We start from the raw sequence: 53,111 nt of genomic DNA, 5'->3' as shown, positions 1-53,111 counted from the left end.
CGGCGTTGGCGATGCCCTGGCCCAGCGGGCCGGTGGTGGTTTCGACGCCTGGGGTGTAGCCGTATTCCGGGTGGCCCGGGGTTTTGGAGTGCAGCTGGCGGAAGTTTTCCAGCTCGCTCATCGGCAGATCGTAGCCGGTGAGGTGCAGCAGGCTGTAAATCAACATGGAGCCGTGGCCATTGGACAGCACGAAGCGGTCGCGGTCAGCCCAGTGCGGGTTGGTCGGGTTGTGGTTCATATAGTCGCGCCACAGGACTTCGGCGATGTCCGCCATGCCCATAGGTGCGCCCGGATGGCCGGAATTTGCTTTTTGTACGGCGTCCATGCTGAGTGCGCGGATGGCGTTGGCGAGTTGCTTGCGAGAGGACATTGATAACTCCAAAATAATTACAGTTCAGCGGCCAGCATGTCTTCCAGCTTCTGCTGGTCAACGGCGAACAGGCGGATACCCTCGGCCAGTTTCTCGACCGCCATGGCGTCTTGATTATGCAGCCAGCGGAATTCGGCTTCGGCCAGTGGTGCGGGTTGATAGAAACCTTCGGTGGACGGCGTCAGTTTGCGCTCGACCGGTTGCTCGCTGTGTTTGAGCTGTTCCAGCAGGTTCGGCGCTATGGTCAGGCGATCGCAGCCGGCCAGGGCCAGGATCTGCTCCACCTTGCGGAAGCTGGCACCCATGATCACCGTCTGATAGCGGTGCTGTTTGTAGTATTCATAAATGGTGCGCACCGATTTCACGCCAGGATCCTGCTCGGCATCGTACTCGGCGGCAGGCTGCTTAGCCTGGTACCAGTCATAGATGCGGCCGACGAAAGGCGAAATCAGGAACACGCCGGCTTCGGCGCAGGCGCGAGCCTGGGCGAAAGAGAACAGCAGCGTCAGATTGGTGTTGATGCCTTCTTTTTCCAGTTCCTCGGCGGCTTTGATGCCTTCCCAGGTCGATGCCAGTTTGATCAGGATGCGGGACTTGTCGATGCCCTGTTCCTGATACAGGCCAATCAATTTGCGCGCTTTGGCCACGCACATGCCGCGATCGAACGACAAACGGGCGTCCACCTCGGTGGAGATACGGCCCGGCACGCTTTTCAGGATCTCGACGCCAATGTTGACCGCCAGTTTGTCGCCGGCGTTAATCAGCTGGGTTTCTTTGCTGCCGCCCTGTTGGCGGGCATAGTTCAGCGCTTCGACGATCAGTGGCTTATATTGCGGCAGCGCAGCGGCTTTCAGGATCAGCGAAGGGTTGGTAGTGGCGTCCTGGGGTTCGAACTGGCGGATGGATTCAATATCGCCGCTGTCGGCCACGACCGTCGTCAGCTGCTTGAGTGCATCTAATTGGTTCATTTATACGCTCCTTGATCAGTGCCAAACATGTAGGGAAATGAGAACCTTTTTCATCATAGGGTGAACACACTGCATCATAAGCCTGATGAATAAAATGCGCTTTTTCTGATTGTTGCGATGGATAAGAACAATGGATCCTGTCCCGAGCCAGGCCGGCTGCGGGTTGCACCTGCGAGAATAGGTTTTTTGGCGTGGGGTATGCGGCGAGCAGAGTAGGAGGCTACAGCGATAAAAAAGGGTTCAGCGCCCGGCTGAACCCCAGGGGACTTCCTCCGATTATTTACTGTTTGCTCAAATTCACGTCAATCGCCTGATAGAAGGCATTGGCCGTGTCTGCTACGTCCCACACGGCGAGGATCACATGCGAACCGCTGCGGTCTGCCGGTATGTTGCACTGGTGGGTGACCTGCGCGGCTGGGATCGCGCCGCCGTCGTTGTATTGGCAGAACGGCGTCAGGTCAAAGGAGGCACGGGTCAGCGGCTGCGACGCATCCCAGTTTGGTTTGGTAATGAAATAGCGCCAACCGGTGGTGCTGTGACGGGCGGTCAGCCGCCAGGTAAAGGAGTTGGCACCGGTGTGCAGATTGAGCTTGTTCCAACGGGTTGGCGTTTGCTGATCCAGCTCGAAGAAGGTGCTCTTGTCGGCGCTGGCGATATGACCGTCCGCCGGACCGTTCTGCGGGAAACCTTTCAGACCTTCGACGCTTTGCGGCTCGTACTGCACGCTGCCGCACTGGGTATTGAGCTGCAGTTTGCACTGGTAGGAACGGCTGGCCGGTGTTTCGACATAGCCGTGGGCGTTAGCCTGTTGTGATACGCCAAACAGAGCGGCGCTCAGCAGACCGAAAGCCATAAGGGTACGAGAAGTATTGTTCATGAGTCACTCCTGACTGAAGTTATATTGTAAGTTGAGTGTATTTTCACCACTGAAATGAGAGGTCATTAACGAAATTAAAAAACATCATTATGGGTGGCTTGTTTTATTTTTATCATTCGTGTCATGGATGAGGATGGAATGTTTTATCGGCTATTAACTAAAGTTATTATGATGAATGTCTTTCACTCTTTGATTGAATTTATTTAAACGCTGCTGTCTAAAATCGCAGCGTCATGATGAATTTTACTTAATGGATTGATGAATACTCTTTCAGATGATGCTCTCCGATATGGAGTATATTGCTTGTTGTTTTGCTTACTCTTGTATGACTTGAACGTTTTTTACGCGCCAGTTGCCTGGGGATTTAGTGTCAATTTTTCTTATTTTATGTCAAAGAGGAATTAGTATGACTAGATTATCCCTGGATGCGATTAAAATAATCAGCACCATAAAAAGTACCGGCTCTTTCTCTATGGCGGCGGAAGCGCTGCATAAAACGCCTTCGGCGATATCTTATCGGGTTTCCAATATTGAAAGTAAACTCTGCGTGAAATTATTTCATCGAAATGGCCCGATGATTACCCTAACGGATGAAGGGGAATTCCTGCTGCAAGAGGGCAGCTGGATTTTAAATGCGGTGCAGGATCTCGAGAGCCGGGTGAGAAATATCCCGAAACTCGATAATAATATCCGCATCGTCGTCGATAAGTTCTTTCCGTTGGAAACCCTCACCCAGGATATACGTGACTATATTCAGCACAGCCCGAACGCCAACATTTCGGTGCAGAGGGAAGCGCTGAACGGCACCTGGGATGCGCTGAAGAACAATCGGGCGGATTTGATTATCGCCATTGGCCAGATCCCGGACAGCGTGCAGGCCAAGACGCTGATGCTCGGCAAGCTGAATTTCGTGCTGTGCGTTTCGCCTTCGCATCCCTTTGCCGCACAGAAAAAACCGGTGGATAAAAATCAGCGGTTGAATGACATCGTGGTGGTGATCGCCGACAGCAGCCACGAGCTGCCAAAGCGCAACCACGGCACGATGCCGTTGCAGCGCCAACTGGTGGTTTGCGACGTCGAGAGCAAGCTGGCGCTGTTGAAACGCGGTATCGGCCACGGTTTTCTGCCGCCTTCGCTGATCGAAAAAGAGCTGGCGAGCGGCGAACTGGTGACGGTACCGGTCGATATGCAAAAAGGTGACGAAATGATTTGGCTGGCCTGGCACCCGGCCAGTAAGGGGACCGGTTTTACCTGGTGGCATGAACGCCTGACGTGTAAAAGCGACGTTTTCAGCCTGATGGGGCGCGAAGTGGTGCGGGATGGGGGTTACCCTTGGTGTAACAACTAAGGGCAGCGATGCGCTAATGGCAAAGGAATGCGATCATTAAACGGTTAACTGAGTAAGAAACCCCGCAGCGCGAGCCACGGGGTTTTTTTATGCGGTTAAACTACGCGGCCCACTTTCAGCCAGGCGCTGTCGGAGCCTGGTACGGAAGTGATAAAGCCCCACTTGGTTTGCCAGACGTAACCCTGATAAGACACCAGCGCGCCCTGCGGGTAGGTAGTGCCCGCCACGTACGCAGGCGCGCTCATGATCGGCAGATTGCCGGGGCCGACGCCGGTATAGCGCAGGCCGGTACCCATATCCAACTGGCTATCGTCATAATCGGCAGCGTTGAAATAGCGGTCCAGCGAGGCCAGCAGATCGCCGTTGCGGTTGTCCTGCCCCAGGTGCCAGAACATCACGCCGCCCAGTTGCTGCTGCTTGATGTATTTCGCCTTGTACTTGAAGCTTTCGACGTCGTCATAAGTCACGAACAGGCCGTTGGCCGCATGGTACAGGTACGGCGTTTTGGTCTTGTCGTTCCACAGGCGCTGATAGCCGTAGTTGCCGAGCAGCATCTGTTCCAGTTGGCGGTAAGAGGCGATGCGCGGGTCCTTGTCGCGGATGCACTCTTCGCAGCCCACCAGCCAGTAATCGGTGCCCGGGAACGGATCTTCCCCCGGTGTGCTGTGGCTGCTGTATTGGCCGCCGTTGCTGCCGTTGACGCCCTTGAAGGCGCGGCCATAGAAGGGGACACCCATGACGATTTTGCTGCTTGGCACGCCTTCCAGCATCAGGTGTTGCTGTACGGCGGCGTCCACCGTCAGGCTGAATGGGCTGGGGAAGGCGCGGGTCAGCTCTTCCCAGCTCCAGCCCAGATTGGCTTCGCGCAGCGCGTTATAGAAGGCCGGCCCGGCGCTGTCACCAAACAGCGCCGCCTGATGGTTGGTGATTTTCTCCCATGGGCCGGCCAGATCGTAAGTCATCAGGTTGATGTAATCGAGCGAGGCGACGATCTGCGGCAGCTTGCTGTAGTAGCGCGACAGGAAGAACGCGCCGCCGGCCCCGGCGATGGTCAGTTGGTATGGCAGCGCCTGGCGGCCATCGGCCTGGGTCTGTTGATCCAGCAGGATACGGATCTCTTGCAGCGCGGCGACAAAACCGTCCACCTCGCTGCTCTGCGGGTATTCCCAGTCGATATCTACGCCGTCAAAGCCATAGTCTTTCATGATGCGTACGCAGGATTGCGCGAATTTGGTACGCGCCGCCGGGGTTTTCACCGCGTTGACGTAGTTGGCATGGGAAACGCCCAGATCGTTGGAATAATACCAGCCGCCAATGGAGAACATGATGCGCAGGCTGGGGTTGTGCGCTTTCAGCGCGGTCAACCGACCGACCACATCGCGTGCCTTGGCATCTATGGTTGCCGGATCCCAGGCGCATTCCAGATTGCTGTTAATGTCGAGGAACGAGAAATTAATGTGGGTCAGCTGTTTGGCCTTGGCCGGCGTGATATTGGACACCGGGAAAGGCACGATTGAGGTATCGGATTCGGTATAGTTATTAATTTGGTTGGTCGGAATGAAATAATAACCAATAACCGCTTTACGTACAGACATAGTATTTCTCCAGAGTTAAGGTTTTGTCATCGAGAGTGATTCTCTCGGCGCTATTAAATGTTTATTTATCTGATAAAGAGAAGTCGAAATAAATCACAGTAAAGATGAATTTTTTATTCGATGTTCGTCGTTATTCAAGGAGACTGTTGTGCCAGTGTTGAGCGTGAATGAATTTGACCATAGACACTGTTTTTATTCATTTGCTTTGTTATAGCATCCTTAACTAGATTCTGACTGTACCGATATCCTGCCGGCGGTGATTGGCATTTAATTAAAATTAAAAACAGGAGAGTAGCTATGTCCAGCTTAGAGCCAGACGCTGTTGGCTTAATTATTCAGCGAGCGTGTGAATACCTTCAGCCGGCAATGAATGCCATTTTGGCCGGCATCATGGCGCTTTTGCATGGCGCCTATCGCAACGTAGGGATGCGACGTCGGTTATTAAATGCAGGCATGTGCGCTTTATTGGCCTGGACGGTGCGTGATGCATTGGCGCTGGCAGGCCTGGAATTAAAATGGGCGAATCTTGCCAGCGTGCTGATTGGCTTTCTGGGCGCTGATTATATTAGCGCATTAATTAAAAAAATCATTGGCAAGAAGACGGGGTTAAAAAATGTTAAATGAAATTCAGGAAATGCGCTTTACCGCACGCAGTGAGGACAATTTAATTGGCGTGCATCCGGATCTGGTGCGGGTGATGCGGTTGGCGTTGAATTATTCGCTGGTGCCCTTTTCCATCAGCGAAGGCGTACGCAGCATGGCGCGGCAGCGTGACATGTTGCGCACCGGCAAAAGCCAGACGCTGAGGAGCCGGCATCTGACCGGGCACGCGGTGGATGTGGTGGCGATGCCGGCGGGCGTGGTGTCCTGGGAGTGGGATTACTACGCGCAAATTGCCGTGGCGGTACGCCGCGCGGCGCGTGAATGTGCCGTCAGCGTCGAGTGGGGCGGCGAGTGGCGCACACTGAAGGACGGGCCGCATTTCCAGCTCTCCTTCAGGGATTACCCGGCATGAGCGGTTGGCTGAACAAGATCATGCAGGGTGGGTTGCTGCTGCTGTTGGCGGTGGCGATTTGCCTCGGCGGTTACAGTTCACTGCTGTCGCACCGGCTGGAGCTGGCGCGGCGGCAGGCGGCCGAACAGCAAAAGACCTTGGCGCAACAGGCCGGGCTTATCGCCACGCTGCAAACCCAGGATGCGCAGAACCGTGCGCTGATGGCCTCTCAGCAGCAACAGGAACAGCAGTTGCGGCAGCAAAGCGACGTTTACCAGAGGAAATACCGTGAAGCGATTAAAAATGATGCCTGCGCTGGGCGGCCTATGCCTGGCGCTGTGCTTGAGCTCCTGCGCCCGGCCGCCAGCGGTACCGACGCCCGTGGTGCTGTTGCCCCCTGAATCCGTCTTCACGCCCTGCGAGCAACCTCTGTTGCAGGGCGACACCTGGGGCGATGCCGTCAGCTATACGCTGGCATTGCAAGCCGCATGGCAAATTTGCGCGGGCCGGGTGGCGACGCTCAACGCCTGGCGAGCAAAACTGCCGTTGCATTGACGGCAGTATTCTTGTTTCTCGTCCTGTGGGATCTGTTTTTTTACTTTTATAAAATTATTTCGATCAAGGTTATGGCCCGCTTCAAAGTTTGTGACGTTTCTCTCACTATACTGGTCTAGCCTTAAAGGTTTACAAGTCTTACCTCAACATAAAAGCAAAAAGCAAAGGAACCCATAATGGACGAACAGCTCAAACAGAGTGCCCTTGATTTCCATCAGTTTCCGGTCCCAGGGAAGATCCAGGTCTCTCCAACCAAACCTCTGGCAACGCAACGCGATCTGGCGCTGGCCTATTCACCGGGCGTTGCCGCCCCTTGCCTGGAAATTGCCGCCGATCCGCTGGCGGCCTACAAATACACCGCCCGCGGTAACCTGGTCGCGGTGATTTCCAACGGCACGGCGGTACTGGGGCTGGGCAATATCGGCGCATTGGCCGGTAAGCCGGTCATGGAAGGCAAAGGCGTTCTGTTCAAAAAGTTTTCCGGTATCGACGTGTTCGATATCGAAGTGGATGAACTTAACCCCGACAAGCTGATCGACATCATCGCTTCCCTCGAGCCAACCTTTGGCGGCATCAATCTGGAAGACATCAAGGCGCCGGAGTGTTTCTACATCGAGCAAAAACTGCGCGAGCGCATGAAGATCCCGGTATTTCATGACGATCAGCACGGCACCGCCATTATTACCACCGCCGCAGTGCTGAACGGCCTGCGGGTAGTGAAAAAGAATATCTCCGACGTGCGGCTGGTGGTTTCCGGTGCCGGTGCGGCGTCGATAGCCTGTCTGAACTTGTTGGTGGCGCTGGGTTTGCGTCAGCAAAACATCACCGTTTGCGACTCCAAAGGGGTGATCTACAAGGGGCGCGACGCCAACATGGAGCAAACCAAGGCGGCTTATGCCATCGAAGATAACGGCCAGCGCACGCTGGGGGATGCGATCCCCAATGCCGATATCTTCCTCGGCTGTTCCGGCCCGGGCGTGCTGACCCAGGACATGGTGAAAACCATGGACAGGGATCCGTTGATCATGGCGTTGGCCAACCCGGAACCGGAAATTCTGCCGCCGCTGGCGAAAGCCGTGCGTCCGGATGCCATTATCTGTACCGGCCGTTCCGACTACCCGAACCAGGTGAACAACGTGCTGTGCTTCCCGTTCATCTTCCGCGGGGCGCTGGACGTGGGCGCCACCACCATTAACGAAGAGATGAAGCTGGCCTGCGTGCATGCGATTGCCGATCTGGCGCTGGCGGAACAGAACGACGTGGTGGCTTCCGCCTATGGCGATCAGGACCTGTCGTTTGGCCCTGAATACATCATTCCGAAACCTTTCGACCCGCGCCTGATCGTTAAAATTGCCCCGGCGGTGGCCAGGGCGGCGATGGAGTCCGGCGTGGCGACGCGTCCGATCGAAGACTTTGACGCCTACGTCGAAAAACTGTCCGAGTTCGTCTACAAAACCAACCTGTTCATGAAGCCGATCTTTGCCCTGGCGAAGAAGGAAATGAAGCGTGTGGTGCTGGCGGAAGGTGAAGAGGAAAGGGTGTTGCATGCGACCCAAGAGTTGGTGTCGCAGGGCCTGGCCTATCCGATCCTGGTCGGCCGCCCGAGCGTGATTGAGATGCGGTTGCAAAAGCTCGGCCTGCAATTGACGCCGGGCAAAGATTTTGAAGTGGTGAACAACGAGTCCGACCCGCGTTTCAACGAATACTGGGGCGAGTATTACCAGATCATGAAGCGCCGCGGCGTTTCGCAAGAGCAGGCGCGCCGTGCGGTGATTGGCAACCCGACGCTGATTGCCGCCATCATGCTGCATCGCGGCGAGGCGGATGCAATGATCTGCGGCACCATCGGCAGCTACCACGAGCACTATGACGTCGTGAAAAACGTGTTCGGCTTCCGCAAGGGTGCGCACGTCGCCGGGGCGATGAATGCGTTGTTGCTGCCAAGCGGCAATACCTTTATTGCCGACACCTATGTCAACGACGATCCGACGCCGGAACAACTGGCGGAAATCACCCTGATGGCGGCGGAAACCGTGCGCCGCTTCGGCATTGAGCCGAAAGTCGCGCTGCTGTCCCACTCCAGCTTCGGTTCCTCTGACTGCCCGGCGGCGCGCAAAATGCGCAAAACGCTGGAGTTGGTGAACCAATTGGCGCCAGAACTGGAGATTGACGGCGAGATGCACGGCGACGCCGCGCTGGTTGAGAGTATCCGTCACGATCTGATGCCGGACAGCCCGCTGAAAGGCGCAGCCAACGTGTTGATCATGCCGAATATGGAAGCGGCGCGCATCAGTTACAACCTGCTGCGCGTATCCTCTTCGGAAGGGGTGACCGTGGGGCCGGTGCTGATGGGGGTATCGAAACCGGTACACATCCTGACGCCAATCGCCTCGGTGCGCCGTATCGTCAACATGGTGGCGTTGGCGGTGGTGGAAGCGCAGACCGAACCGCTATAAGCCTCGAGTGACGACAAGCCCCCTGCGTTCTGGCGCAGGGGGCTTTTTTATGCCTTGCAGCGTGCGGCGATCTGGCGGATATCCTGCGGCGTAGTGCGGCAGCAGCCGCCAATCAGCCGGGCGCCCACGTTTTGCCATTCCCCAATCTGCTCGATCAGGCTGCCACTCTCGCTCCCGCAGGCATGCCAGGTTTTGGTTACCGCGTCGTAATGCTCGCCGGAGTTCGGATAGACCAACAGCGGTTTGTCGGTAAGTGTGGCCAACTGCCGCAACGCCGGGGTGACGTTTTCCAGCGCAATGCAGTTGATGCCAATCGCCAACACCTGCGGATTGCCGTGCAGTGCTGCCAGCACCTGCGTCAGCGGCGTGCCGTCGCTGAGATGCTGGCTGTCGCGCAGGGTGAAAGCGAACCAGGCGCCGAGCGTCGGGAACTCCTGCAACAAGGCCAGCAACGCCTGCAGCTCGCTGAACGACGGCAGCGTCTCGCAGGCCAGCAGATCGACCCCGGCCTCGGCCAGCGCGGCAATGCGCGGGCGATGGAAGGCGATCATCTCTTCCTGCGGCAGCGAATAATCGCCGCGGTATTCGGAACCGTCGGCGAGATAGGCGCCATAAGGCCCCACGGAGCCTGCGATCAACAGCGGTGCGGCCTGCGGATGTTGCGCCAGATAGTCGCTGCGCGCCTGTTGCGCCAGTTGCACGCTTTTGGCGATCAGCGCCAGCGATTGCTGCTGGTTCAGACCGCGGCGCTGGAAGCCCAGCGGCGTCGCCTGGTAACTGGCGGTGATGGCGCATTGCGCCCCGGCGTTGAAATAGTCGAGGTGAACCTGATAAATCAGCTCGGGATTTTCAATCAGCACTTTTGCCGACCACAGCGGATCGCTGAGGTCGCAGCCGCGTGCCTCCAGTTCGGTAGCCAGCGCACCGTCTAAAATCAGCGTGCGGTTAGCGGCCAATAAGGCGGCGACGGTATTGTTAACGGACATGATTCTCTCCCAACGAAGATTTTTGCCCGGCGCGGCGGGTCAGATAATAGGCGAAGTAGCACAGGGCGACAAACGGCAGCCCGCAATAAAGCGCGATGCGCTGCGCCGGATCGAAAGCCAGCCCTACGCAGGCCAGCAGGCACAGGGCGAAGCCGAGGATCGGCGTCAAAGGGTAACCCGGCGCACGGTATTTCAGGCCCTCGATCGGCTGACCGCTGCGCAGATAATGGCGGCGGAAGGCGTAATGCGCCGCGCAGATGCTCAGCCAGACCGCCACCACCGCAAAGCCGGAAATGGCCGACAGCGCGACAAACACCGTGTCCGGCGCGATAACGCTGGTCAGCAGCGCCAGCACGCCGCCGAGCATGCTGAAGGTCAATGCATTGATCGGGATGCCGCGTTTATTGACGCGGGAAAAATAGGCCGGCAGGGTGCGCTGGTTGGCCAATGACCACAACATGCGGCCCGAGGCGTACAGACCGGAATTGGCGGCCGACAAGATGGCGGTCAGGATCACGAAATTAAAGATATCGGCGGCATAAGGTATGCCAATGCGTTCAAACACCAGCACGAACGGGCTTTTCACAATCCCGGCCTGATCCATCGGGATCAGCGCGGCCAGAATAAATACCGTGCCGATAAAGAACAGCATCAGGCGGATCACCGTGGTGCGTATCGCCCAGGGCACCACCTTTTCCGGGTTCTCGGTTTCACCGGCCGCAATGCCGATAAGCTCGGTGCCGGAGAAAGCGAAGTTCACCGCCACCATGGTCATCAGGATCGGCAGCGTACCGTTCGGCAGCCAGCCGGAGGCGGTCAGATTATGCAGGAAAGGGGCAGGCGTGCCGTCTTTCATCGGCAGCAGGCCGAACATCGCGGCGCCGCCCAGAATGATAAAGGCCAGAATGGTGACGACCTTGATCAGCGAGAACCAGAATTCGCTTTCGGCAAAGAAGCGGGTAGTGATCACATTGAGCAGGAAAATCGCCGCGCAGAAGATCAGGCACCACAGCCACACCGGCGACTGCGGGAACCAATACTGCATGCAAAAACCGGCGGCGGTCAGGCTGGAGCCCAGCGCCACCGTCCAGGTCAGCCAATACAGCCAGGCGACGGTATAGCCGGTAGCCGGGCCAAGATAACGTGAGGCATAGACGTGGAAGGCGCCGGTTTCCGGCATCGCGACGGCCAGTTCGCCCAGGCACAGCATCACCAGATAAACCACCAATGCGCCGATCAAATAGGCCAGCAGGGTGCCTAGAGCGCCGGTCGTGGAAATGATATAGCCGGTGTTGAAGAACAACCCGGTGCCGATCACACCGCCCAGCGACAGCATCACCAGATGCCGGGCTTTCATGGTGCGTTTGAAGTGCCCTTCGGCGGGTTCAGGTGAGTGCATGGTATTCCATCCGTATAGACGTCTAAGCAGCTAAATGGCTATTGGTTATACCCGTAATACTTGATGAAATCAATGTAAGACCCGACGTCATAAACTAAAAAATAGTTAGCGGTGTCTCAGGGTGGGGGGATAACCATATGCAAATGATAATTATTATCTATAATGCCTGCACTTTTTATTGCAGGGGGCAGCATGAGAATTCTGATTTTACTGGCCGCGCTGGCACTTGGCGCTTGCAGCCAGACCCCGGTGCCCGTACCGAAAAACACCCTTGACGGCCTGGGGAAAATTACCGATTTACGCAGCGGCGCAACCTTGTCGCCTGATCAGCTTCTTGCCCGCCTGGCCGCCCAACCAAGGGTGATCGTCGGGGAAAAGCACGACAATCCCCATCATCATCGGATTGAACTGTGGTTGGTGCAAAACCTGGCGCAGCAGCGGCCGCAGGGTAGCGTACTGATGGAGATGATCACCCCGAACCAGCAGGCCAACGTGGACAAGGTCAAACAGGAGCTGTTGGCAAATCCTGCCGTGCGCGATGAGCGCGTGGCGCAGTTGATTGACTGGCAGAAAGGCTGGAAATGGTCGCTGTACGGCGAAGTGGTGATGGCGGCGATGCGCGCGCCGTATCCGCTTTGGTCGGCCAACCTGGATCGCGAGGAAATCATGGCGTTTTACCGGCAGCCTGTGTTTCCGAAGGGGCAATTGTCGGTACGCCCGGCGGTGCAGAAGGCGCTGGAAGATACCATTCGCGCTTCGCACGGCGGAAAAATCGAACCCCAACAGCTGCGCGCGATGCTGGCAATCCAACAGCAGCGCGATCGACGCATGGCCGAGCGCCTGCTGGCTGCCCCAACGCCGACGCTGTTGATTGCCGGTGGTTATCACGCTTCAAAATGGGTGGGGGTGCCGCTGCATGTGCAAGATCTGCAACCGGGCGCGCAGCCGACGGTGTTGATGCTGGCGGAGCAGGGCGCGCAGGTTGACGACCAAACGGCGGATTACCTGTGGATCACGCCGCCGGTAAAATGACGGTGCCGCCGGGGGAAAGCGGCGCCGTTACTGCGCCCGTTTCGCCTGCTGCAGCCACTTGTCCAGCTCGTTGGCGAACTGCTGGCGGTCGCGCTGGTTCAGGGTATTCGGGCCGCCGGTCTGGATGCCGCTGGAGCGCAGGGTATCCATAAAATCGCGCATGTTCAGGCGTTCGCGGATGGTGTCCGGCGTGTAGCGCTCACCGCGCGGGTTCAGCGCCACTGCGCCTTTTTCTATCACTTCGGCCGCCAGCGGAATATCGGCGGTGATCACCAGATCGCCTTTTTCGCAGCGGCGGACGATTTCGTTATCCGCCACGTCAAAACCGGCCGCCACCTGCAGGGTGTGGATGTGTTTTGACGGCGGCGTTCTCAGCGGTTGATTGGCCACCAGCGTCACCGACATGGCGGTGCGCTCGGCGGCGCGGAACAGCACTTCTTTGATCACGTTCGGACAGGCGTCCGCATCGACCCAAATCTGCATTACTCAGGCTCCTTCAGCCAGTCGCGCACCGGCAGGAAATCACGGTACAACGCCGCCTCCGGGCTGCCCTCTGCCGGTTGATAGTTGTATTCCCAGCGCACCAGAGGCGGCATCGACATCAGGATGGATTCAGTGCGGCCACCGGTTTGCAGGCCGAACAGCGTGCCCCGATCCCACACCAGGTTGAATTCGACATAGCGGCCACGGCGATAGAGCTGGAACTGGCGCTCGTTGTCGCCCCAGCTCAGCGCTTTGCGTTTTTCCACGATCGGCAGGTAGGCATCGAGGAAACCTTCGCCCACCGCGCGGGTGAAAGCGAAGCAGCTGTCGAAGTCTGGGGTGTTGAGATCGTCAAAAAACAGGCCGCCGATGCCGCGCGCCTCGTTGCGGTGCTTGATAAAGAAGTAGTCGTCGCACCACTTTTTGTATTTGGGGTAGACCGCGTCACCGAAGGGCGCACAGAGCCGCTCGGCGGTGCGGTGCCAGTGGACGGCATCCTCTTCGAAACCGTAAAACGGCGTCAGATCAAAGCCGCCGCCAAACCACCACACCGGCTCTTCGCCCGGTTTTTCCGCAATGAAAAAACGTACGTTGGCGTGGCTGGTGGGGATATAAGGGCTGTGCGGGTGGATCACCAGTGACACGCCCATCGCCTGGAAGCTGCGCCCGGCCAGCTCGGGGCGGTGCGCAGTGGCGGAAGCGGGCAGGGTGGCGCCGGAAACGTGCGAGAAGTTTACCCCCGCCTGTTCAAACACCGCACCCTCGGTCAACACGCGGCTGCGGCCACCGCCGCCTTCTTCACGCGTCCAGCGGTCTTCGTTGAAAACGGCGCCGCCGTCTGCCTGTGCCAGTTGCGCGCAGATACTGTCCTGCAGCGATAGCAGGAAGGATTTTACTTCTGCGATGGTCGGTAAGCTCATACGGATAATTCACGCGTCTGACGGAACAAGGCGCAAAGTATACCCGTATTCGCTGCCGCTTATCAGCCGGTTTTTCGTTGGTGGGCGTCGTAGTAGCTGAAGAAACTGATCACGCCGTCGGCGATGGCGCGGGCGATTTTCTCGCGAAACGCGGTGGTGCCGAGCAGGCGTTCTTCCGCCGGGTTGGTGATGAATGAGGTTTCTACCAGCACCGAAGGAATGGACGGGGATTTGAGCACCGCAAACGCCGCCTGCTCGGTGCTGTCGCTGTGCAGGTGATGCACCGGGCGGATCTGGCCAAGCACGTGGCGGCCGAGCGTCAGGCTGTTGTTGATGGTATCGGTCTGCACCAGATCGAACAGTACCTGCTGCAGATAGTTATCCTGATTTTTATATTTGCCGCCGGCCACGTCATCGGCGGCGTTCTCGCGGTTGGAGAGATAACGTGCCATGGCGCTGCTGGCGCCGCGGTTGGACAGGGCGAATACCGAGGCGCCTGAGGCTTCCGGGCTGGTAAAACCGTCGGCGTGAATCGAAATAAACAGGTCGGCCTGATGCTGGTGGGCAATTTCAACCCGCTGGAACAGCGGGATAAATTCGTCTTCTTCCCGCGTCAGCCGGGCTTCGACGTGATCGTGCTCATGCAGCATGCGGCGTACGTGGTTGGCGATCTCCAGCACCACGTGTTTCTCTTGCGAACCTTCGCTGCCGACCGCGCCGGAATCGATGCCGCCATGGCCGGGATCGATCATCACCAGCCGTTTGCTGCCGGTCGGTTTCACTGCCGGTTTGGCGTGTTGATTGCGCAGCATGCCGCCGGACTCCGCTTTGGCAGGTTGGCTTTTGCAGCCGACCAGGGCCAGCGCCAGGCCGGAGAGCAATAACTGACGTCGCGTGGGGGAGGCGGAGAGCGGTTTAAAATTGAGGAATTGTTTAACCTGCTTTTTCATAACGCGACGCTCCATCGATAAATTCTATTTTGCGACGTTATATCGTATTGATAATCATTAATCGAACGGTTAACTATGTCCATTTATTACGCCAGATACCGCAGTTTTCTGCCCGATTGGCGTGGGAAATCGCAGTTTGATATTGCTTAAGTGAATAATCCCGCGATAATCAGATAAACACTTTAATTAACAGCGGCGAACATCGATGGAAATTCGCGTATTTCGACAAGACGACTTTGAAGAAGTCATCACCCTGTGGGAGCGCTGCGATCTGCTGCGGCCGTGGAACGATCCCGAGATGGATATTGAGCGCAAACTGAATCACGATCCGGACCTGTTTCTGGTCGCGGAAGTGGGCGGCGAAGTGGTCGGTTCGGTGATGGGGGGCTACGATGGCCACCGTGGTTCTGCGTATTACCTGGGCGTGCACCCGGATTATCGCGGGCGCGGCATTGCCAATGCATTGATTAGCCGTCTGGAGAAAAAGTTGGTCGCGCGCGGTTGCCCGAAGATCCAACTGATGGTGCGCGAAGACAACGACACGGTGATCGAGATGTACGAAAAACTCGGTTACGAGATCCAGAGCATCACCAGCCTGGGCAAACGGCTGATCGAAGACCAGGAATATTGAGTCAATAAGGCGGTGAATTTTCACCGCCCGTTGCTGAGCGTTACGGCAGCTTTTTGATGTTTTTCACATCGACTTCCACGCTGCTCCAGTCTTTATCCACTTTTCCTTCCAGCTGCACTTTATCTTTCGGGGTAATGGTCTGGCCGTTCCAGCGTTTTTTGTCGATCTCCACCGTCAAGGTGCCGCTGGCGTCGCGGAAGGTATAGGTATCGTCGCCGACGCGCTGCTCAATGTTGCCTTGCAGCATGACCCAGGCGTCGTCGCTCATCGATTTCACCTTATCCACAGTGGTCAGTGCGGCGCTGGGGCCGGAGAAGCCGCCCTGCGGAGCGGTTTGCGTCTGCGGTGCGGAAGGGTCGAGGAACCCGCCTTGTTGTGCCAGAACCGGTGCGCTGCACAGTGCGATCAAAGCGGCCAGGGTATATTTTTTCATTTGAAGCTTCCTTATCTCAATCGAGAATCAAAGCCCTGCCAATCAGGACTGCTGTGTTGATGAAGCAAGTAAAACATAAAGATCTTAAGAGCTTCTTAAGCGGGCGCATTGAAAACAAGAGTTACGGCTCCCATTTGATGGAGTAACGATAAAACAGGCAAGGAACCGACCTTGAAGCCGTATCCACACCGATTTTCCCCCGACGATTATGATCATCATGGCGTGCTGCGCCTGCCGCTGTGGTTTTGGGGCGTACTGATTTTGCAGGCCCGCACCTGGATCCTGTTTGTGATGGCCGGCGTCTCGCAGCAACAGGGGGGAGAACTGTTACCACTGTTTTACCCGGATACCCAAAGGTTCTGGTATGGCATCCTGTTGGGGGTGCCGGCTGCGCTGGCTTTTTTGATTGGCCCGCGTCGGCATTTGTGGCCACGGCTGTGGCGGGCCTGGCGTTGGGTGCTCAGCGCCTCGGTGCTGGCGGCGCTGGGCGGCTCCCTGCTCAGCCTGTGGCAGCAGGACAGCAATTTGCCGGCGCTGGATGGCGTTTTGGCGTTGCTCGATGCTTTGGCGCTGGCCTACCTGCTGTTGAACGCGCGGCTGAGGGCTTGCTTCACGCCACAAGAAGAGGCGGCTTAATTGCCGCGCGGTGCGGCACTTTTCTCATTTTCCGCACTCCAATCTCGCAACCGATGGCGTAGCGCGGGCAGTTGTGAGAGGCTGGCATGCAGCCTGACTGACCCATGCCTTTGATGTTAAGGAGCTATAAATGAATATTCGCCCACTGCTGTTAGGGCTCCCGCTGTTACTGACCGGCTGTTCGACGATGTCCAACTTCTCCTGGTCGAGCCTGTCGCCGTTTAACTGGTTCGGCAGCAGCCTTGAGGTCAGCGCCAAGGGCGTTGGCGATCTCAACGCCGGCACGCCGATGTCGGAAAGCGCGATCAACGACGGGCTGAACGGCGATTACCGTCTGCGCGGCGGCATGGCGACCGACAAGGGCCAGATCGTTTCTTACTACCAGGCAATGGACGGCAATGACGTGAAACTGGTGATCACCGGCGAGCCGAAGGGCCACGTGCAGCGTGTGGACGTGATGGACAACAAAGTGGCGACCGAGTGGGGCAACAAGCTTGGCACACCGTTCAGCGACATGTACGGCAAGGCATTTGGCGCTTGCAAACCAGCCGATGGCGACGATGCCGGCAAGGTAGAGTGCGTGGCGGAGCAGAGCAAATACGTCACCTACATCTTCAGCGGCAAGTGGGCCGGTCCGCAGGACATCATCCCGCCGGACGATACGCTGAAAAGCTGGACGGTCAGCAAGATCATCTGGCACGCCAAACCGCAGTAAGCCGCTTTCGGGCGCCCTGCTCGGGGCGCTCGTGATTAACCCTATTTTCTTTGCGTTCCGCTAAGGCAATCTGGCACGCATGCGTTATTATACCGCGCGTTTGTAACAGGAAATCCAAGTGTAAACAGCGGCCTGTTACCCTATTTTGCTATTGAGGATAACGACATGACACAGGTTCAGAGCGGCATTTTGCTGGAGCACTGCCGTTTCGCCATTTTTATGGAAGCTACCGTACAGGGCGAATTCGCTGATTTGCGTCAGGGCTGCAAGCAGTTTTGCCAGACACTTACCGAGCTGCAACAGCAGTTCCCGGATGCGCACCTGGGGGCGGTCATCGCCTTTGGTTACGACGTCTGGCACGATCTGTCCAGCGGCCAGGGGGCAAAAGAGCTGAAGCCGTTTACCCCACTGGGTAAAGGATTGGCGCCGGCCACCCAGCGCGATCTGTTGATCCATATCCAATCTCTGCGTCATGACGTTAACTTCTCGCTGGCGCAGGCGGCGCTGGCAGCGTTCGGCAACGCCATCAAGATTGAAGAGGAAACCCACGGCTTCCGTTGGGTGGAAGAGCGCGATCTGAGCGGCTTCATCGACGGTACCGAAAACCCGCAGGGCGACCAACGCCCGGAAGTGGCGGTGATTGCGGAAGGCGAAGAAGACGCCGGCGGCAGCTACGTGCTGGTGCAGCGTTACGAACACAATCTGCGTCAGTGGCAGCGCTTTACCACCGAGCAGCAAGAGCAGATTATCGGCCGCACCAAGCACGACAGCGAAGAGCTGCCGTCGGATCAGCGGCCAGAGACTTCGCACGTCAGCCGGGTTGATCTGAAAGAAGACGGCAAGGGCCTGAAAATTCTGCGCCAGAGCCTGCCTTACGGCACCGCCAGCGGTAAGCACGGGCTCTATTTTATCGCTTACTGCGCGCGTCTGCATAATATCGAAAAACAGCTGCTGAGCATGTTTGGCGAGCTGGACGGCAAACGCGATGCGATGTTGCGTTTTAGCCGTGCGGTGACCGGCAGTTATTACTTTGCTCCTTCGCTGACGCGTTTGCTGTCGCTTTGACGAGCTCACCGGGGTCGGCCATGTCGGCCCCGGCATTCCTTTCCCACCCCAGCGAAACCGCTCCGCTCCTGCCTTATAGCGTTTGATGCTTGAAAATCACTAAACGGTATATAAAAGCGTTACAGCTCCGCACCTAGTTATAAATACACTGGTCAACATCAGGGCGAAAGCCCGACGGATTGACTCAGTTAGCTAAGGTGCAGAATGAAACAAACCCGGGTTAAAAATATCGTGCTGAAAGGATGGTTGGCGGCGGCTCTGTTAGCCAGCGGCACCGTCTCGGCAACGGAATTGCTGAACAGCTCCTATGACGTTTCCCGTGAATTGTTTACCGCGCTGAACCCTGGTTTTGAACAGCAGTGGAACCAGCAGCACCCGGGCGACAAGCTGACCATCAAGCAGTCCCACGCCGGTTCTTCCAAGCAGGCGCTGGCGATCCTGCAGGGGTTGCGCGCCGACGTGGTGACTTACAACCAGGTGAGCGACGTACAGATCCTGCACGATCGCGGCCAACTGATCCCGGCAGACTGGCAGGCCCGTTTACCGAACAACAGTTCTCCGTTCTATTCCACCATGGCTTTCCTGGTGCGCAAGGACAACCCGAAGGGTATCCACAGCTGGAACGATCTGGTACGTGACGATGTGAAGCTGGTGTTCCCGAACCCGAAAACCTCCGGCAACGGCCGTTACACCTATTTGGCCGCCTGGGGCGCCGCCAGCCAGGCCGACGGCAACGATCAGGCCAAAACCCGCGCCTTCATGACCCGTTTCCTGAAAAACGTGCTGGTGTTTGACACCGGCGGTCGCGGCGCGACTACCACCTTTGTGGAACGTGGCCTGGGCGATGTGCTGATCAGCTTCGAGTCGGAAGTGAACAACATCCGCAAACAGTACGGTGAAGACAAATACCAGGTCATAGTGCCGCCGGTCGATATTCTGGCGGAGTTCCCGGTGGCCTGGGTGGACAAAAACGTTGAGAAAAACGGCACCGAACAGGCAGCCAAAGACTACCTCAATTATCTCTACAGCCCGGCGGCCCAACAGGTGATCACCAGCTTCTACTATCGCGTTTACGACAAAAAGGCGATGGCAGCGGCGAAGGGTCAGTTCCCGGACACCAAGCTGTTCCGGGTGGAAGATCAGTTTGGCGGTTGGCCGCAGGTGATGAAAACGCATTTCTCCACCGGCGGCGAGTTGGATCAACTGTTAGCGGCAGGGCATAAGTAATGTTGTCGTTGTCCAGCAAACGGGTTCTGCCCGGATTCGGCCTCAGCCTGGGGAGCAGCCTGTTTTACACCTGCCTGATTTTGTTGTTGCCGCTCAGTGCGCTGGTGATGCAATTGGCGCAGATGAGCCTGGCGCAATACTGGGAAGTGATTTCCAATCCGCAGGTGGTGGCGGCCTATAAGGTGACGCTGCTGTCGGCGGGCGTCGCCAGCCTGTTTAACGCGGTGTTCGGCATGCTGATGGCCTGGATCCTGACCCGCTACCGTTTTCCCGGCCGCACGTTGTTGGACGGCCTGATCGATCTGCCGTTCGCGTTGCCGACGGCGGTGGCCGGCCTGACGCTGGCGGGGCTGTTCTCCACCACCGGTTGGTATGGCCAATGGTTGGCGTATTTCGACATCAAGGTGACCTTCACCTGGCTTGGGATTGCGGTGGCGATGGCGTTTACCAGCCTGCCGTTCGTAGTGCGCACCGTGCAACCGGTGTTGGAAGAGTTAGGGCCGGAATATGAAGAAGCGGCCGAAACACTGGGCGCAACCCGCTGGCAGAGTTTCCGCCGCGTGGTGATCCCTGAGCTTGCACCGGCGCTGCTGGCCGGCACGGCGATTTCCTTTACCCGTAGCCTGGGGGAGTTTGGCGCGGTGATTTTTATCGCCGGCAATATCGCCTGGAAGACCGAAGTGACGTCGCTGATGATCTTCGTGCGCTTGCAGGAGTTCGACTATCCGGCGGCCAGCGCGATTGCTTCGGTGATTCTGGCGGCGTCGCTGCTGTTGCTGTTTAGCATTAACGTTCTGCAGAGCCGCTTCGGCCGACGCATCGGGGGGCACTGATGGCCGATATCTCTGAGTTCAACGGCGTCGAACGCCCGCGCGTCAACTGGGGAAAATGGACGCTGATCGGTATCGGCGTGCTGTTCTCGGTGCTGCTGCTGGTGGTGCCGATAATTTCGATTTTCGCCGAGGCCTTTTCCAAAGGCGTTGGCGCGATGTGGGGCAACTTGCTCGATCGCGACATGCTGCACGCCATCTGGCTGACGGTGCTGATCGCGTTGATTACCGTGCCGTTCAACCTGATTTTCGGCACGCTGCTGGCGTGGCTGGTGACGCGTTTCACCTTCCCGGGCCGCCAGCTGTTGCTGACCTTGGTCGACATTCCGTTCGCCGTTTCACCGGTGGTGGCGGGGCTGATTTATCTGCTGTTTTACGGCAGCAATGGCCTGCTGGGCGGTTGGCTGGATACGCATAATATCCAGGTGATGTTCTCCTGGCCGGGCATGGTGCTGGTGACCATTTTCGTGACCTGCCCGTTCGTGGTGCGTGAGCTGGTGCCGATGATGCTCAGCCAGGGCAGCCAGGAAGACGAGGCCGCCATTTTACTGGGTGCGTCCGGCTGGCAGATGTTCCGCCGCGTCACGTTGCCTAACATCCGCTGGGCGCTGTTGTACGGCGTGGTGCTGACCAACGCGCGCGCCATCGGCGAGTTCGGTGCGGTATCTGTAGTGTCCGGTTCTATTCGCGGCGAAACCTTCAGCCTGCCGCTGCAGGTGGAGTTGCTGCAACAGGATTACAACACCGTCGGCTCCTTTACCGCCGCCGGGTTGCTGACCCTGATGGCGATAATTACCTTATTCTTGAAGAGTGGCTTGCAATGGCGTCTGGAACGCCAAAATGCGCGCCTCGAGCGGGAGGAAAATCATGAGCATTGAGATTAGCGGCATCAACAAATTTTTCGGTCGTACCAAGGTATTGAACGATATCTCGCTCGATATTTCCTCCGGTGAGATGGTCGCGCTGCTGGGGCCGTCCGGCTCCGGTAAAACTACGCTGCTGCGTATTATCGCCGGGCTGGAAAGCCAGAGCGGCGGCAAGCTGGGCTTCCATGGCACCGACGTCAGCCATGTGCATGCACGCGATCGCCGCGTGGGCTTCGTGTTCCAGCATTACGCGCTGTTCCGCCATATGACGGTATTCGACAATATCGCCTTTGGCCTGAGCGTGCTGCCGCGCCGTGAGCGCCCGAACGCGGCGGCGATCAAACAGAAAGTGACCCAACTGCTGGAAATGGTGCAGCTTGGCCATTTGGCCAACCGTTACCCGTCACAGCTTTCCGGCGGCCAGAAGCAGCGTGTGGCGTTGGCGCGTGCGCTGGCGGTAGAGCCGCAAATTCTGCTGTTGGACGAACCTTTCGGTGCGCTGGACGCGCAGGTGCGCAAAGAGTTGCGCCGCTGGTTGCGCCAACTGCACGAAGAGCTGAAATTCACCAGCGTGTTCGTGACCCACGATCAGGAAGAGGCGATGGAAGTGGCCGATCGCATCGTGGTGATGAGCCAGGGCAATATTGAACAGGTTGGCTCACCGAACGAAATCATGCGTGAACCGGCCAGCCGTTTCGTGCTGGAGTTTATGGGTGAAGTGAACCGCCTGAGCGGCGAAATCCGCGGCTCGCAGCTGTTTGTCGGCGCGCATCAGTGGCCGCTGTCGTTCCAGCCGATGCATCAGGGCAGCGTCGATCTGTTCCTGCGTCCGTGGGAAATGGAAGTGGCCACCGAGAGCAGCGAGCGTTGCCCGCTGCCGGTACAGGTGCTGGAAGCCAGCCCGCGCGGCCATTTCTGGCAGTTGATCGTACAACCGATCGGCTGGCACCAGGAACCCATCAGCGTGGTGCTGCCGGAGGGCAACCAACCCCCGGTGCGCGGCGGCCGTTACTATGTCGGCAGCCTGAATGCGCGTCTGTACGCTGGCGATCAACTGCTGCAACCTGTTGCGTTAGCCAAAAGCGCCTGATAGTTTAGGCTGTTTCCCGTAATAGGTCGTGGCACCGTCGCAGACCTAAAAGCCCGTAATCAAGGCGGAGGGGGCAGGGCATAGAGGTACTACGTCCAAGCCCGACAACGCTGAGTACGGGCTTTTGGGGCGCGACCCGAAGGGCTGGGGCCATTTGAGCGCGCACCTGTGTTACGAACCGCTTATTTGGCCCACCAAACCTCACGGCTCGCGCCTTGCTGCGCGCTAAAATGACCGCCAGCGGTGCTCACGCACTATTGCGGGACACAGCCTTATGGCCAATATTATTTTAAAGGCAACCCCAGGGTTGCCTTTTTACATTACGCACTTCAACAGACAGGCAAAGATCGTGACAACGCTCGAACAATGCATCGGCAATACCCCGCTGGTAAAAGTACAACGTCTGGCCGCAGGACTGGGCAGCGAAGTCTGGCTCAAACTGGAAGGCAACAACCCTGCGGGGTCGGTAAAGGATCGCGCCGCGCTGGCGATGATCCAACAGGCGGAACTGCGCGGCGAAATAAAACCCGGCGACAAGCTGATCGAAGCCACCAGCGGCAACACCGGCATTGCGCTGGCCATGATCGCGGCGCTGAAGGGCTATTCCCTTAAGCTGCTGATGCCGGAAAATATGAGCCAGGAACGCCAGGCGGCGATGCGTGCCTATGGCGCCGAACTGATTCTGGTCAGTCGTGAACTGGGGATGGAAGGCGCGCGCGATCTGGCGCTGGAAATGCAGCGCGAAGGGCAGGGCAAAGTGCTGGATCAATTCAATAATCTGGATAATCCATACGCCCACTTTACCACCACCGGCCCGGAAATCTGGCAACAGACCCACCAGCGCATTACGCATTTCGTCTCCAGCATGGGCACCACCGGTACCATTACCGGCGTGGGCGGTTACCTCAAGAGCCAAAACCCGCAGGTGCAAATCATTGGCCTGCAGCCGGCGGAAGGCAGCAGCATTCCCGGCATCCGCCGTTGGTCACCGGCCTATCTGCCGGGTATATTCCGCCCGGAGCTGGTGGATCAGGTTCTGGATATCCAGCAAACCGACGCCGAGCAGACCATTCGCCAGTTGGCTCAGCGCGAAGGCATTTTCTGCGGCGTCAGCTCCGGCGGTGCGGTGGCCGGTGCGTTGCGCATTGCTGCGACGAACCCAGGCAGCGTGATTGTGGCGATTATCTGCGATCGCGGCGATCGTTATCTCTCCACCGGCGTTTTTGACTGAAGGTTATTCCCTTTCCAACGCATGTATCGGATCCATCCCGGCGGCGCGTTTCGCCGGGAAAAAGCCGAAAATCACCCCGATCAGCGTCGAACAGACAAACGCGGCGGCGATCGAGGCCCCGGAGTAGATCATGGCGAAGTTACTGCTGAATTGGCTGAACAGCACGCCGATCCCCAGTGACAGCAGCACCCCCAAAGCGCCGCCCAGCAGGCACACCAGCACCGCCTCGATTAAAAACTGCTGCATGATGTCCCCGGCGCGGGCGCCTACCGCCATGCGCACGCCGATTTCACGCGTGCGCTCGGTGACCGACACCAGCATGATATTCATCACCCCAATACCGCCCACCACCAGCGAGATCAGCGCGATCATCGACACCAACAGCGTCAGGGTAGCCGTGGTTTTCTCAATGGTTTGGCGGATGCTGTCGGTGTTCATGACGAAGAAATCCTTGGTGCCGTGGCGCTGGCTCAGCAAACGGGTGACGCCGTCCTCGGCGCTGCCGAGGTCGACATCGTCGTTGACCCGCACGGTGATGCTCTTCAGGTAACTTTGGCCCAGCATGCGTTTCATGACGGTGGTGTAGGGGATCCAGACGTTCAGGTTTTCATCGCTGCCGAAGCCGCTCTGTTTTTTGGCGGCGACGCCGATAATCCGGCACGGCAGCGAACCGAGCAGGATCACTTCGCCGAGCGGATTGGCCCCGTTGGGGAACAGTTTATTGCGGGTATTTTCGTCGATCACCGCTTCCTGCATCAGGTTGTCGACGCTATGGCGGTTAAATGCCATGCCGCTGTCGATGCTGTAACCGCGTACCAGAAAATATTGCTCGCCTACGCCATTGACCGTACCGCTGACCGATTGATTGCCATAGCGAAAGGTGGTGCTGCTGGACAGGGTCGGCGTCACGCTGTGGACGTATCCCTGTTGCGCCAACGCGTCGGCGTCGGTGGCGCGCAGCGTCTGGATCGCCGCAGAGCGCATATCGCCGAAATCCTTGCCCGGGTAGATTTCCAGCGTGCTGGTGCCCATGGCATTGATGTTCGCCAGCACCTGCTGCTGCGAACCTTTACCCAGCGCCACCACCGACACCACCGAAGCGATGCCGATGATAATGCCGAGCATGGTCAATAAGGTGCGCAGACGCTGTGACGCCATCGCCAGCAACGCCATTTTGAAGGCTTCGTAAAAGCGGTCGCGCTGCGATTGCCAACGGCTGCCGGCACTTTCCGGCACCTTCGGCAGCAGTGCGTTGGTCTGGGCGTTTTTTTGCCGATCGGCGACAACCTCGCCGTCGCGTAGCTCAATAATGCGCTGGGCATGTTCGGCGATCTGCATGTCATGGGTGACGATCACCACCGTATGACCGCGTGCATGCAGGTCTTTCAGAATGCTCAGGACTTCTTGCCCGCTGTGGCTGTCCAGCGCGCCGGTCGGTTCATCCGCCAGGATCACTTCACCGCCGTTCATCAACGCGCGTGCGATGCTGACGCGTTGCTGCTGGCCGCCGGAGAGCTGGCTGGGCCGGTAGTTCAGACGGTCCGCCAGCCCGAGCCGCTGCAAAAGATCGGCGGCACGCTGGCGGCGTACGGCGCGCTGACGCCCGGCGTAGACCGCCGGCACCTCGACGTTGTCTTGCGCGGTGAGTTCTGCCAGCAGGTGATAGCGCTGGAAGATAAAACCGAAATGTTCGCGACGCAGTTCGGCCAGGCTATCGCGATCCAACTGCCCGGTGCTGCGCCCGGCGACCTGATAATCCCCTTCGCTGGGGCGATCCAGGCAGCCGAGAATGTTCATCAGCGTCGATTTGCCGGAGCCGGAAGCGCCGACGATCGCCACCATTTCGCCCTGGCCGATAGTGAGATTGATATTGTTCAGCACCGTCACGCTCTGTTCGCCGGCCTGAAAACGGCGGCTGATGCCGCGCAGTTGCAAAAGAGGAGGTGGGTTCATCAATCACATCCCCATCGGCGGCGGGCCCATACGCCGCGTGCTGCTTTGCGTCGCCGCGTTGACCTGGCTGACAATCACTTTTTCGCCGGCCAACACGCCGCTGATGATCTGCGCATCGACATTGTTATTGATGCCGACCTTCACCGGGCGGCGGGCGATATTGCCTTGTTCGTCCACCACTTGTACCCAGTCGCCCTGCAGCGCGGTGGCGGGGATCACCACCGCACCTTTCGCCCTGGCCAGCACGATATACACCTGCGCGGTCATGGAGATGCGCAGCGCGCCGTCCGGGTTTGCCACGTCGAACAGGCCGTTATAGTAAATCGCGGTGCTGGTGGTGGAAGAACTGCTGGAACTGGCGCTGCTGGAGCTGGACGTGGTGGTCTCATCATTGATCGAGTCGGGTGCCGGTTCTATCGCCCGCAGCGTGGCGCGGTAGTGTTTGCCCGGATCGCCGAGAATGGTGAAATAGACCGGCATGCCGGTTTTCACCTTCACCACGTCGGCCTCGGAAATCTGCGCTTCGATGGTCATGGTGTCCAGACGGGCGACTTTGACCAGGGTCGGGGCGCTTTGCACCGCATTCACCGTCTGTCCTTCCTCTACCGGCAGCGCGACTATGGTGCCGTCGATCGGCGAGGTGATTTTGGTATAGCCGAGGTTGACCTGCGCGGTATTCACCGCGATCTGCGCTTGCACGATCTGCGCGTCCAGCGCGTTGATATCGGCGCGGGTGGCCTCCAGCGTGGCTTTGGCGCTGTCAAAATCCGCCTGCACGCCGACGCCACGCGCCACTATGGTCTGCTGGCGCTGATAGGCGAGCTGATTGTTGCGCAGCGCCGCCAGTTTGGAGGCGCGTTGCGCCTGTACGTTCTTCAATGCCGCTTCTGCGTCCCTCAGCGAGTTCTGCTGGGTTAAATCGTCTATCTCGGCCACCAGCTGCCCTTTATGCACTTTATCGCCCAGCGCCACGCGCAGGGCTTTTATCTGACCGGAGACCTGCGCGCCGACGCTGACCTGTTTTTGCGCTTCGATGGTGCCATCGGCCAGCACGGTTTGTTCCAGATCGCGCGTTTGCGCCACCGCGGTGATATAACGGGGCGTTTCGGCGGTGCCTTGCGCTCTGAAGTAGAGAAATAAGGCGATAGCAGCCACAATGACAGTGGGCAGCAGATAGCGTTTTGAGCGTTGAAACGATGGCATGACGAAGAGGTTCCCTGGCATAAAAGCGCGGCAAAAATCTATTTGCACTAATTTAGCGCGCCGCCGGCCGGGCTGCGGTTAAGTGGCGTTCAGGAATGTGTAAGGATTGAGTAAAACCGGCTGCGAAGCAGGCAAATAGGCGTAAAAATGACGAAAATCCGCGAAGGAGCAAGGCATGAAAATTTTATTGGTCGATGATGACCTGGAGCTTGGCACCATGCTGAGCGAATACCTGACCGGCGAAGGGTTTAACGCCACGCTGGTGCTGACCGGCAGAGCGGGGGTGGAAGGCGCGTTATCGGGCGAGTATACCGCGATGATCCTCGACATCATGTTGCCGGACATGAGCGGCATTGATGTGCTGCGCGACGTGCGTAAAAAAAGCCGTATGCCGATCATCATGCTGACGGCCAAAGGCGACAATATCGATCGGGTCATCGGCCTGGAAATGGGCGCCGACGACTACATGCCCAAACCCTGCTATCCGCGTGAACTGGTGGCGCGCCTGCGTGCGGTGTTGCGTCGTTTCGACGAGCGCCCGGACGAGGTGGACGACGAGATTGCCATCAGCTTCGGTGAACTGACGCTTAACCCGTCCACCCGCAGCAGCGAATGGCGCGGCAAGGCGTTTGATCTGACCGCTTCGGAGTTCAACCTGCTGGAACTGCTGTTGCGCGCGCCGGAGCGTGTGGTGTCCAAGGACGAGCTGTCGGAAAAAGGGTTGGGGCGCCCGCGTGAGGCCTATGACCGCAGCGTTGACGTTCATATCAGCAACATCCGCCAGAAGCTGGGCGCGCTGACCGACAACGTGCTCAGCATCGAAACGGTGCGCAGCATCGGCTACCGCATCAGGTAATGCCCATGCGCGGAAGACTATTCTGGAAAATCCTGCTGGGTTTCTGGCTCACGTTTATCATCATGACCCAGGCGCTGTGGGTCGCTTTTTCCCTGTACGGCGATCGCTATGAGCCACCGGAAAATGCCATGGCCCGGCGGCTGATCAATCTGCAGTTGGCAACAGCCGGCACTTTGCTGCGCAGCGGCGGTGTACCAGCCCTGGAAGCCATGATGAAAGATTGGTCGGCCGATGACCGTCGCTTTTTGTCGGTAACCCCGATGGCGCATCCGCCTGCGCCGGCTGAGGAGCCTTTCGAGGTTCGTCGCATGCCGGAAAATATCACGGCATGGGTGCAAACGGGGGACAGCAGCGGCTACCTGTTGAATTATGACGTGCGCACCCTGCGCGAACAGTACCGCCCTCACAAGCGTTCGCATTTCTTCAACATCCCCGCGCCGATGCTGTGGGTGGGCGGGTTGGGTGGGCTGTTGTTCAGCGCCGTGCTGGCGTGGAACCTGACCCGGCCAATGCGCAAATTGAGCGCCGGTTTTGATCGTGTAGCGCAAGGGGATTTGTCTGTGCGGCTGTTCCCGGCGATGCGCCGGCGGCACGATGAAATTTCTGAAGTAGCGCGCGATTTCGACACCATGGCCGAAAGGCTGGAACTGTTGGTCAGCGCTCGTGAGCAGTTACTGCACGATGTTTCGCACGAACTGCGCTCACCGCTTGCCCGACTGCAGTTGGCCATTGGGCTGGCGCGGCAGAATGACGGCAACGTCGAGAACTCATTGCAGCGCATAGAGCACGAAGCGGGGCGGCTGGATAAAATGATTGGCGAGTTGCTGGCGCTGTCGCGCGCCGAGAGCAACAACCTGCCGGACGAGGAGTATTTCGATCTTTACGGGCTGGTGGATGCGGTGGTCAACGACGCACGCTACGAAGCGCAGATCCCGGGGGTAGAGATCGTGTTGCAAGCCAGTTCTGACGTGGAGTACACCGTCAAAGGCAATGCCGAACTGATGCGGCGCGCCGTGGATAACATCGTGCGTAACGCATTGCGTTTCTCCAGCCACGGGCAGCGGGTGACGGTAGTGCTGACGCGTATCGACCAACTGTTCCAGATCGAGGTGAGCGATCAGGGGCCGGGAGTGGAAGAGTCAAAGCTCTCCAGCATTTTTGATCCGTTCGTTCGGGTGAAATCGGCAATGTCGGGCAAGGGTTACGGGCTGGGGCTGGCGATCACCCGCAAGGTGGTGCTGGCGCACGGCGGCCAGGTTGATGCGCGCAACGGCGAGCAAGAGGGGTTAATCATCACTCTGCGCATCCCTCGCTGGGGGTAAAGTCATGCGGATTTTGGGAGAATGTTGATTTGGAATTATACTTTGCTACGCTTGATTAGTGCGACATAAAACTTGGGAATATGACGATTCCTTGGTTTAAGTTAGCGTGATAATGATGTCGTTATGAATTTATCACAGCTTAGCGGAGACAACATGAACCCAACGATTTGGCCAGTAAAACAGCGCGAACAGCAGTGTTACCTTTCCGACTCGAGCATTTGGAATGAGTTTGTTTTTCGCGATGACGACATCATTATCGCTTCATCACCTAAAGCGGGCACGACGTTGACACAACAAATTGTGGCCCAGCTGGTGTTTAATGGTGATGAGAACGTGGCCATTGCCGATATTTCACCCTGGTTGGATTTTCGTCTTCCAGGTCGACAAATCCTGCTTGAGTTATATGCGCAACAGCAACATCGGAGGATCATAAAAACGCATCTTCCGGTCGATGCATTGGTGTATTCACCGAAGGCCAAATATATCTATGTCGCTCGTGACGGGCGCGATTGCGCCTGGAGTCGGCATAATGTGGAATTAAACCTTAGCGAACAATTTCGTCAAGGGCTTGATAATGCCGAAGGGCAGATCGCCAAAGCACCGCCAAAAGCGGCTGCGGATGTTAAACAATACTGGCAGCAGTGGTTAAACCGAGAGGGTGAGGCTTTTTTGCAGAACATCAAAAGTTGGTGGTCAATTCGCCATCTGCCTAATTTACTGCTGTTGCATTTTAACGATATTAAGCAAGATACGCCCGGTACCATCAGACGAATTGCCAGGTTTTTAGAGATCCCTATTCAAGACGCGCACTGGCATGACATTGTACTGCATTGCTCGTTTGACTGGATGAAACAGAATGGGGAAAAGGTTGCACCCATGAACGGGAGTTTGTGGCAGGGCGGCGGCAATACATTTTTCAACAAAGGTGTAAATAAGCGTTGGGCAGAGGTGCTGTCCGTGCAGGAATGCGCCGACTATGAGGCGAAAGCGAATCATGAGCTTGGTGAAGCCTGCGCGCATTGGCTGATCAATGGTGGTTGGCAAGCACGCGAGGAGTGATTTTTCGCGACAAGAATGACGTAAAAAAAACGGCGCCAGGGGCGCCGTTTGTCTTGCACATTCGCAATTACTTCTTGATGCGGATGATCGGGGTTTCACCAACGATAACGGTGCCGGACAGTTTGATCAGTTCTTTGATCTCGTCCATGTTGGAGATAACAACCGGAGTCAGGATAGACTTGGCTTTCTCTTCCAGCAGTGCCAGGTTGAACTCGATAACCACGTCGCCTTTCTTGACGCGCTGGCCTTCTTCAGCGATGCGTTTGAAGCCTTCGCCTTTCAGTTCAACGGTGTCGATACCGAAGTGGACAAACAGCTCGATGCCGCTGTCGGATTCGATAGAGAAAGCATGGTTGGTTTCGAAAATTTTACCGATAGTGCCGTCAACCGGGGCAACCATTTTGTTGCCTGTCGGTTTGATGGCAATACCGTCGCCAACGATTTTTTCAGCGAAAACTACGTCAGGTACATCTTCGATATTAACGATTTCGCCAGAAAGTGGAGCAACGATCTCGATAGTGCCCGTGTCTTTCTTGTCATCAGAAACCAGAGATTTCAGTTTATCGAACAAACCCATGATCTTCTCCTAAGCATTAAATTGGGCGGCGTTCCAGTGTCGTGGAAGTTTAGCAGAGCGTTTTTTCTTCGATGAATTTATTCACGCAATTCATCAGATCTTGCGCCGTTGGCTGTGCCAAGGCTTGCGCTGCCAACGCCTTCACATCTTCGAAATTCGTATTACGAATAATTTTCTTGATGCGCGGGATTGAAATCGCACTCATGCTGAACTCATCCAGCCCCATGCCCAATAACAACAGTGTAGCACGCTCATCGCCAGCCAGTTCGCCGCACATGCCGGTCCACTTGCCTTCCGCGTGAGATGCATCAATGACCTGTTTGATCAGGCCAAGCACTGATGGGGACATCGGGTTATAGAGATGAGAAATCAGCTCGTTGCCGCGATCTACCGCCAGAGTATACTGGGTTAGATCGTTTGTCCCAATACTAAAGAAGTCGACTTCTTTCGCCAGATGGTGAGCAATCACCGCCGCAGCCGGTGTTTCCACCATTACGCCTACTTCGATTGTTTCGTCAAACGCCTTGCCTTCTTCACGCAGCTGCGCTTTCAGCGTCTCGAGTTCGCCTTTCAGATCGCGCACTTCTTCGACGGAAATGATCATCGGGAACATGATGCGCAGTTTGCCGAACGCGGATGCGCGCAAAATGGCGCGCAGCTGTGCGTGCAGGATTTCTCTGCGGTCCATGGCGATGCGGATGGCGCGCCAGCCGAGGAACGGGTTCTCTTCTTTCGGCAGGTTCATATACGGCAGGTCTTTGTCGCCGCCGATGTCCATGGTACGGACGATCACGGCCTGTGCGCCGACGGCTTCAGCAACGGCTTTATAGGCCTGGAACTGTTCGTCTTCGGTTGGCAGCGAGTCGCGGTCCATGAACAGGAATTCTGTACGATACAGGCCGACACCTTCAGCGCCGTTGCGCTCTGCACCCGCGACGTCGCGCACGGTGCCGATGTTGGCGCAGACTTCAACCTGATGACCGTCCAGCGTAATGGCCGGCAGATCTTTCAGCTTGGCCAGATCGTTTTTCTCGGTAACGTACTGGTTCTGTGCGGCTTTCAGCTGATCGATAACGTCAGCAGTCGGGTTAACGTAAATTTTATTGTTAACCGCATCCAGAATCAGGTAATCGTCGTTCTTCACCTGTTTGGTCACGTCGCTGGTGCCTACGATTGCCGGCAGTTCCAGGGAGCGCGCCATGATAGAGGTGTGCGAGGTACGGCCGCCGAGATCGGTGATGAAACCCAACACTTTGTTCAGGTTCAACTGCGCGGTCTCAGACGGGGTCAAATCGGTAGCAACCAGGATCACTTCGTCCTGGATGGAGCTCAGATCGACGATAGCCAGGCCCAGAATGTTCTGCAGCAGGCGCTTACCGATGTCGCGTACGTCGGCCGCACGTTCTTTCAGGTATTCATCGTCCAGCTCTTCCAGCGCTTTCGCCTGGCCTTCGATGATGGTGTAGGCCGCCGCATCGGCAGAAGCCAGATCGTCTTTGATTAGGGCTATGATTTCCTGCTCAAGCTCTTCGTCTTCCAGCAGCATGATGTGGCCTTCGAAGATAGCTTCTTTTTCTTCGCCGAAGGTTTCGCCAGCTTTGGTCTTGATCGCTTCCAGCTGTTCGGACGCTTTGGCGCGGCCAGCCAGAAAACGCGAGACTTCCTGTTCTACATGGTCTGCAGAGATTTTCTTCCGGTTGATGACAATTTCATCTTCTTTCAGTAGGAGAGCCTTACCAAAAGCGATACCCGGTGATACTAAAATGCCTGAAATCATAACCCTACCTTACTCTTGACTGGTGTTAACTAAAAAGACGGGCCGATTACTCAAGCTCTGCCATCAGTTTTACCAAGTGCTCAACGGCTTTCTGGTCGTCTTCACCTTCAGCAGAGATGGTCACTACGGTCCCTTGAGTCAGCCCCAGAGTTTGCAGTTTGAACAGGCTCTTGGCGCTGGCGCTTTTACCGTTGGAAGTCACGGTAATGTCAGAGGTGAAGCCTTTGGCTTCTTTAACGAACTGAGCGGCAGGGCGAGTGTGCAGACCATTCGGAGCGGTGATAGTAACTTCTTGCTGGAACATTGATGTTTCCCCAACTTATTGGTGTGTTGTGGAGCTAAAGTTTAGCCCAAGGGTATGACTTTAGCTTGTCTGGTTAGCGCCTGACTATGGTACAGGGGCGAGCATTGATGCAACAGAAAACGACGGATTTGGCCCTTCAGATCAAAAAAATTTGGCTTCTGCCGTCGTTTCAATCAGCTCTCCATTATGCCGTGTTTAACGCAGCTGCGACAAACGAGTAAATCGATTCAGCTTAAACAAGGTATGGAGGGTGATTAATTTTGCGCATCGAAATAATGCACCGTTAAATACTAAAGCTGGCGGGTAAAATCAATCTTCAACTGCTATAAACTTTGATCCAGTCCACAAAAAAGCACCTCGGAAGGTGCTTTTTTAGCTATTTGTGCACAGGTGGCACTACTGTTGCAATTCTTGCTCGGTGAACAAATCGGCAAACAGCGCGGTGCTCAGATAGCGTTCGCCCGAGGAAGGCAGAATCACAACGATGGTTTTGTCGGCGAAGTCGGCTTCTTCTGCGATTTTCACCGCCGCCGCCACGGCCGCACCGGAGGAAATGCCCGCCAGAATGCCTTCTTCGTCCATCAGACGACGCGCCATGCTAATGGCTTCATCGTTGGTGATTTGTTCTACGCGGTCAACCAGATCGAGATCCAGGTTACCGGGGATAAAACCGGCACCGATGCCCTGAATCTTGTGCGGGCCCGGTTTGATTTCTTCACCGGCCAACGCCTGTGTGATCACCGGGGAATCGGTAGGTTCTACCGCTACGGTGGTAATCGCTTTGCCTTTGGTGTTTTTGATATAGCGGCTGACGCCGGTCAGGGTGCCACCGGTACCGACGCCGGAGATGAAAACGTCGACCTCGCCATCGGTGTCTTCCCAGATTTCCGGGCCGGTGGTTTGCTCATGAATGGCCGGGTTAGCCGGGTTGCTGAACTGCTGCAAAATGAGGTAACGCTCAGGATCGGTGGCGACGATTTCTTCCGCCTTGGCGATGGCGCCTTTCATGCCTTTTGCGCCTTCGGTCAGCACCAGATTGGCGCCCAGCGCCTTAAGCAGCTTGCGGCGTTCGATGCTCATGGTTTCCGGCATGGTCAGCGTCAGTTTGTAGCCGCGTGCTGCGGCGACGAAGGCCAGAGCGATGCCGGTGTTGCCGCTGGTCGGCTCCACCAGTTCTTTGCCGGCGACCAGGATGCCGCGTTTTTCCGCGTCCCAAATCATATTGGCACCGATGCGGCACTTAACGCTGAAGCTTGGGTTGCGTGATTCAACCTTGGCCAAAATGCGTCCGTTGCCGATACGGTTCAGACGAACCAGCGGCGTATGGCCGATCGTTAATGAGTTGTCTTCATATATCTTGCTCATAGCCCGTCCTTTAACTCTATGAAAATGTGGGGAACATCGAAAGCATACGCTAACAGTACCGGCAGGGAAGTAAAGAATTGGTATATCGATATGTTATTAGGAAATAAGTTTTAAGCACAAGGATAAGGGCGCAAATTGCGCGCCCTGTCGAAGAATTAATCGTAAAGCGGGGAATGAAACGGCTCAGGAACGAACGAATTGTGTGCGATAGCGGTCAACCCACATGGCGGTGGCACCGCAAACCGCGACCGGCAGGATCACCAGATTAAGGATTGGGATCATGGTGAACAGGCTGACCATTGCGCCAAACTGCAGGTTATCGGTTTTATGCTGACGCAGCGCGCGACGCATATCGGCAAAGCTCACCTTATGGTTATCGAACGGGTAGTCGCAATACTGGATCGCCAGCATCCATGCGCTGAACAGAAACCACAATACCGGCGCCACCGTTTGGCCAATCCCCGGGATGAAATAGAGTATCAGCAACAGCAGCGCACGCGGCAGGTAGTACGCCAGCTTGCGCCATTCACGCGTCATGATGCGCGGCAGGTCTTTCACAATGCCGAAGATGCCGGTGTCCGGCAGCGGCTTGCCGGTCAGGCTGCCCTCCAGATGTTCGGCCAGCAGGCCGCAGAACGGCGCGGCAATCAGGTTGGTGATGGTGCTGAACAAATAACTGAATACCAGCAGGACGGAAACGACCGCCAGCGGCCACAGCAGATAGCTCAACCACTGCAGCCAGTTGGGTACATGGCTCATCATGCTGGGGATCCAATCGCCAAGCTGGCTGAACAGCCACCAGAAAGCGGAGCCCATCAGCAGCACGTTGACCAGCAACGGCAGGACGACATAGCGTTTAATCCCCGGGCGCGAAATCAGGCGCCAACCTTCGGCGAAATAATGAAAGCCGCTGGTGGAGTGAGAAGGTGACTGCGTATAGGACATATCTTAAGTTATCTCTTTGTCTGAACAGGCATCGCTATCATATCGGGATGATTTTCTGCTGGCTAGGGTGGCATTGGCTGAAAAAACAGCAAAAAAAGGCAGTATAATCATCTTTATTGGCATAAAGTTCAGCACGGACTTGCACTTGTGTGCTCGGGCAAATAGAGTTAAAGAGTGAATGTTTGCCGCGGTGGCAATGTATTGGAACAACAGAGATAGCAATGATGCAGGATTTGCGTCTGATATTAATCGTTGTTGGCGCGATCGCCATAATAGCGTTGTTATTGCACGGTCTGTGGACCAGTCGCAAAGAACGCTCATCGCTTTTCCGCGATCGCCCAGCCAAGCGTTCTAAAAAAGAACGTGAACAATCCCCGATCGACGATCTCGATGAAGGCGTGGGAGAGGTGCGTGTACGCGCCGCTAACCCGCACGATGAGCCGTCCTTTGGTCATTTTGATGCCGCACGCGAAGAACCCGTGGTTGCGCCCAAGCCTGCTCCGGCGGCCGAGCCAACGCCACGTGCCGTTCAACCGGCTGCTCATCAGTCTCCGCCACCGCTGTCTCAGCGGCCGGATTATGATGACATCCTGCTGGACACTTACGCGCAGGACGAAGAGGACGACGTGCCGCAGCAGCCTGCGCCGCGCCGTGAACCGCGCGTTGACGATCTGCCGCCTGTGGCGCCTGCAGCGGAGCCGGCGTTCCGCGCCGAACCTGTGCATCAGCCGCAGCCGGAAGTGAAACCAGCGGCGGTGGAACCTCAGCCTGCTCCGGCAGCCATTAAACCGGCAAAACTGAAAGAAACCGTACTGGTGCTGCATGTTACCGCACATCAGGGTGGCGTGATCGGCGGCGAAGTTCTGCTGCAGAGCGTGCTGCAAGCGGGCTTCCAGTTTGGCGCGATGGGGATTTTCCATCGCCATATCAGCCCGGCAGGCAGTGGTCCTGTGCTGTTCAGCCTGGCGAATATGGTCAAGCCGGGATCTTTTGATCCTGACATGATGTCCGATTTCTCCACGCCGGGCGTGTCGATGTTCATGATGGTGCCGTCTTATGGCGACGCTAATCAGAACTTCAAGCTGATGCTGCAGTCGGCACAGCGGATCGCCGACGACGTGGGCGGTGTGGTGCTGGACGATGAGCGCCGCATGATGACCCCACAGAAGCTGGAAACCTACAAAGCGCGCATCCGTGAAGTGTTGGAAAGCAACGCCTGACCGGTAGCCACGCGCACTGAACATCCGTAACAACAAAGCCCCCGCTTGCCGGGGGTTTTTTATCTTTGATGGTGAGCCATGGAATCGATAATCCAACAAATCAATCAACTACGAACCTCACTGCGCCATCATGAATACCAATATCATGTGCTTGATGCGCCGGAAGTGCCGGATGCGGAATACGACCGCCTGATGCGCGAACTGCGCGAGCTGGAAAGCGCGCACCCGGAGCTGATCACCGCTGATTCACCGACCCAGCGCGTTGGCGCCGCTCCGCTGGCGGCATTCGATCAGGTGCGCCATGAAGTGCCGATGCTGTCGCTGGATAACGTCTTCGACGAAGAAAGCTTCCTGGCGTTCTACAAACGCGTGCAGGATCGCCTCAAAAGCAGCGAGCCACTCACCTTTTGTTGCGAGTTGAAGCTGGACGGTCTGGCGGTCAGCCTGCTGTATGAAGATGGCGAACTGGTGCGTGCGGCCACGCGCGGCGACGGCACCACCGGTGAGAATATTACCTCCAACGTGCGCACCATCCGCGCCATTCCGCTGCGCCTGACCGGCGACAATATCCCGCGCCGGCTGGAAGTGCGCGGTGAAGTGTTTATGCCGCAGGCCGGCTTTGAACAGATGAACGAAGAGGCGCGTCGCAAGGACGGCAAGATATTTGCCAACCCACGCAACGCCGCCGCCGGTTCTATCCGCCAGCTGGATCCGCGCATTACCGCCAAACGCCCGCTGACCTTTTTCTGCTACGGCGTTGGTCTGCTGGAAGGCGGTGAACTGCCGCGCAGCCACTGGCAGCGCCTGACGCAGTTCAAAGACTGGGGGTTGCCGGTCAGCGATCGCGCCAAACGCTGCACCGGCAGCGACGAAGTATTGGCTTTCTACCGCCAGGTCGAGCAGGACCGCGCGCAACTCGGGTTTGATATCGACGGCGTGGTGGTCAAAATCGATGATATCGACCTGCAGGAAACGCTGGGATTTGTGGCGCGTGCGCCGCGCTGGGCGACGGCGTTCAAGTTCCCGGCGCAGGAGCAGATTACCCTGGTGCGTGAGGTGGAATTCCAGGTTGGGCGTACCGGGGCGATAACGCCGGTGGCGCGGCTGGAGCCGGTACAGGTTGCCGGCGTGATTGTCAGTAACGCCACGCTGCACAACGCCGACGAGATCGAACGTTTGGGCTTGCGCATCGGCGACACGGTGATCGTACGCCGTGCCGGTGACGTGATCCCGCAGGTGGTCGGGGTGATTGAGGATCGCCGCCCGCAGGACGCGCGTGAAATAGTGTTTCCACTGCATTGCCCGGTGTGCGGTTCCGATGTGGAGCGAGTAGAGGGCGAAGCGGTAACGCGCTGCACCGGTGGGCTGATCTGCGCCGCGCAGCGTAAGGAAGCGCTGAAGCACTTCGTTTCCCGCCGTGCGATGGACGTTGACGGAATGGGCGACAAGATCATCGAGCAACTGGTGGAAAAAGAGTATGTGAAGAATCCGGCCGATTTATTCCGCCTGTCCGCCGGTATTCTGACCGGGTTGGATCGCATGGGACCGAAGTCGGCGCAGAACCTGGTCAACGCACTGGAGAAATCCAAGCGGACCACCTTTGCCCGTTTTCTGTATGCACTCGGCATCCGCGAAGTGGGAGAGGCTACGGCAGCTAACCTGGCGGCGTACTTCGGCGAGTTGCAAAAACTGTATGCCGCCGATATCGATACGTTGAAAAAAGTGCCGGACGTCGGCGAGGTAGTAGCGAAACATGTGCGTCATTTCCTCGACGAAGAGCTGAACCAGAAGGTGATCGACGAACTGATTGGCGCCGAGATTGGCATCAACTGGCCAGACGTGGTGGTGGTGGTGCCTGAAGAGATCGACAGCCCGTTCGCCGGTAAAACCGTGGTGTTGACCGGTTCGCTGAGCCAACTTTCACGCGATGAGGCCAAAGATCGCCTGACGGCGCTGGGTGCCAAGGTCAGCGGCAGCGTCTCGAAAAAGACCGATCTGGTGATTGCCGGTGAAGCGGCCGGCTCCAAGCTGGTGAAGGCGCAGGAACTGGGCATTGCTGTGATCGATGAAGCGGAAATGATCCGCCTGCTGGGTGTCTGATGGAAAAAGAGAACCTGATCGAGATCGCCAATACCCTGATGCCGTTCGGCAAGTACCAAGGGCGGGCGCTGATTGACCTGCCTGAAGAGTATTTGCTGTGGTTCGCCCGCAAAGGCGAGTTCCCCAACGGCAAACTCGGCATGCTGATGGAAATGACGCTGGCGATTAAAATCGAAGGGCTTGACCACCTGGTCAAGCCGTTAAAAAAGAGTTGAACGGACGGGCGAAAGCCCGTTTCGTTTATCCCCGCGACGGCTCTGCGTCAAGCACAGCCTGTTTTTCCTGTTGTTTCTTCTGATAACGTCTCGCCAACACCGCGCAGGTCATCAATTGCACCTGATGGAACACCATCAGTGGCAATACCATAATCCCCACGGTTGAAGCCGGGAACAGGATATTGGCCATCGGGATGCCGTTCGCCAGGCTTTTCTTCGAGCCGCAGAACACGATGGTAATTTCGTCGGCTTTGCTAAAGCCCATCCAGCGCGCCATGTAAGTGTTCACCACCAGCACGATCGTCAACAGGACGATGCTGCCCGCCACGATAAACACCAGCGAACCCAAGCCCACCTGATGCCAGATACCGTGCGTAACCGCTTCGCTGAAGGCGGCATAGACCACCAGCAGAATCGAAGTCTGGTCGGTTTTACCGATAAGCTTGCGGTTGCGTTCGATCCACTTGCCGATCAGCGGCCGCGACAAATGGCCGGCGACGAACGGCACCAACAGCTGCAGCACAATCGAGCCGACCTGCTGCAGGCTGCCGGTTTCACCGTGGACGTTCATCAGCAGCCCGACCAACAGCGGCGAAACGAAGATCCCCAACAGGCTTGAGGCCGACGCGCTGCAAACCGCGGCGGCGACGTTGCCCCCCGCCAGCGAGGTAAAGGCGATGGCCGATTGCACGGTGGCGGGCAGAATGCACAGATAGATAAAGCCGGAATATAGCTCGGGGCTGACGTCGATCGGCGACCACCATTTAAACAGCACGCCGAGCGCCGGAAAAATGATAAAGGTGCTGAACATCACCCACAGATGCAGCCGCCAGTTGTTGCTGCCGGCCAAAATGGCCTCGCGCGACAGCTTGGCGCCGTGCATGAAAAACAGCAAGGCGATGGCGGCGATGGTCAGCACGTTTAGCCAGCCGACGAATTCGCCCCGCGCAGGCAGGAAAGAAGCCAGCAAGACGGTGGCGATCAGCGTCAGGGTAAAGCGATCGGGCAAGAATCTCATGGTGGCGTACTCGAATAAAAATGATGCGCTTATTGTGGCGCTGCGAGATATAATAATTAAATTGATTTATTTAATTTATATATGAAAAAAATACATGAATTATTCTATCAAACAGCTCAGAGTTTTTGTCGCCATTGCCCGGCACTGTAGCTTCAGCCGGGCCGGTGAGGCTATTGGCCTGACCCAGTCGGCGGTCAGCCACAGCGTCAAAGAACTGGAAGCGGAGATTGGCGTGCGGCTGCTGGACCGTACCACGCGCGAAGTGGTGCTGACCGACGCCGGGCAGCGGTTGGCCAACCGCGTTGAACGTCTGCTGGATGAACTGCAAACCTCGCTGCTGGATGCGCGCAGCTTTGGCGTGCAGCGCAGCGGCACGGTGCGCGTGGCGTCCAGCCAGACCATCTCCGCCCACCTGATGCCGCAGTGCATCGCCGCCGGGGAGCAGCAATATCCGGACATTCGCATCATGCTGCGTGATCAGGCGCAACAGCAGGTGTTGCACAGTATCCGTAATGCCGAAGTGGATTTTGGCATCGTAGTGGATCCGGTCCTTGCGGTGGATCTGGACTGCGAGCCGATTCTGCATGAACCCTTCCTGCTGTTGTGCCGCCGCGATCACCCGTTCGCCGCACTGCCCGAGGTGCACTGGTCGGCCCTGAACGGCAGCCGTTTGGTGTTGCAGGATTATGCTTCGGGCAGCCGACCGCTGATTGACAGCGCTCTGCGCCAGCAGGGAGTGGAAGCCTCGGTGGTGCAGGAAATCGGTCACCCGGCGACGCTGTTTCCGATGGTGGCGGCGGGTATCGGCATCAGCATTTTCCCGGCGCTGGCGTTACCGCTGCCGGAAGGCGGGCAATTGACAGTGTGTCGGCTGGTACCGGAAATTAATCGCGCGCTGATGCTGGTGCGGCGTAAAAACCGCTCGCTGACGCCGGCGGCCGAGGTAATTTGGCAGGTCGTCGGGCAGCAGGCGGCGTTGCTGCAACAGCAACGCCGACAACAGGCGGGGTATTGAGTCAGATATACACATCCACGGCATTCAGCGCTGTGGGGCGATTGACGCCGTCGCCTTTGACCGGAGCGTTGCCGGAGGCGGCTTTCGCCACCTGCTCCTGCCGTTGCTTTTCCATTTCTTCTTTCTGAATGCGTTCGATTTCAGCCTGCAGCATTTTGATCTGCGCCTGGATCAGCTGTTTCTGTTTTTCGATCTCTTTGGCATCGCCGCCCGAGTCTTTGAGATCCACCAGTTTTTGTTGCAGATCCTGGATTTGTTTATTCAGCGCCTTGATGCGTGCCGAGGCGCTGCTGTCCGAGATATTGACCTGTTCGCCGCCGCCGGCACCTTCGGTTTCTTTCGGTTTACCGCCTTCAGGCTGTTGATTGACAGGCTTGGCCATCAGTACCTGGCCCTGTTTGCCGGGGGCGCTGAAGACGTTGCTGACGCCGGGTACGGTGTTTTTTACCGGCACGATCATGGTAATGCTGGTGGACATAATGCTCTCCCTGAGTCTTGATGTTGCTGCTCAGGGTATCGGCAGCGGCAGGTAAAACTTTACCCGCGAACTTGCCGTAGCCGCGGCCAGCGTTGTAGCCAGCCTTTGTCGGCCACCCGTTGGTCGAATGTGTGGATATCGCCGTTTTTGGTATTGAAGGTAATGGTGTCGTCGAACAGTCGCTCTAGGCCGAAAGGCGCTACCAGTTGGATGCTGTCATCGGCGTTCAGGCGTGCGCCAATCGCCGTTTCAAGCTCGGTCCAAAAGCTGATGGCATCCTCGCTGTTGAGGTAGGGCGTCCGCCCGCAGCGCAGGTGCATGCGAGCCTGATTTTTCACCGACCATGGCTGCGGCAACCACTGTTGCAGCCGCGCCTCCAGCATCCGATCGCGCTCCGCTTCCGCACGTTGCGGATCAAAATGAATCACGTCGATGTCGTTGAGCGGCGTCGGGGAGGCATAACCCTGGAGCCGGTCCCATACCAGGTTGCGCACAAATCCGGCACCCAGACACCAGTCATTCAGGCCGAGCCGCCGTACGGTACGCAATACCGTCATTCTTTCGTTATCTTGCTGTAACCACTGGATAATTTGCTGTTGCCGGTTCATTACCTCTCCTTTGTTGCGGCTACTGTAACCCGAAGCGCTCGCCGGCGGAATGCAATGCATGATTTTAGTGCAGGCTCAGGCTGCCCGGAACCTGGCGGTAAACGGCATTAACCGCATGATTTCCGGTAAAAAATAAATTCACCTGCCGACTGACTACACTTGGTACAGGGTTTGCAGCTTCAGATGATCAATTTGGGCAAAACAGGGGGGCGCTATGTATCAGGCAACGCTTAGCCGGCGCAGCTACCGTTTCAATGATTTACGCCAACTGCTGGCAAAGGCGTCACCGGCCCGTTCCGGCGACTATCTGGCGGAAGTGGCGGCGGAGAGCGCGGAAGAACGCATGGCGGCGCGCATTGCGCTGGCGGAGGTACCGCTGAAAACGTTTTTGCAGCAGTTGCTGGTGCCTTACGAAAAGGATGAGGTCACGCGGCTGATTATCGATAGCCATGATGCCGTGGCCTTCGCGCCGATCTCCCACCTGACGGTGGGGGATTTCCGCGACTGGTTGCTGAGCGAGCAGGCGGACAGCGCAATGCTGGCGCAGGTAGCCGCCGGGATTACGCCAGAAATGGCGGCGGCGGTGAGCAAGCTTATGCGCAATCAGGATCTGATCCTGGTGGCGAAGAAGTGCCGGGTGGTGACGCGATTTCGCAATACTCTCGGCCTGCCAGGCCGCATCAGCGTGCGCTTGCAGCCTAATCACCCGACCGACAGCCTGCAGGGCATCGCCGCCAGCATGCTCGATGGCCTGCTGTACGGCAGCGGCGACGCGGTGGTTGGCATCAACCCGGCCAGCGACAGCCTGCCGTTGCTGGAAAAGCTCAATTACATGCTGGATGACGTGATCCAGCGTTTCGCCATTCCCACACAGTCCTGCGTGCTGACGCACGTCACCAACACGCTGCGGCTGATGGAACGCGGTGCGCCGGTGGATCTGGTGTTCCAGTCGATCGCCGGCACAGAGGCCGCCAACAGCGGCTTCGGCATTAATCTGGCGCTGCTGGCGGAAGCGCAGCAGGCGGCGTTGAGCCTCAATCGCGGCACACTGGGCAATAACGTGATGTATTTCGAAACCGGGCAGGGCAGTTGCCTGTCGGCCAATGCGCATCACGGTGTCGATCAGCAAACCTGCGAGGCGCGTGCTTATGCGGTGGCGCGCCATTTTTCCCCGTTGCTGATCAATACCGTGGTCGGGTTTATCGGCCCGGAGTATCTGTATGACGGTAAACAGATTATTCGCGCCGGGCTGGAGGACCACTTTTGCGGCAAGCTGCTCGGCCTGCCGCTGGGGTGCGACGTGTGTTACACCAATCATGCTGAGGCGGATCAGGATGACATGGACACTTTACTGACGCTGTTGGCCACCGCCGGATTAACCTTTTTGATTGGCGTGCCGGGAGCGGACGACATCATGCTCAATTATCAGAGCACCTCCTTCCACGACGCGTTGTATATCCGCGAACTGCTGGGGCTCAAACACGCACCGGAGTTTGCCGACTGGTTGGTGAAAATGCATATCACCGACGAACTGGGGCGGCTGCGCGATACGGCCTCCAATCATCCGTTGTTGCTGGCGCTGCAGGGAGAGAGTTGATGAATAAACCGGTTCACGTCAACAGCTGGGATGCGCTGCGCGCCTTTACCGATGCGCGTATCGCTTTGGGCCGTACCGGCGCCAGCCTGCCCACCGGGGAGCTGCTTAAATTCGGTCTGGCGCATGCGCAGGCGCGCGATGCGGTACACCAACCGTTCGACAGCGATACGCTGGCTGGGGCGTTGCAGGAGAGTGGCTGGCAGACGCTGACGGTACACAGTCAGGCCGCTGACCGCACCGCCTACCTGAGCCGGCCGGATCTGGGGCGGCGGTTGGCGGCGGACAGCCGCAGTCTGCTGCTGGGCCTGCCGGACAAGGCGGCCGATCTGCTGCTGGTGGTGGCGGACGGTCTGTCCTCCAAGGCGGTGCACCGCCAGGCGTTACCCTTGTTGCAGGCGCTGCGGCCTTATCTCGACCTGTTGGGGCTTTCCGTGGCGCCAGTGGTGCTGGCGCATCAGTCGCGGGTGGCGCTGGGGGATGATATCGGCGAGTGTCTGCGGGCAAAAGCGGTGGCGATATTGATTGGCGAGCGGCCGGGCCTGTCGTCGCCGGACAGCCTGGGCATTTACCTTACCTGGGGGCCGAACACCCGGCGGCGCGAGTCGGAGCGTAACTGTATTTCCAACGTTCGCCCGGAAGGGCTGGATTACCCTCAGGCGGCGTTCAAGCTGGCGTGGCTGCTGGAACAGGCGTTCCAGCGGGGTCTGACCGGGATTGAACTGAAAGACGAAAGCGATAACCCGGCGTTGTATGGCCGGGTATTGCCGCTTCATTCCCAACTGGGGGGCTGACCGATACTTTGCTGCAGCAGGGTGGTGAAGACGTTTAAGCGGGCGGAGATCTTGGCCAGCGGCCGCAGCAGGTAGATGCCCTGTTGTTCCCGGCGCGGATCCTCCAGCACTTGCTGCAGGCTACCTGCCTGGATATCCGGGCCAACCACCCAGTTGGGTAAAAAGGTGATCCCCAGTCCAAGCAGCGCCGCCTGGCGCTGGGCGGTAAAGTCATTGCAGCGCAGCACCATACGGCAACGGTTCAGCAGTTGTCCGCTGAGGATTTGCGTCCAGCAGGCGGGCTGCTGTTTATTATAGCGGGCGATCAACCGATGTTCCGGCAGCGCGTTCAGGTCATCAGGGCGGCCGTAGCGGGCGATATAGCCGGGGCTGGCGCACATGACCCAGCGTTGAGTGGCTATTCGGCTGGCATACAATCCGCTGTCTTTTTGTTCGCCGATGCGGATGGCGGCATCCAATAACTCCTGCGTCGGATCGGTCTGGCGCTCGGTCAGATCCAGATCGACAAACAGCTGCGGATAGCGTTCAGCCAGCGTCGGCAACAGCGGCAGGATGTAGGTTTTGCCAAAGGTCGGCAGGCAACTGATGCGTAACGTTCCCTGCGGCATATCACTTAGCGAGGCCAGTTCGGCGCGGATGTCGGTGATGTCCGACAGCAGCGCCGCCGCCCGCGCCTTCAGCATTTCCCCGGCATCCGTCAGCATCAGGCCGCGCGTCGAGCGGACAAACAGCGTGGTGCCAAGGGCGCTTTCCAGTGCGTCGATATGGCGAACCAGCGAAGAGGGCACCATGCCCAGCTTGCGGGCGGCAGCGGAGAAGCTGCCCAACAGGGCCACTTCGAGAAATATCGGCAGATGTTCAACATAGCGGGCGTCATTCATCTTTGCATTATATGCAAAAGCGTTTCTTATGAATACCGGGTTCTCTGCCCACCGCATTGCGGTTACTCTTTTTTGGGGCTTACGGACGACAAGAGCGAACCGAGATCCCGCCGCAAAGAGAAAAATAGATAAACCCAGCGGATTTTAGACCTTAAAACAAACCCCCATTCTCCCAGGCACCGCCATGCGCCTGTGACAGTGATTGCTGCTTCAATACCAGAGTAAAGGTTCAATTTGACGCTGTGCCAGCCAACAATGATTAGTGAGTCTAAACCGTTGTTGAGGTTGAGCGTCGCCGGCCTGCCGTGCCGGTTTTTTTGTCGCCGCTGGCTGAATCGTTCCACCTGAACGCGTCGTCGGCGACATCTTTGCTTACCTTTCAGGTGAGCATTTTTGAACGCGCGGGGGCATTTCGCACCGCGCTGGTGGAGGAGTACGTAATGAACGAAAAGCAGGGTTGTTCCTGTGCGCACCATTTGGTGCAGGGTTTCGCCAGGCAGTCAGTGACTGCCGGGGAGGGCGAAATCTATCAAATCTCGCTGATGAGCGCGTTAATCAGCGGCGTTTACGAAGGGGAAGTGACCATTGCCGACTTGCTCCGGCACGGCAACTTTGGCCTGGGCACCTTCAACCACCTTGACGGCGAATTGATCGCCTTTGATGATGAAATTCATCAGTTGCGCGCCGACGGCAGCGCTCGGCCGGCCAGCCATGATCAGAAAACCCCCTTTGCCGTGGTCACCTTTTTCCAACCCAGCGTTACCCAAAACTTCGATCGCCCTATCACCAAAGCGCAATTGCACCAGTGCATCGATGAGCAGGTGGCTTCGCCGAACCTGTTCTGTGCGGTGCGTGTCGACGGTGTATTCAGCCATGTGGAAACCCGCACCGTGCCGCGTCAGGAGCGGCCCTATCGCCCGATGCTGGAGGCAATCGAGGAGCAACCGACCTTTGCCTTTCTCAAACGGCAGGGAACCCTGGTTGGCTTCCGTTCGCCGGACTACATGCAGGGCGTCGGCGTAGCCGGCTATCACGAACACTTTGTTACCGACGATCGCAGCGGCGGCGGCCACGTGCTGGATTACCAGCTTGACCACGGCCGCCTGCAATTTGGCGTGATCACCCGTCTCAATCTTCAGTTGCCGCATGATGCGGATTTTCTGCGCGCCGACCTCTGCCCAGAGGATTTGGACCGCGCGATTCGTTCTGCCGAGGGTTAATTCCACGACAGCCGTTGGTGTATTTTCAGGAGGTGTGTTCCATGAACAAGGCAAAAACAGATAATAACTGGGCCTGTGGCGCAGATTTGGTGGTGAAAAATCTGGAAGCGCAGGGCGTCAAATACGTGTTCGGCATTCCGGGGGCGAAAATAGACCGGGTATTCGATTCGCTGGAGGACGCGCCGTCGATAGAAACGGTGGTGGTACGGCATGAGGCCAACGCGGCGTTTATGGCGGCGGCGGTGGGGCGGCTGACCGGCAAGGCGGGAGTGGCGCTGGTTACCTCCGGGCCAGGCAGTTCCAACCTGATCACCGGGCTGGCGACCGCCACCTCGGAAGGGGATGCGGTGGTGGCGATCGGCGGGGCGGTGAAGCGCGCCGATAACCTCAAACAGACCCACCAGAGCATGGATACCGTCAGCATGTTCCGGCCGGTGACCAAATATTGCGCCGAAGTGCATGCCGGCGTGGCGATTTCCGAAGTGATCGCCAATGCCTTCCGCCATGCCGAGTTCGGCCGGCCTGGGGCGTCGTTCATCAGCTTGCCGATGGATATCGTGAATGAACCGGTCAGTGCGCCGGTGCTGGCGGGGTGCCGCCTGCCACGCATGGGGGCTGCGGCCGCCGATGACATTCGCACGGCGGTAACCTTGATCCAGCAGGCGAAGTGCCCGGTACTGTTGCTTGGTTTGCAGGCCAGCCGCCCGGAGAACAGCGAAGCGGTGCGTCATCTGCTGCACCGCACTCATATGCCGGTGGTGGGCACCTATCAGGCGGCGGGAGTGATCGACGTTAATCATTTCGCCCGGTTTGCCGGCCGCGTCGGGTTGTTCAACAACCAGCCGGCCGACCAACTGTTGCAGAAAGCCGATCTGGTGGTCAGCGTCGGCTACGGCCCGATCGAATACGATCCCTGCATGTGGAACAGCCAGGGCAGATTGAAGCTGGTGCATATCGACGTGCTGCCGGCGGATATCGATACCTGTTACCGCCCGGACGTGGAACTGGTGGGCAATATCAGCGCGACCCTCGATATGATGACCGAAGCCTTCAGCAGTGTGGTGAGCGTGCCGGCAGAGGTTGAACTGATCCTCAGCGATCTCGGGCGGCAGCGTACCGAGTTGGCCGAACGCGCTGCACGCCGTGGCGGCATGCCGATCCATCCGTTGCGTATCGTGAAAGAGCTGCAGGATATCGTCAGCGACGACGTGACGCTGTGCGTGGATATGGGCAGTTTTCACATCTGGATCGCGCGCTATCTCTATAGCTTCCGCGCAAGACAGCTGCTGATCTCCAACGGCCAGCAGACCATGGGGGTGGCGCTGCCGTGGGCGATTGGCGCAGCGCTGGTGCGTCCGGGGGACAAAGTGGTGTCTATTTCCGGCGACGGCGGTTTTATGCAATCGAGCATGGAGCTGGAAACCGCGGTGCGGCTGAAAAATAACATCGTGCACGTGATTTGGGTGGATAACGCCTACAACATGGTGGAAATGCAGGAGGTGAGTAAGTACCGACGCAAATCCGGCGTGGAATTTGGCCCGATCGATTTTAAAGCCTATGCGGAATCCTGCGGCGCGGTGGGGTTTGCCGTGCAGTCGGTAGAAGACCTGCGGCCGATGCTGCGTAAAGCGATGGAAATTGAGGGGCCGGTGGTGGTGGCGATCCCGGTCGACTATGCCGACAACTACAAACTGATGGCGCAGATGAACTTCAGCCAGATGATTTAATTTCATTTATGTCGGTTAACCACGGGGAGCGGCCTTTGCGGCGCACCCCGTTTTTTATGCTCGAAATTTGTGCTTTACAACCCTAACTGCATGATTTATTGGTATCCGTCGGGTCCGTTTTCACTACCCTATGCATGTCGAGTTACGGCCAGGCGACGGGTATAACCACTGGGGATGGCAGGATGAAAAATAAAGCACTCACAATGACGCTGGGATTGTTGGCTCTGGCGATGATGGGCGGTGCGCACGCCCGCACGCTGGTTTATTGTTCCGAAAGCTCGCCGGAAGGGTTCAACCCGCAGTTGTTCACCTCGGGTCCTACCGTAGACGCCAGTTCTGCGACGATCTACAACCGGCTGGTGGATTTCAAAACCGGCACCGTCGAGCTGCAACCCAGCCTGGCGGAAAGCTGGGAAGTGAGCGAGGACGGCAAGCAGTACACTTTCCATCTGCGCAAGGGCGTGAAATTCCAGAGTAACAAGTTTTTTACGCCAACCCGCGACTTCAACGCCGACGACGTGATCTTCTCCTTCATGCGGCAAAAAGACGCCAATAATCCGTATCACAAGGTTTCCAACGGCGCTTACACCAATTTTGAATCCATGGAGTTCGGCACGCTGATCGACAAGATTGTCAAAGTGGACGACAGCACGGTGCGCTTTGAGCTTTCGCGCGCCGAAGCGCCGTTCGTGGCCGATCTCGGCATGTATTTCGCCACCATTTTATCGGCGGAATATGCCGATGCGATGCTGAAGGCCGGCACGCCGCAGCGGGTAGATAACGACCCGATCGGCACCGGGCCGTTCCAACTGGTGCAGTATCAAAAAGACGCGAAGATCCTCTACAAGGCGTTCGATCACTATTGGGAGGGCAAACCGAAGATTGACCGCCTGGTGTTCTCGATAACCCCGGACGCCGCGGTGCGCTATGCCAAACTGCAAAAAAATGAATGCCAGGTGATGCCATTCCCCAACCCGGCGGATTTAGCGCGGATGCGGCAGGACCCGAACATTCAGGTGATGGAGAAATCCGGGTTGAATATCGGTTTCCTGGCGTTTAATACCCAGAAAAAACCGCTGGATAACGTCAAGGTGCGCCAGGCGCTGGCGATGGCGGTGAATAAACCGGCGATTATCGAAGCGGTGTTCCACGGTGCGGGCCAGCAGGCGAAGAACCTGCTGCCGCCGACCCAGTGGGGCAGCAACGACAAGATTGAGGATTACCCGTACGCGCCGGAGAAAGCCAGGCAACTGCTGCAGGAAGCCGGTTTGGGCCAGGGTTTTGCGATTGACCTGTGGGCGATGCCGGTACAGCGGCCTTACAACCCTAACGCCAAACGCATGGCGGAGATGATCCAGTCCGATTGGGCGAAGATTGGCGTGAAGGCTAAAATTGTCACTTTCGAGTGGGGCGAGTACTTGCAGCGGCTCAAAAATGGCGAACATCAGACCGCGCTGGTGGGTTGGACTACCGCCAACGGCGATCCGGATAACTTCTTCGGCCCGTTGTTTACCTGCGTTTCGGCCAACGGCGGTTCAAACTCGGCCAAATGGTGCTATCCGCCGTTTGATAAGCTGATCCTGCAGGCGCGTGAAGAGAACGATCATGCCAAGCGGGTGGCGCTGTATGAGCAGGCGCAGGTGATGATGCATGAGCAGATGCCGGCGTTGATGATCGCCCACTCGACCATTTTTGAGCCGGTGCGCAAGGAAGTGAAAGGCTACGAAATCGACCCGTTCGGCAAGCACATCTTCAAACAGGTATCGCTGGAAAAATAATAAAAAGGGGGCTGCGTGGCAGCCCCCGGTCTTTATCAACAGGCATCAGAAATGCGTGTTGATGCTCATGTAGTAAGTACGGCCCGGCTCGTTGTAGGTTGCAGCGCCAGCTCCGTACATATAAGAGTTGGTGGTGGCGTTGCCGGTGGTTTGTGCGTTGCCGGCACGGAACTGGCGTTTGTCGAGCAGGTTGTCGATACCCGCGGTCACGCTGACGCTCTTGTTGATGTCGTAAGTGGCGCTAGCCCCCAGAATGGAATAAGGGCTGACTTCACGTTTTTCAGGTCCGGTCGTCGCTTCACCCTTATAATTGTACTTCTTCGGCTTTTGACGGCCGTACCAGGTCAGGGTCGACTGCAGCGAGAGATCCTCGGTCGCCTGCCAGCTCAGCGTCGAGTTGATGGTGAATTCAGGAATAATCGATAGGTAATCGCCGGTGCTCTTATTCTTGTTTTCAATCATGTAAGTGGCGTTGTTATTCCAGGAAATCGTCTCGGAAACCGGTACGTTCAAGGTGCCTTCCAGGCCCTGAATCACCGCTTTAGGGACGTTTTCCCAGCGATAAACGTCGGTGGCGCTGTTGCTGGAAGAGGTGCCCGAAGGCGTGTAGCCGGCTTCAATCTTGTTGCGGTAATCATTGCGGAAGTAGGTTACCCCGGCCAGCCAGCCCTCATTATGGAACTCCAGGCCAATTTCCTTGTTGATGCTGGTTTCCGCTTTCAGATCGTCGTTCCCAACCAGATAGCAGGCCCCAGCGCTGGCAGCACAGCCCTGACCGCGGCTGTACAGCACATAGTTGCTATTGCTCTGGAACAGGTTAGGCGCCTTATAAGCGCGGGCGATACCCATTTTCAGGGTAAAGAGGTCACCCAATTCCTGGGACAGATTCAGCGACGGGCTCCAGTTATTGCCGGCCTCGGAGTGGTGATCGTAACGCATCCCCGGCGTCAGCATGGTGCTTTCGGTCAGCTCGATATTGTCTTCGGCGAACAGCGAGAAGATCTTCGCTGAGGAGTACGGGCTGCGATTGGTGCTGTCCACACCCTCAATAGAGCCTCCGCTCAGCGCCTGGCTAGTGGAAGAACCGTCCTTCATTTTCTGCTGGTTCCACTCTGTACCCAGGGTGGCGGTTTGCGTTACCCCAAGTTCAAACGGCACGCTGACTTCACTGTGCGCCAGGAAATCGTCCAGACGGATAGTATTGAAACTGTCGTCGGAGAAAATCCCCTCGGTGCCCCCGGCCAGCCCTTCATTCAGGCGCGTGTTGCGGGTTCTTTCATAGCGCACGTAGTTGTTGGTGCTGATACCGTTATCCCAGGCACCGTGGTAGTTCAGGCCGTAGGTTTCACGGTAGATGCGGTTGGTTTCTTCGCCGTAGTTGCTTTGCACCAGCGCGCTGGTGTTGGTGTTCTGCGTGTCGCCGGCGTACAGGTTGCCCTGACGGCCATAGGAATATTCAAACTCCAGCGACTGCAAGTGAGCGAAGTCCCAGCGCAGCAGAGCATCGATGTTTTTGTCGACCACCCCTTCACGGCCCGCCGGAATGGTATCGGCGTAGCTGCCGGTCCGCAGCGACTGGTGGCCATCGTTCAGGTATTGGGAATCCGCCTGCGTTTTGCTGTAGCCGCCGAACAGGCGGAAGCTCAACTGGTCGCTCAGCGGGCCGGACAGGCTGAAGTCGGTACGCTTGGTGGAGCCTTCCTGCTTATGCTGCGGCACGTTGAAATAGGTGTTCAGCGAGCCGTGCAGATCTTTGGTGTTCTTCTTGGTGATGATATTGACCACACCACCGGCGGCGCCGTTGCCATAGCGTGCAGCCGCAGGGCCGCGCAGCACCTCGATGCGTTCGATCATCTCTGGCGGCACCCAGGCGGTATCGCCACGGGTATCACGTTCGCCGCGCCAACCCTGGCGCACCGAGTTGCGGCTGCTGGCCGGGATGCCGTCGATCAGAATCAAAGTATTTTCCGGGCCCATGCCGCGAATATCGATCTGGCGATTGTTGCCGCGCTGGCCGCTGGTGGAGTTGCCGGTCAGGTTAACGCCGGGCATGGTGCGGATCAGTTCGCTGATATCGCGCGCCGGAGGGCGTTTTTTGATTTCGTCGGCGGTGATGGTGGACACCCCTGGCGCTTGCAGATTCTGCCTGGCGGCGGTGACGACAATGGTGTCCTCGGCGGCTTCTTTTTGGCTTTTGGCGGCGGTATCGGTTTCTGCGGTGGTATCAGTTTGCTGTGCGGCGTGCGCAAAGGCGGACGCGCCTAACCCTAACCCGATGAGTGTGGCTAAGGAATAACCTGAGAGTTTGCGGTTCATGTGAGTGTTCCTACCTTGCTGCCTTTCCCGGGACACCGAAGACAGGCCTCCGGTAGAGAGAAGGGCGGTTGTAGTTTTTGTGTTTTCGGAAATAAAAATCCAACAGGCCGAGACGCAACGGCATTGGATTCAGCGCTAAAAAGCGGTATCCGTCCCTGTTGAAAAATACCTGCTCTGTTTACGAGCCTTAACACACTATTGCAAATGAAAATAATTATCAATAGTATTCGGTTTACCGTTTTTGGGCAGCGCCGCGCGCCGCGAATGTGCCGGCGTTTTTGAAGCTGCCAGCTAAATAGTGAATAGGCGTTTTGAAAACAAAATCCGAGTCAGAAAGCAGCAGATTATTATCGAGCAAGCACGCCGGGCGTCATGGATGGTGGCTGAATATCGCCAAACGCGGCACGCCGCTGGTGGAGCTGCAAGGCGATGGGCGAGGGAAGGTCACATTTTTATGGCGCGATCCTCAGGGATGTGAGCTCACTTCAGCCTATCAACGCGTCTGGATCCACATCAACTGCCTCACCGATCATCATCAGGCGTCGCCGCCGCAGAGTTTGCAACGGCTGGAAGGTACCGACGTCTGGTATTGGCAAACCGAGTTGAGCGCCGACTGGCGTGGCAGCTACTGCTTTATGCCCTGCATGGACGACCGGCCGCTGACGCTCAGTGATGACGATGCGCATGCCAATATGCATTCGGTCCGCCATTGGTGGCATCAGGTGTTTGCCAGCGCCACCCAGGATCTGCTTAACCCTCATCGCTCCTGGCCCGGTGCCAACGGCAACCTCCTGTCCGGCCTGCATATGCCGGCGGCGCTGCCGCAACCGGCCTGGCAGGATTTCGATCGCTATGCGTCGGCCTGCGGGCGCTGTACCCCGGCTCCGCCCGCCAGGCTGCAACGTCACAGCTGGCACAGTGCGCGGCTGGGCAATACCCGTAACGTTTGGGTTTACACCACCGGCGACAACAACCCGGCGCAACGCCCGCTGGCCCTGCTGCTGGACGGCCAGTTCTGGTCGAGCAACATGCCGGTCTGGGATCCGCTGATGCAACTGACTCGTGAAGGCAAGCTGCCGGCGGCGGTTTATCTGCTGATTGACGCCATCGATCAAAAACAGCGTGCGCA

The 53,111-nt window shown here is 57.5% G+C and carries 50 protein-coding genes and 1 pseudogene (1 of these 51 only partly in view); 29 read left to right on the top strand and 22 right to left on the bottom strand.

What is annotated here, in order from left to right; genetic code table 11:
* From D4100_RS12785 to cbp21, 3 genes and pseudogenes are all read right to left on the bottom strand, one after another.
* Positions 1–370: pseudogene (locus D4100_RS12785) on the bottom strand (transketolase); the annotation flags it as partial.
* A gap of 17 nt (positions 371–387) precedes the next feature.
* Positions 388–1,338 carry a transaldolase gene (gene tal, locus D4100_RS12780; protein WP_004947767.1) on the bottom strand — a complete coding sequence of 317 codons (951 nt, stop codon included), beginning with the start codon at positions 1,336–1,338 and terminating at the stop codon, positions 388–390.
* Between the two features lie 280 nt (positions 1,339–1,618).
* Positions 1,619–2,215, bottom strand: a complete 597-nt coding sequence (cbp21, locus tag D4100_RS12775) for a chitin-binding protein/chitosanase CBP21 (protein WP_119804498.1) — start codon at positions 2,213–2,215, stop codon at positions 1,619–1,621.
* Positions 2,216–2,621: 406 nt separating this feature from the next.
* Between cbp21 and D4100_RS12770 the strand changes: the two genes are divergently transcribed.
* Positions 2,622–3,563 (top strand): LysR family transcriptional regulator, encoded by a 942-nt coding sequence (locus D4100_RS12770; protein WP_006317311.1) that lies wholly within the window; start codon positions 2,622–2,624, stop codon positions 3,561–3,563.
* A 95-nt stretch (positions 3,564–3,658) separates the two neighbouring features.
* Here D4100_RS12770 and chiB read toward each other — a convergent pair whose 3' ends face one another.
* A complete protein-coding gene (gene chiB / locus D4100_RS12765; RefSeq protein ID WP_119804497.1) occupies positions 3,659–5,158 on the bottom strand; it encodes a chitinase ChiB in 1,500 nt (499 codons plus the stop codon).
* A gap of 297 nt (positions 5,159–5,455) precedes the next feature.
* On the opposite strand from chiB, the gene D4100_RS12760 reads away from it, so the two are divergent.
* The 5 genes from D4100_RS12760 (at position 5,456) to maeB (ending at position 9,163) form a co-directional block, all read left to right on the top strand.
* On the top strand, positions 5,456–5,782 hold the full coding sequence (locus tag D4100_RS12760; protein ID WP_013814027.1) for a phage holin, lambda family: 327 nt from the start codon (positions 5,456–5,458) through the stop codon (positions 5,780–5,782).
* 10 nt (positions 5,783–5,792) lie between these two features.
* Complete coding sequence (gene chiX, locus D4100_RS12755) at positions 5,793–6,173, top strand: L-Ala D-Glu endopeptidase ChiX (protein WP_472541810.1); 381 nt, start codon at positions 5,793–5,795, stop codon at positions 6,171–6,173.
* Positions 6,170–6,553: a DUF2570 family protein gene (locus D4100_RS12750; RefSeq protein ID WP_006317307.1), complete on the top strand. Its 384-nt coding sequence runs from the start codon at positions 6,170–6,172 to the stop codon at positions 6,551–6,553. Before chiX ends, D4100_RS12750 begins: the two co-directional genes overlap by 4 nt.
* Positions 6,534–6,707, top strand: coding sequence for an Rz1-like lysis system protein LysC (gene lysC, locus D4100_RS25805; RefSeq protein WP_006317306.1), 174 nt, complete (start codon positions 6,534–6,536; stop codon positions 6,705–6,707). The genes D4100_RS12750 and lysC overlap by 20 nt, the downstream gene beginning before the upstream one ends.
* Before the next feature lie 176 nt (positions 6,708–6,883).
* Positions 6,884–9,163 (top strand): NADP-dependent oxaloacetate-decarboxylating malate dehydrogenase, encoded by a 2,280-nt coding sequence (maeB, locus tag D4100_RS12745; RefSeq protein WP_119804496.1) that lies wholly within the window; start codon positions 6,884–6,886, stop codon positions 9,161–9,163.
* A gap of 47 nt (positions 9,164–9,210) precedes the next feature.
* Here the strand turns inward: maeB and mmuM are convergent, their stop codons facing one another.
* Together mmuM and mmuP are read right to left on the bottom strand one after the other, a co-directional pair.
* On the bottom strand, positions 9,211–10,149 hold the full coding sequence (gene mmuM, locus D4100_RS12740) for a homocysteine S-methyltransferase (RefSeq protein WP_119804495.1): 939 nt from the start codon (positions 10,147–10,149) through the stop codon (positions 9,211–9,213).
* Positions 10,139–11,548: an S-methylmethionine permease gene (gene mmuP, locus D4100_RS12735; protein ID WP_006317157.1), complete on the bottom strand. Its 1,410-nt coding sequence runs from the start codon at positions 11,546–11,548 to the stop codon at positions 10,139–10,141. Before mmuP ends, mmuM begins: the two co-directional genes overlap by 11 nt.
* Positions 11,549–11,740: 192 nt before the next feature.
* Here mmuP and D4100_RS12730 point away from each other — a divergent pair, with 192 nt between their 5' ends.
* A complete protein-coding gene (locus D4100_RS12730) occupies positions 11,741–12,580 on the top strand; it encodes a ChaN family lipoprotein (RefSeq protein ID WP_006317158.1) in 840 nt (279 codons plus the stop codon).
* 27 nt (positions 12,581–12,607) lie between these two features.
* Here D4100_RS12730 and D4100_RS12725 read toward each other — a convergent pair whose 3' ends face one another.
* The 3 genes from D4100_RS12725 to amiA all read right to left on the bottom strand — a co-directional run bounded on the left by D4100_RS12725 (position 12,608) and on the right by amiA (position 14,933).
* Positions 12,608–13,063, bottom strand: coding sequence for a YaiI/YqxD family protein (locus tag D4100_RS12725; protein ID WP_004947732.1), 456 nt, complete (start codon positions 13,061–13,063; stop codon positions 12,608–12,610).
* Positions 13,063–13,983: an oxygen-dependent coproporphyrinogen oxidase gene (gene hemF / locus D4100_RS12720; RefSeq protein WP_119804494.1), complete on the bottom strand. Its 921-nt coding sequence runs from the start codon at positions 13,981–13,983 to the stop codon at positions 13,063–13,065. Before hemF ends, D4100_RS12725 begins: the two co-directional genes overlap by 1 nt.
* Positions 13,984–14,045: 62 nt before the next feature.
* Positions 14,046–14,933 carry an N-acetylmuramoyl-L-alanine amidase AmiA gene (amiA, locus tag D4100_RS12715; protein WP_119804493.1) on the bottom strand — a complete coding sequence of 296 codons (888 nt, stop codon included), beginning with the start codon at positions 14,931–14,933 and terminating at the stop codon, positions 14,046–14,048.
* Positions 14,934–15,138: 205 nt separating this feature from the next.
* Here amiA and D4100_RS12710 point away from each other — a divergent pair, with 205 nt between their 5' ends.
* Positions 15,139–15,564 (top strand): GNAT family acetyltransferase, encoded by a 426-nt coding sequence (locus D4100_RS12710; protein ID WP_006317161.1) that lies wholly within the window; start codon positions 15,139–15,141, stop codon positions 15,562–15,564.
* 40 nt (positions 15,565–15,604) lie between these two features.
* On the opposite strand, the gene D4100_RS12705 is transcribed toward D4100_RS12710, so the two are convergent.
* The gene (locus tag D4100_RS12705; protein ID WP_006317164.1) at positions 15,605–15,997 is read right to left on the bottom strand and encodes a YgiW/YdeI family stress tolerance OB fold protein; all 393 of its coding nucleotides are present in this window, start codon (positions 15,995–15,997) and stop codon (positions 15,605–15,607) included.
* 171 nt (positions 15,998–16,168) lie between these two features.
* Between D4100_RS12705 and D4100_RS12700 the strand changes: the two genes are divergently transcribed.
* The 8 genes from D4100_RS12700 (at position 16,169) to cysM (ending at position 23,657) form a co-directional block, all read left to right on the top strand.
* A complete protein-coding gene (locus tag D4100_RS12700; RefSeq protein WP_119804492.1) occupies positions 16,169–16,633 on the top strand; it encodes a DUF2919 domain-containing protein in 465 nt (154 codons plus the stop codon).
* Between the two features lie 130 nt (positions 16,634–16,763).
* Complete coding sequence (locus D4100_RS12695) at positions 16,764–17,348, top strand: RpoE-regulated lipoprotein (protein ID WP_006317169.1); 585 nt, start codon at positions 16,764–16,766, stop codon at positions 17,346–17,348.
* A 165-nt stretch (positions 17,349–17,513) separates the two neighbouring features.
* Complete coding sequence (locus D4100_RS12690; RefSeq protein WP_119804491.1) at positions 17,514–18,413, top strand: Dyp-type peroxidase; 900 nt, start codon at positions 17,514–17,516, stop codon at positions 18,411–18,413.
* Positions 18,414–18,617: 204 nt separating this feature from the next.
* Entirely contained in the window at positions 18,618–19,640 is a 1,023-nt protein-coding gene (locus tag D4100_RS12685; RefSeq protein WP_119804490.1) for a sulfate ABC transporter substrate-binding protein, read from the top strand.
* Positions 19,640–20,473, top strand: coding sequence for a sulfate/thiosulfate ABC transporter permease CysT (gene cysT / locus D4100_RS12680; RefSeq protein WP_006317173.1), 834 nt, complete (start codon positions 19,640–19,642; stop codon positions 20,471–20,473). Before D4100_RS12685 ends, cysT begins: the two co-directional genes overlap by 1 nt.
* Positions 20,473–21,348, top strand: a complete 876-nt coding sequence (gene cysW, locus D4100_RS12675; RefSeq protein WP_119804489.1) for a sulfate/thiosulfate ABC transporter permease CysW — start codon at positions 20,473–20,475, stop codon at positions 21,346–21,348. Before cysT ends, cysW begins: the two co-directional genes overlap by 1 nt.
* On the top strand, positions 21,338–22,426 hold the full coding sequence (gene cysA, locus D4100_RS12670) for a sulfate/thiosulfate ABC transporter ATP-binding protein CysA (RefSeq protein WP_006317175.1): 1,089 nt from the start codon (positions 21,338–21,340) through the stop codon (positions 22,424–22,426). The genes cysW and cysA overlap by 11 nt, the downstream gene beginning before the upstream one ends.
* Before the next feature lie 349 nt (positions 22,427–22,775).
* Positions 22,776–23,657: a cysteine synthase CysM gene (gene cysM / locus D4100_RS12665; protein ID WP_119804512.1), complete on the top strand. Its 882-nt coding sequence runs from the start codon at positions 22,776–22,778 to the stop codon at positions 23,655–23,657.
* Between the two features lie 3 nt (positions 23,658–23,660).
* Here the strand turns inward: cysM and D4100_RS12660 are convergent, their stop codons facing one another.
* Both D4100_RS12660 and D4100_RS12655 read right to left on the bottom strand, forming a co-directional pair.
* Entirely contained in the window at positions 23,661–25,610 is a 1,950-nt protein-coding gene (locus D4100_RS12660; protein ID WP_119804488.1) for a MacB family efflux pump subunit, read from the bottom strand.
* A 3-nt stretch (positions 25,611–25,613) separates the two neighbouring features.
* Complete coding sequence (locus tag D4100_RS12655) at positions 25,614–26,813, bottom strand: efflux RND transporter periplasmic adaptor subunit (protein ID WP_119804487.1); 1,200 nt, start codon at positions 26,811–26,813, stop codon at positions 25,614–25,616.
* Between the two features lie 175 nt (positions 26,814–26,988).
* Here D4100_RS12655 and D4100_RS12650 point away from each other — a divergent pair, with 175 nt between their 5' ends.
* The 3 genes from D4100_RS12650 (at position 26,989) to D4100_RS12640 (ending at position 30,050) form a co-directional block, all read left to right on the top strand.
* Positions 26,989–27,669, top strand: a complete 681-nt coding sequence (locus D4100_RS12650; protein ID WP_006317182.1) for a response regulator transcription factor — start codon at positions 26,989–26,991, stop codon at positions 27,667–27,669.
* A 5-nt stretch (positions 27,670–27,674) separates the two neighbouring features.
* Entirely contained in the window at positions 27,675–28,991 is a 1,317-nt protein-coding gene (locus tag D4100_RS12645) for an ATP-binding protein (RefSeq protein ID WP_119804486.1), read from the top strand.
* A 153-nt stretch (positions 28,992–29,144) separates the two neighbouring features.
* Positions 29,145–30,050, top strand: coding sequence for a sulfotransferase domain-containing protein (locus tag D4100_RS12640; protein WP_119804511.1), 906 nt, complete (start codon positions 29,145–29,147; stop codon positions 30,048–30,050).
* A 67-nt stretch (positions 30,051–30,117) separates the two neighbouring features.
* Here the strand turns inward: D4100_RS12640 and crr are convergent, their stop codons facing one another.
* The 5 genes from crr to cysZ form a co-directional block, all read right to left on the bottom strand.
* Positions 30,118–30,627, bottom strand: a complete 510-nt coding sequence (gene crr, locus D4100_RS12635) for a PTS glucose transporter subunit IIA (protein ID WP_004947686.1) — start codon at positions 30,625–30,627, stop codon at positions 30,118–30,120.
* Positions 30,628–30,676: 49 nt separating this feature from the next.
* A complete protein-coding gene (ptsI, locus tag D4100_RS12630) occupies positions 30,677–32,404 on the bottom strand; it encodes a phosphoenolpyruvate-protein phosphotransferase PtsI (RefSeq protein WP_065506467.1) in 1,728 nt (575 codons plus the stop codon).
* Between the two features lie 46 nt (positions 32,405–32,450).
* Complete coding sequence (gene ptsH, locus D4100_RS12625) at positions 32,451–32,708, bottom strand: phosphocarrier protein Hpr (protein WP_004947679.1); 258 nt, start codon at positions 32,706–32,708, stop codon at positions 32,451–32,453.
* Positions 32,709–33,104: 396 nt separating this feature from the next.
* Positions 33,105–34,073, bottom strand: a complete 969-nt coding sequence (cysK, locus tag D4100_RS12620) for a cysteine synthase A (RefSeq protein ID WP_065506466.1) — start codon at positions 34,071–34,073, stop codon at positions 33,105–33,107.
* Positions 34,074–34,256: 183 nt separating this feature from the next.
* Positions 34,257–35,018: a sulfate transporter CysZ gene (gene cysZ, locus D4100_RS12615; protein WP_065506465.1), complete on the bottom strand. Its 762-nt coding sequence runs from the start codon at positions 35,016–35,018 to the stop codon at positions 34,257–34,259.
* Positions 35,019–35,239: 221 nt separating this feature from the next.
* On the opposite strand from cysZ, the gene zipA reads away from it, so the two are divergent.
* From zipA to D4100_RS12600, 3 genes are all read left to right on the top strand, one after another.
* Positions 35,240–36,238, top strand: coding sequence for a cell division protein ZipA (zipA, locus tag D4100_RS12610; RefSeq protein ID WP_065506464.1), 999 nt, complete (start codon positions 35,240–35,242; stop codon positions 36,236–36,238).
* A 78-nt stretch (positions 36,239–36,316) separates the two neighbouring features.
* Positions 36,317–38,338 carry an NAD-dependent DNA ligase LigA gene (gene ligA, locus D4100_RS12605; RefSeq protein ID WP_119804485.1) on the top strand — a complete coding sequence of 674 codons (2,022 nt, stop codon included), beginning with the start codon at positions 36,317–36,319 and terminating at the stop codon, positions 38,336–38,338.
* The gene (locus D4100_RS12600; RefSeq protein ID WP_004947672.1) at positions 38,338–38,553 is read left to right on the top strand and encodes a DUF3820 family protein; all 216 of its coding nucleotides are present in this window, start codon (positions 38,338–38,340) and stop codon (positions 38,551–38,553) included. Before ligA ends, D4100_RS12600 begins: the two co-directional genes overlap by 1 nt.
* 25 nt (positions 38,554–38,578) lie before the next feature.
* Here D4100_RS12600 and D4100_RS12595 read toward each other — a convergent pair whose 3' ends face one another.
* A complete protein-coding gene (locus tag D4100_RS12595) occupies positions 38,579–39,571 on the bottom strand; it encodes a bile acid:sodium symporter family protein (protein ID WP_065506462.1) in 993 nt (330 codons plus the stop codon).
* 94 nt (positions 39,572–39,665) lie between these two features.
* On the opposite strand from D4100_RS12595, the gene D4100_RS12590 reads away from it, so the two are divergent.
* Entirely contained in the window at positions 39,666–40,586 is a 921-nt protein-coding gene (locus tag D4100_RS12590; RefSeq protein WP_119804484.1) for a LysR family transcriptional regulator, read from the top strand.
* A gap of 1 nt (position 40,587) precedes the next feature.
* Here D4100_RS12590 and D4100_RS12585 read toward each other — a convergent pair whose 3' ends face one another.
* Entirely contained in the window at positions 40,588–41,064 is a 477-nt protein-coding gene (locus D4100_RS12585) for a FlxA-like family protein (RefSeq protein WP_065506460.1), read from the bottom strand.
* Between the two features lie 59 nt (positions 41,065–41,123).
* Positions 41,124–41,672 (bottom strand): nucleotidyltransferase family protein, encoded by a 549-nt coding sequence (locus D4100_RS12580; RefSeq protein WP_119804483.1) that lies wholly within the window; start codon positions 41,670–41,672, stop codon positions 41,124–41,126.
* A 214-nt stretch (positions 41,673–41,886) separates the two neighbouring features.
* On the opposite strand from D4100_RS12580, the gene D4100_RS12575 reads away from it, so the two are divergent.
* On the top strand, positions 41,887–43,269 hold the full coding sequence (locus D4100_RS12575) for an ethanolamine ammonia-lyase subunit EutB (protein ID WP_065506458.1): 1,383 nt from the start codon (positions 41,887–41,889) through the stop codon (positions 43,267–43,269).
* Entirely contained in the window at positions 43,269–44,060 is a 792-nt protein-coding gene (gene eutC / locus D4100_RS12570; RefSeq protein ID WP_006327068.1) for an ethanolamine ammonia-lyase subunit EutC, read from the top strand. The genes D4100_RS12575 and eutC overlap by 1 nt, the downstream gene beginning before the upstream one ends.
* Here the strand turns inward: eutC and D4100_RS12565 are convergent.
* Positions 44,039–44,998: a LysR family transcriptional regulator gene (locus tag D4100_RS12565; protein WP_065506457.1), complete on the bottom strand. Its 960-nt coding sequence runs from the start codon at positions 44,996–44,998 to the stop codon at positions 44,039–44,041. The two genes, eutC and D4100_RS12565, sit on opposite strands and share 22 nt — an antisense overlap.
* A gap of 383 nt (positions 44,999–45,381) precedes the next feature.
* Here D4100_RS12565 and budA point away from each other — a divergent pair, with 383 nt between their 5' ends.
* The 3 genes from budA to D4100_RS12550 all read left to right on the top strand — a co-directional run bounded on the left by budA (position 45,382) and on the right by D4100_RS12550 (position 49,666).
* Positions 45,382–46,161 (top strand): acetolactate decarboxylase, encoded by a 780-nt coding sequence (budA, locus tag D4100_RS12560; RefSeq protein WP_065506852.1) that lies wholly within the window; start codon positions 45,382–45,384, stop codon positions 46,159–46,161.
* Between the two features lie 41 nt (positions 46,162–46,202).
* The gene (alsS, locus tag D4100_RS12555; RefSeq protein WP_119804482.1) at positions 46,203–47,888 is read left to right on the top strand and encodes an acetolactate synthase AlsS; all 1,686 of its coding nucleotides are present in this window, start codon (positions 46,203–46,205) and stop codon (positions 47,886–47,888) included.
* A 182-nt stretch (positions 47,889–48,070) separates the two neighbouring features.
* Entirely contained in the window at positions 48,071–49,666 is a 1,596-nt protein-coding gene (locus tag D4100_RS12550; protein ID WP_065506455.1) for an ABC transporter substrate-binding protein, read from the top strand.
* Positions 49,667–49,711: 45 nt separating this feature from the next.
* Here D4100_RS12550 and D4100_RS12545 read toward each other — a convergent pair whose 3' ends face one another.
* Positions 49,712–51,982 (bottom strand): TonB-dependent siderophore receptor, encoded by a 2,271-nt coding sequence (locus D4100_RS12545; RefSeq protein ID WP_119804481.1) that lies wholly within the window; start codon positions 51,980–51,982, stop codon positions 49,712–49,714.
* Positions 51,983–52,293: 311 nt separating this feature from the next.
* Here D4100_RS12545 and fes point away from each other — a divergent pair, with 311 nt between their 5' ends.
* On the top strand, positions 52,294–53,111 hold the 5' portion of the coding sequence (gene fes, locus D4100_RS12540; RefSeq protein ID WP_065506453.1) for an enterochelin esterase. It continues 556 nt past the right edge of the window; the window shows 818 of its 1,374 coding nt (coding positions 1–818); it begins with the start codon at positions 52,294–52,296; its stop codon lies off the right edge, out of view.

Source organism: Serratia inhibens, assembly GCF_003591175.1.
Taxonomy (GTDB): Bacteria; Pseudomonadota; Gammaproteobacteria; order Enterobacterales; family Enterobacteriaceae; genus Serratia; species Serratia inhibens.
The sequence above is the reverse complement of the archived record's forward strand: the minus strand, read 5'-3'. Positions and strand labels throughout refer to the sequence as shown.

Coding starts and splice junctions, on each gene's coding strand:
- tal (WP_004947767.1), bottom strand. CDS start 1,338: ATGAACCAATTAGATGCACTCAAGCAGCTGACGACGGTCGTGGCCGAC.
- cbp21 (WP_119804498.1), bottom strand. CDS start 2,215: ATGAACAATACTTCTCGTACCCTTATGGCTTTCGGTCTGCTGAGCGCC.
- D4100_RS12770 (WP_006317311.1), top strand. CDS start 2,622: ATGACTAGATTATCCCTGGATGCGATTAAAATAATCAGCACCATAAAA.
- chiB (WP_119804497.1), bottom strand. CDS start 5,158: ATGTCTGTACGTAAAGCGGTTATTGGTTATTATTTCATTCCGACCAAC.
- D4100_RS12760 (WP_013814027.1), top strand. CDS start 5,456: ATGTCCAGCTTAGAGCCAGACGCTGTTGGCTTAATTATTCAGCGAGCG.
- chiX (WP_472541810.1), top strand. CDS start 5,793: ATGCGCTTTACCGCACGCAGTGAGGACAATTTAATTGGCGTGCATCCG.
- D4100_RS12750 (WP_006317307.1), top strand. CDS start 6,170: ATGAGCGGTTGGCTGAACAAGATCATGCAGGGTGGGTTGCTGCTGCTG.
- maeB (WP_119804496.1), top strand. CDS start 6,884: ATGGACGAACAGCTCAAACAGAGTGCCCTTGATTTCCATCAGTTTCCG.
- mmuM (WP_119804495.1), bottom strand. CDS start 10,149: ATGTCCGTTAACAATACCGTCGCCGCCTTATTGGCCGCTAACCGCACG.
- mmuP (WP_006317157.1), bottom strand. CDS start 11,548: ATGCACTCACCTGAACCCGCCGAAGGGCACTTCAAACGCACCATGAAA.
- D4100_RS12730 (WP_006317158.1), top strand. CDS start 11,741: ATGAGAATTCTGATTTTACTGGCCGCGCTGGCACTTGGCGCTTGCAGC.
- D4100_RS12725 (WP_004947732.1), bottom strand. CDS start 13,063: ATGCAGATTTGGGTCGATGCGGACGCCTGTCCGAACGTGATCAAAGAA.
- hemF (WP_119804494.1), bottom strand. CDS start 13,983: ATGAGCTTACCGACCATCGCAGAAGTAAAATCCTTCCTGCTATCGCTG.
- amiA (WP_119804493.1), bottom strand. CDS start 14,933: ATGAAAAAGCAGGTTAAACAATTCCTCAATTTTAAACCGCTCTCCGCC.
- D4100_RS12710 (WP_006317161.1), top strand. CDS start 15,139: ATGGAAATTCGCGTATTTCGACAAGACGACTTTGAAGAAGTCATCACC.
- D4100_RS12705 (WP_006317164.1), bottom strand. CDS start 15,997: ATGAAAAAATATACCCTGGCCGCTTTGATCGCACTGTGCAGCGCACCG.
- D4100_RS12695 (WP_006317169.1), top strand. CDS start 16,764: ATGAATATTCGCCCACTGCTGTTAGGGCTCCCGCTGTTACTGACCGGC.
- D4100_RS12690 (WP_119804491.1), top strand. CDS start 17,514: ATGACACAGGTTCAGAGCGGCATTTTGCTGGAGCACTGCCGTTTCGCC.
- D4100_RS12685 (WP_119804490.1), top strand. CDS start 18,618: ATGAAACAAACCCGGGTTAAAAATATCGTGCTGAAAGGATGGTTGGCG.
- cysT (WP_006317173.1), top strand. CDS start 19,640: ATGTTGTCGTTGTCCAGCAAACGGGTTCTGCCCGGATTCGGCCTCAGC.
- cysW (WP_119804489.1), top strand. CDS start 20,473: ATGGCCGATATCTCTGAGTTCAACGGCGTCGAACGCCCGCGCGTCAAC.
- cysA (WP_006317175.1), top strand. CDS start 21,338: ATGAGCATTGAGATTAGCGGCATCAACAAATTTTTCGGTCGTACCAAG.
- D4100_RS12660 (WP_119804488.1), bottom strand. CDS start 25,610: ATGAACCCACCTCCTCTTTTGCAACTGCGCGGCATCAGCCGCCGTTTT.
- D4100_RS12655 (WP_119804487.1), bottom strand. CDS start 26,813: ATGCCATCGTTTCAACGCTCAAAACGCTATCTGCTGCCCACTGTCATT.
- D4100_RS12650 (WP_006317182.1), top strand. CDS start 26,989: ATGAAAATTTTATTGGTCGATGATGACCTGGAGCTTGGCACCATGCTG.
- D4100_RS12645 (WP_119804486.1), top strand. CDS start 27,675: ATGCGCGGAAGACTATTCTGGAAAATCCTGCTGGGTTTCTGGCTCACG.
- D4100_RS12640 (WP_119804511.1), top strand. CDS start 29,145: ATGAACCCAACGATTTGGCCAGTAAAACAGCGCGAACAGCAGTGTTAC.
- crr (WP_004947686.1), bottom strand. CDS start 30,627: ATGGGTTTGTTCGATAAACTGAAATCTCTGGTTTCTGATGACAAGAAA.
- ptsI (WP_065506467.1), bottom strand. CDS start 32,404: ATGATTTCAGGCATTTTAGTATCACCGGGTATCGCTTTTGGTAAGGCT.
- ptsH (WP_004947679.1), bottom strand. CDS start 32,708: ATGTTCCAGCAAGAAGTTACTATCACCGCTCCGAATGGTCTGCACACT.
- cysK (WP_065506466.1), bottom strand. CDS start 34,073: ATGAGCAAGATATATGAAGACAACTCATTAACGATCGGCCATACGCCG.
- cysZ (WP_065506465.1), bottom strand. CDS start 35,018: ATGTCCTATACGCAGTCACCTTCTCACTCCACCAGCGGCTTTCATTAT.
- zipA (WP_065506464.1), top strand. CDS start 35,240: ATGATGCAGGATTTGCGTCTGATATTAATCGTTGTTGGCGCGATCGCC.
- ligA (WP_119804485.1), top strand. CDS start 36,317: ATGGAATCGATAATCCAACAAATCAATCAACTACGAACCTCACTGCGC.
- D4100_RS12600 (WP_004947672.1), top strand. CDS start 38,338: ATGGAAAAAGAGAACCTGATCGAGATCGCCAATACCCTGATGCCGTTC.
- D4100_RS12595 (WP_065506462.1), bottom strand. CDS start 39,571: ATGAGATTCTTGCCCGATCGCTTTACCCTGACGCTGATCGCCACCGTC.
- D4100_RS12590 (WP_119804484.1), top strand. CDS start 39,666: ATGAATTATTCTATCAAACAGCTCAGAGTTTTTGTCGCCATTGCCCGG.
- D4100_RS12585 (WP_065506460.1), bottom strand. CDS start 41,064: ATGTCCACCAGCATTACCATGATCGTGCCGGTAAAAAACACCGTACCC.
- D4100_RS12580 (WP_119804483.1), bottom strand. CDS start 41,672: ATGAACCGGCAACAGCAAATTATCCAGTGGTTACAGCAAGATAACGAA.
- D4100_RS12575 (WP_065506458.1), top strand. CDS start 41,887: ATGTATCAGGCAACGCTTAGCCGGCGCAGCTACCGTTTCAATGATTTA.
- eutC (WP_006327068.1), top strand. CDS start 43,269: ATGAATAAACCGGTTCACGTCAACAGCTGGGATGCGCTGCGCGCCTTT.
- D4100_RS12565 (WP_065506457.1), bottom strand. CDS start 44,998: ATGCGGTGGGCAGAGAACCCGGTATTCATAAGAAACGCTTTTGCATAT.
- budA (WP_065506852.1), top strand. CDS start 45,382: ATGAACGAAAAGCAGGGTTGTTCCTGTGCGCACCATTTGGTGCAGGGT.
- alsS (WP_119804482.1), top strand. CDS start 46,203: ATGAACAAGGCAAAAACAGATAATAACTGGGCCTGTGGCGCAGATTTG.
- D4100_RS12550 (WP_065506455.1), top strand. CDS start 48,071: ATGAAAAATAAAGCACTCACAATGACGCTGGGATTGTTGGCTCTGGCG.
- D4100_RS12545 (WP_119804481.1), bottom strand. CDS start 51,982: ATGAACCGCAAACTCTCAGGTTATTCCTTAGCCACACTCATCGGGTTA.